A 57,671-nucleotide genomic window follows, 5' to 3' on the forward strand; every position below is an offset into this window, starting at 1 on the left:
TTTTCACTGAAAAGTCAGCATGGTATACTTACCTCAACAAGTTAATACAATAGGTTGGAGAACTGGAGAAACCACAACAGCCGCTGCGCAAGCTATCGCAGCCGGCATGTTTGTGGTTTTTTTACAAATATAAGAATTTATATGTTTTACATTATAAATTATTCTTATATTTCTCGCTGAAGCGGATACCGTCCCCTTAGAGGACGGCAAAGCCGTTTCTACTTGTATGGGAGGAAATAGACATGGGGACTTTTTCGGCGGGCAAACGAGATCAATATCTGAATCAAATGGCGGAACAGGAATGGGATGTGCTGGTGATCGGCGGGGGCATTACAGGGGCGGGAATTGCTTTGGATGCACAGACCCGCGGCCTGCGGACCGCCCTTTTAGAGATGCAGGATTTTGCCGGGGGCACTTCTAGCCGGTCGACCAAGCTTGTGCATGGTGGACTCCGCTATTTGAAACAGTTGGAGATTGGTGTGGTGGCAGAGGTGGGCAAAGAACGGGCGATTGTGTACGAGAATGGACCTCATGTCACTACACCGGAATGGATGCTGCTGCCGATTTATGAGGGGGGTACCTTCGGGAAAATGTCGACATCCCTTGGACTCCGGGTCTATGACTACTTGGCTGGGGTTAAAAAGGGTGAGCGCCGAACGATGCTGAGCGCTGGGGAGACACTGGGCAAAGAACCGCTGTTGAAGCAACAGGGTCTCAAAGGCGGTGGTTATTATGTGGAGTATCGGACGGACGATGCCCGCTTGACGATTGAAGTGTTAAAGGAGGCTGTGAAGCACGGGGCGCTGGCTGTGAACTACGCCAAGGTGGAACAGTTTATGTATGATAATAAACAGTTGGCGGGTGTAGTAATGATCGATCAGTTCAGCGGACGTTCTTATGAGCTTCGCGCGAAGCATATCATCAATGCTGCTGGACCTTGGGTAGATACACTAAGGGAGAAGGACCATTCCAAAGAGGGCAAAATGCTGCATTTATCCAAGGGCGTTCACCTAGTGTTTGACCAGGGGCGTTTCCCGCTGAAGCAAGCAATTTATTTTGATACCCCTGATGGGCGCATGATGTTCGCGATCCCGCGGGACAACAAAACTTATGTAGGGACGACCGATACGAATTATAAAGGTGATCTGGTAAATCCGCTGGTTACTGAAGCTGACAGGGTGTATATCCTTCAGGCGGCTAATGAGATGTTCCCCGGCATGAAACTGACTGACGGTGATGTGGAATCGAGCTGGGCAGGACTGCGTCCTCTGATACATCAAGAGGGCAAAAGCCCGTCTGAGATTTCCCGCAAGGATGAAATTTTCGTCTCGGCTTCAGGTCTGATCTCTATGGCTGGCGGCAAGCTGACTGGCTACCGCAAAATGGCGGAGACGGTGGTGGATCTGGTCGCAAAGCAACGGAGTGCTGCTGGACTTGCTGCTATTTCTGGATGCCAGACCGGGCACATGCCGATCTCCGGCGGTGATGTTGGGGGATCCATTCAGTATAAGAAGTTTGTGCAAGAACGTATTCCGGAGGGAACGAGGCTGGGACTGTCGCCACATGAAGCGGAGCAACTGGTACGGAGATACGGTTCTAACATTGGCGCGGTCTATACGTTAATTGTGAAGCACGCTCTGAAAGCAGAGAAGGAAGGACTCCCCGCATCCTTGCTGGCTGCTCTTCTGTATTCCATAGAAGAGGAAATGACTCTGAGACCGGTGGACTTTTTTATACGCCGCACAGGTGCGCTTTTCTTCAATATAGCCTGGGTAGAGGCGTGGAAGGATGCTGTAACCACCTATATGGGAAAATATTTCGGATGGACGACAGAATTGACGGCTCAGTATGCCGAAGAATTAAATGAGCGATTGGCCGAAGCGATTCAGGCTGCGGATGCCTAAGCGTGACACTGGTTAACAGAAGAAGCGGCGATTGTAAAACGGTCGATGTTGCCGGAAATCTGAACAAGGGGGCGTAGCTCCAGTTCATTTCAGGACGGAAGCAGGGAGACATTCCTGACTCCGTCCTCTTTTTCTTAGAGTGTGGTAGCAGAAAATACATGGGTTATTTATGCGTTTGGTGGACGTGGTTAGATCTCTTTTCAAATTCGTACTGAAATAAAGTTCTCTCATGCGGCTGCGTAGCTATCAATACCTGTGTTTCCACCATATAGTTGCAGAGGCGTACTTTTTTGGTTACGCTCTTAGTAAACTATGGAAGCAGGCTCGTTTAGGGTGGATGGTAAAGGGGATAGATGATCTAGTTTCTGGTAAAATAAATAAGGCTATATTGCAGGGTATATGCTCTGGATTCAGTCTTATATATTAGAGGTAATGTGATGGTTACAGGTGCTGTTTGTTACATGCCAGCCGGTTTACGTATTGTTATAATGGACAAGTTGAAATTCTCGCACATGAACCGCTGCCCGGACCAAGGACAGTGCGGCAGGTTTTGCCGGCGGAACGTGTGGCAGTAGCAAGGGCAGGTGGATTTATGCATTCAATGAAAGAGGCGCTGGAGCGGTTCAAGATTGTAAGGCTACTGGTATCCATTTACCGGATTCGGGCGGTACGCGCTCTTTTTCCGCTGGCGATTATAGCGCTTGTATATTGGGAAGGACAGCACGAACTGAAGCAGGTTCACCTGGGACGTACGCTTCGCGAGCTGAAGGACGTTCCGGCATCATCTATCTTTCAGATGATGGGGATTGCATTGCTTGCGGTAGCGGTAATGAGTGCTTATGACTATTTGATACGTGCTCATTTCAAGCTGAAGGTAAGTTTATGGAGCACGTTCCGTTATGCATGGATTGCCAATACATTCAATAACCTGATCGGCTTTGCCGGGCTGGCTGGTGTGGGGCTACGGACACTGCTATATAAGAAGAGCGGCGTATCCTCAGCCGTTCTGACACCGGCGATCGTTTTCCTGTCACCGCTTATGATCACGGGACTATCCCTGTTATCCTGGGGCAACATCTTTGGCATTCTACCTGCAGCGGGATTGATGCATGAGCATCGTTGGCTGGTGTTTGCAGTCTGGGGCATGGCGCTGTACCTGCCATTCTTTGTGTTCGTGCAGCGGTCGGCGCTGTACGCGAAATGGATTAACCGTGGCCAGGGACGAACACCGTGGCTCACGGTAGGGAGTTCGGTTGGTGCGTCGTTCCTGGAATGGCTGTTCGCTGGTATTACATTCTGGTCGATTGGCCACCACCTGCTGGGTGGTGTGCATTTTGTGACTATCTTCAGCATTTATACGATTGCAGCCATCGCTGGTATTCTAAGTATGGCTCCCGGCGGGATCGGTGCATTCGACCTTATCGCACTTCTGGGTCTGACCCAAATGGGTTATCAGACCGATCAGGCTATGGCGGTGCTGGTGATCTACCGTTTGTTCTATTATCTGATTCCCTGGCTGATCGGCCTCGTGCTGGCCGCGCTGGAGATTGGGCTGCAGGGCAGAAAAATGCTGGAACGCGCAGCTGTGGGGCTGGAGCCCTCGCTGAATCTGTGGCAGAAAATCTGGCGTTGGCCAGGACAGTACACCTTCCTCAGCGACCTTGGGGTATGGGCGCTAGGCAAACTGGTCTTTGCCAGCGGTCTCATTCTGCTGCTGTCCGCAGCAACGCCGGAACTGCTGTACCGGTTGGAGATCACGGAAAAGCTGCTGTCATTTCCGATCATGCGGCTATCGCATCATTTATCCGTCCTGATCGGCTTTATGCTCATCCTGCTGTCACGGGGCATCTCCCTGCGGATCCGCAGAGCCTATATTTGGACCAGCCTCTCGCTGCTGGGTGGCGCGCTGTTTGCTTTTACCAAAGGTTTTGATTACGAGGAGGCTATCTTCCTGCTGGTAGTCGGGGTGATCCTTTGGATATCCAGAGCCCGGTTCTACCGGGTCAGCGCGCCGGTCAGCCGGCAAAGTACGGCCAGGTGGCTGGCACTGACTTCGGTGATTGCCGTTATCTACTATTTGCTTGGCAGTCATGTGCATCGCGGTTTTATGAAGCATCTTCCGCCAGGCATTCATCCGGAGTGGCTGCAACGACACAGTAATGTTGCCTTTACCGCAGCCAGCGGGCTGATCTTCTCCTGGCTCCTGCTGACGATGTTTGTCACGCTTCGGCCTCACCGTGATTCCGAGGAGCTGTCAGGCCCTCCGGACATGGACCGTCTGACACAGTTTCTGAAGAAGGTGCCTGGCAACTCCCTAACCCATGTGCTGTATCTGGGCGACAAAAGCTTCTATTGGGCACAGGATGGGCAAGTGCTGCTCCCTTATTCTCGGGTGCGAGATAAGCTTGTTGTGCTTGGTGATCCGCTGGGTGCCAAGGAGCTTATTAACAACGCCATCAGTGAGTTCCGGCAGGCGGCGGACAAGTATGGGTTGTCCGTAGTCTTTTATCAGGCTACACCAGCATTCCTGCCGGTATATCATGAGCAGGGCTATCATTTCTTCAAGCTAGGCGAAGAAGCTATGGTATCGTTGGAGACGTTCACTCTCAGTGGCCGTAAGAATGCCGACCTGCGTAGTGTCAACAACCGTTTTGAACGGGAAGGCTACCAGTTTGAAATATCGCAACAGCCGCATTCAGCCGTCCTAATCAAAGAACTGCGCTCGATTTCGGGAGAGTGGCTGGGCGGTCGGACGGAGAAAGGGTATTCGCTCGGCTGGTTCAAGGAAGCCTATCTGCAGCTCGCTCCAATTGCACTCCTGAGACAGGCTTCTGGTGAGGTGGTAGCCTTCGCTACCCTTGTTCCCGGGTATGACGGGGGTACGACACTCTCCATAGATTTGATGCGTCACCGGAAGCAGGCACCGAACGGGACGATGGATTATTTATTCATCCGGTTGATGGAATGGGCCAAGGGTCAGGGCTATCAAAGATTCAATCTTGGTAATGCCCCTCTCTCCAGTGTGGGTCAGAATGCCGGTGCGCTGCGGGAGGAGAAGCTCGCCCGTCTGGTCTTCAAGAAGGGAGGCCATTGGTATGGTTTCTCCGGCCTGCGACGCTACAAGGAGAAGTTCGGTCCAGAGTGGGAACCGCGTTATCTAGCGTATCCGGCTTCCTTGCAACTGCCGATTCTGACCCTGGATCTGGTACGGCTCGTATCCAAGCATCCGGAGGCGGAAGAGTAGGTTGTGCCGGGTGTGAATAACGGGAATGGCGTCTGTTGAATTCCTATTGAGTACCCAATTACGGAGCCTGCATACTATGGCTAGAAGCAAATCACAGCGCCATAAACTATGAGATACACGAAGACCCCTTCCACCAATAGGCGGAGAAGGGGTCTCTTTTATTTGCTGCTGAATATGTGATTTATGTCGTCTCCACAGGTAATTTTAACGGTTTGACTTCAAGCCCACTGTGCACTAGCCCGGAGCGAAACAGCTACGAGAGGTAAGATTAAGCGCGGCAGTGTTATCCCTATCATTCTTCATTCTCCTCGTGGGGAAGAGCCCAGACAGAGACGCTTCCGCCATTCACAGGAAAGGCCGCCCAACCGTCCTGCCCAATGGTAAGCTTCTCCTTGCGAGTGCCAGTGAAATCCACCCACACCTCACCGGCGCGATGCTTGCCTACCTGCATCCGCTTCTCACCTTTGTCGCCATTGGAGATAACCACTGCACAGCCGGAGCCTTCGATCTCCTCCACACCAAGCCGTACCCAGCCGATCGTGTTGGGGTGGTCCAAATAATCCTTTTGCTCACCGTAAGCTTTGTGGTAACGGGCGTACAGCAACGGGTCGATCGCGGCTTTCTTGCCTTCGATCGGGGCCGGGCCGCCGATCCCGTAATAGTCACCGTAGAAGACGACGGGATACCCGTCGCGGCGCAGCAAAATGAGAGCATAAGCAATTTGTTTGAACCAGTCACCGACCCATGATTCCAGCGCCTCATGCGGCTGGGAGTCATGGTTGTCGACGAAGGTGACCGCATTGCCGGGGTGGCTCTGCACCAATGTATCATTGAAAATGGTGCTTAGATCAAAATCCCGCCCGCCAAGAGCGGCAGAATACAGCTTGTAGTGCAGCGATACGTCAAAGAGATCAATCCGATAATCCACCGTGTCCAGAAATTCGCGGCAGGAGGCAAGATCAGGATTCCAGAATTCGCCTACGATGTAGAAATCCTCCCCACGCTTGTGCACCATCTCCGCTGCAAATTCTTTTATAAATTCATGGTTAATGTGCTTGATAGCGTCGAGGCGGTAGCCGCTGCATTGCAGTGTATCCACCAGCCATCCTCCCCACTGGAGCATTTCCTTTTTGACTGCAGGATGGCTGTAATCAATATTTGCGAACATCAGATAATCATAGTTGCCGAACTCATCATCCACGTTCTTATTCCAGGTCTTGTTCTCACCTACAATACGAAATACCCCGGAACGGCCCTCCTTGGCATTGAAGTCCGTGCCATTGAAATGATCGAAATTCCACTTGAAGGCAGAATGCTCGTCTCCGCGTCCCGGAAAAGTGAACTTGGTCCATCCCTCGATCTCGAACGGCTGCGAAATTTCCTTCATCCGGTCATGGGGATCGACCTCGACTACCTTGAATACCTCGGTCTCGTCCGCACCGGCCTTATGGTTCATGACGAGATCAACATACACAGCGATGCCATTCTTTTGGCACTCGGCAATGGCGTCGACCAGTTCTTGCTTGGTACCGTATTTGGTGCGTACTGTACCTTTTTGGTCATATTCACCGAGATCATAGAGGTCATAGACACCATATCCGGTATCTTCTGCGGAGACGGCCTTGGTCACGGGCGGAATCCATATGGCGTCAATCCCCGTGCTGCTCAGCTCTGGTGCCATTTCCGCGAGATGTTTCCAGTGCTTCCCGTCTGCTGCAACATGCCACTCGAAAAACTGCATCATCGTATGATTTCTCTTCATCTCTCTGCCTCCTTCGCTGCTGCAGTGCTTTCAGATCGCTCTTCAGGCTTCTTCGGTTATTCTTCACTTTTTAAAGGGAGGGAATACCAGTTATTTGCAGATGTCATGATCTTTTTTTAGGCTATTGAAAGAGATCAAGCTGGCGCGGAGCCAGACCGCCGTCTATGCCGAGCATGTTCTGAAGCTCCTTGGCGTTGTCAGTAGCATCACCGCCGGAATTGTTGTTGAAGACTACGTAGAGATTACGGCAGCTTTTCTCCAGCTTCAACAGACGTTCCTTCCACTCGCCGAGTTCTTCCTGATCATACCGGTATAGGTAGCGCAGCTTGCGCCAATCCGGGTGGCTGCTTTGGTGCCAGCCGGAGACATTGCGGCCGTGCAGTCGCACATAAGTGATGTCCGGGGAAGTAGCCACCGCTACAATCGGAATCGAGCCAGTCCCGGCCTGCGGCTCATCCACTATCGTATGAATCCAGCCCTCACGCGCCATGAAATGCAGCGTCTTGTCGCGGAATGCCGGGCTGTACCAGCTCTCATGGCGAAATTCAAGGGCGCAGGGCACGTCTTTCATCCGCGCTCTGATATCGCGCAGCATATCCACATTATCCTTGGTGCAGTCGAACCAGGGCGGGAACTGGAACAGTGTCATGGCCAGCTTGCCGGATTCGATAACAGGCTGGATGGATTCGTGGAAAGCGGCGAACATAGCGTCCTTTGTATCAAAGTAATTCTTTTTATCGCGTAGATGACCAGTCATTCCCTGATAGGCTTTCACGATGAACTGGAATCCGTCCGGGGTTTGGTTGACCCATTTCACATAATTTCTGACCGGCTGAACCGCGTAGAAGGAACTGTCGATTTCTACAATGGAAAAATGGGCGCTGTATGTAGACAACCGTTCGGCCGGTTTGATTTTTCCGTACAATTCCTCATGGTCGCCGAAGCCGGTCAGCCCTATTTTGATCAAAGGTGGTCTCCTCCTTGGCTGCGCTCTGGATGTTCGTTAGGGTACATGTATCTTCTATATAAACTAAAAATACAGGTTCGCAAACAGGTAGTGCATGGACGTGTCTAGGCCCGTCCCTCATACTCAGGCCGCAGGATGGACATGATCTGCAGTGATTCAAAGGCATCGCCGCTCTTGATGCACTCTCGCAGAGAGTATATGAAATTGGATTGAATGTCCATAATCGCCCACCTTCATAATGGTTATTAACCCGGATTATAACAGAACTATGCCTACGGGATGAAGATACTTGTACCAAATTCGCCGCGTCAATTTTGTCCCAATGTATTGTATAATTGAAACTCAGTGCTAGGTGATTAACCTGAGGTGGCATGGAGCTACTGATTCAGGAGGGATGAGGAGAGCGGCACGTTATGTACTATCTGGATATCGCTTCATGGCTGACAGAGGATAATCTGCGGCACATGCTGGAACAATATCGTTCGTTCGGACCTTTTCCGGGCATTGCATTAACTTTTATGAAATCATTTGTGCCACCCCTGCCTACCATCGCTATCGTCGGTTTGAACGGTGCGGTGTATGGTTTGTGGCTTGGCTTTTTGTATTCGTGGATTGGTCTGGTCGCGGGCTGTGTAACGACTTTTCTGATTGTCCGCAAAATTGCTTCCCACCCCTATCTGCGCAAATGGGCCCTGCGCCCAAAGGTGGCGAAGAGCATGACCTGGGTACGCCAGCGGGGCTTCAGCTATGTGTTTCTGCTCAGTTTGTTTCCCGTAGGACCATTCGTTGTCATTAATATGGCTGCCGGGCTGGCCGGAATGCGGCTGCGTTCCTATCTATTGGCTTTGATCGCGGGCAAAGCCATTATGGTGTTTGCGGTCTCATATATCGGCAATGATCTGGAGCGGTTTATCCGCCGTCCTGCGGAAGGACTATACGTACTGCTCTTTATAGCGTTGTCTTTCTGGGGCGTCAAAGCCATAGAAAGGTATTTTACCAGAACAGCAAGTGATGGCGGCAGTGGCAAATAATTTAAACAAAAAGTAACATTAGGACAAGCATAGATCTAAAGTTTAATTAGACTCCAGATATGAAAGGAAGAGGTGTCGTTATGAAATACCGTAAGCTTGGAAGTACGGGACTGAACGTGTCTGTGATCGGAATTGGGACCTGGCAGTTTGGCGGGGAATGGGGCAAGGATTTTACCCAAAACGAAGTTGATGCCATGCTGGACAAATCCGGGGAACTTGGAATCAATCTGATTGATACAGCAGAATGTTACGGCGACCACTTGTCAGAGAGGTTCATTGGTAACTATCTGGCCCGTCGTAAACGTGAGGACTGGATTGTCGCGACCAAGTTCGGCCACGGATTCAAGGGACATCTCCAGCGGGAACAGCTGTGGAGTGCCGATCAGGTGCTGAAGCAACTGGATGATTCACTTAAATCGCTCCAGACCGAGTATGTCGATCTCTATCAGTTCCATTCGGGGACCGACGCCGAGTTCGAGAACGACAAACTGTGGAGCATGCTGGATAGACAGATGCAGGCCGGAAAAATTCGTCACTTAGGAATTTCCATTAGTGCCTCTGGCACAGGTGTTCACCAGACAGCCTCCGCTCAGGCAGTTGGGGCAGAGGCCATACAGGTCGTATATAACCGTCTGGAACGCGGCCCGGAAGAAGAAGTCTTCCCGCTGTGCGCCAAGCATAACCTGGGTGTGCTGGCACGGGTACCGCTTGCCAGTGGCTATCTAAGCGGGAAATATAAGCCGGATGCGGCTTTCCCGACCGGTGATGTCCGGGCGAATCATAATGCGGACACGCGGCAGAAGCAATTGCTCGAAGTCGCTAAGATTGCAAAAAGTGAAGTGCCGGAAGGCATTCCAATGGCGCAATGGGCCTTGGGCTGGTGCCTTCAGCATCCTGCAGTAACGAGTGTAATTCCTGGCTGCAAGGATGTCGCACAGGTCATCGCCAATGCGGCTGCCGCTGATCTGGACATGGTAAAGGACGGGCAGTCTCTATAGTAGGCTGTTTCGCAAATAGGCTATCTCAATAATAAGATGTCTCGCTGATCAGTCATCTAGGTGTTAGTTACGCTGGAGGTCAGCGGGGTTAACGAAACTCACAGGCGAAACCATCCGGCGGCATCCTTAATTGCTGGTGCGGCAGCAGTAATGTGCTGCCAGCCGTTAGTTTCGGAGTTATACCTGTAATCCTGTTTCCACTCTTCAATATGCAGTACGATGGCGCGGATGGCGGAGACCATTCGCGCCACTTCTTTATCTGTCATGATGGGGTGGAGCGAGAGGCGGACCCAGCCCGGCTTGAGTGACTGATCTCCAGCATAGATAGCCTTGATGAAGCCAGCGGAGTCCTTAGGGCCGAGCCCCAGCAGATGATGGCCGTAAGGACCTGCGCAAGAACAGCCTCCGCGGGCCTGAATGCCGAAGCGGTCGTTCAGCAGCTGCACCGCGAGGTTATAGTGGACATCGCGTATCGTAAAAGAAACAATCCCTAGTCGTTCCTGTTGCTCTCCGGCCAATACGGTTAAGCCGGGTATAGTCTGCAATCCATCCAGCAGCTGTCGGCAAAGTTCCCGCTCCCTGAGCAGTATGTATTCACCGCCCCCGTTCATGGTTTCTTTCAGATGAATAGCCAGTGCAGTGCGGAAGGCCTGCAGGAAGCCCGGCGTGCCGCCATCCTCGCGGGTTTCTATATCCTCTATGTAGCGGCGGCCGCCCCAGGCATCGACCCAAACCACGGTGCCGCCGCCAGGCTCGTCGGGAAGGCGGCTGTTATAAAGGGCGGAGTCGAACAGCAGCACGCCGCTGCTTCCGGGTCCGCCGAGGAATTTATGCGGGGAGAAGAAGATCGCGTCGAGCTTCTCCTGCGGTGAAGACGGATGCATATCGATCGGCTCATAGGGGGCGCTGGCGGCAAAATCAACAAAGCAGACCCCGCCGTGGCGATGCATGGCTGCGGCGAGCTGAGGGTAAGGCGTGCGGATGCCTGTCACATTGGAACAGGCCGTGAAGGCGCCGATTTTCAGGCGCCGGTGCCGGTAAAGACGCAGCAGGTATTCGAGCTGATTCAGATCGATGTTCCCGTCCGCTCCCGGTGGTACAGTAACGACATCGCCAAGACTCTCCTGCCAGGGCAGGAGGTTGGAATGATGCTCCATGTGGCTGACGAAGACGACTGGGCGGTCTTCAGGGTTAAGGCTCCTGCCATGCAGCCATTCCGGCATCTTCAGGCCCAGAATGCGCTGGAGCTTGTTTATTGCCCCGGTGGTGCCGTTGCCGCAGAAAAGCAGCGCATCCTGCGGCCCTGCGTGGACATGGGCTTTAATAATATTCCGGGCCTCGATATAGGCCAAGGTCATCGTCAGCCCGGTAGTGTTGGACTCAGTATGTGGGTTGCTGACATAAGGGCCGAAAGTCTCCAGCATTCGGCGCTCAATGGGCTCGTAGAGACGTCCGCTGGCGGTCCAGTCAGCGTACAAAAGAGGCTGTCTGCCATAGGGCGTCGTAAGCGTAAATCCTGTTCCGATGGTGTGCTCGCGAAAGGATGCAAAATAAGTTTGCAGCGAAGATGGCATCTCCGGGGAAGAGGCGGGGATGATATTCAGCACGGACATTCCCTCCAGCCTGTAGTTTCTTTGGCCTCAGTATATGCCCCGCTCCGGGAATAGGTTAACGCCCAAGCCTGAGAGCTAGATGAACAGCTGCATGTCACTCTCCAGCGCATCCTTCAAATAGGCAGCCGCATCAATAATCTCAACCTCCGGCAGGAATTCCTCCGGTTTGAAGCCCATGATTTCCACCGAGAGTTTGCAGGCGTAGAACTTGATGTTCTTTTTACCGGCGCCCTTGAGAAAATGAATCAGCTTCGGCGCACCCTGCGCCTCCATCATCTCCTCCAGCATCATCCGGCCCAGCCCGCTGAAATTCATCCGTGACAGGGGGAGTTGTTCCGGTCCTTTGGGGGTCATGACATCCATCAGCTTCTCGTAAATACTCTTGTCCTCCAGTGTCATCTTCTCCGGGTCACGGACCAGGAACAGCCCCCAGAACGCAAAGAACATGGTCACCTCGCATTCGATATCCCGAGCAGTATTTGCCAGGATCAATCCCGCCATTGCTTTGTCATAGTCCCCGCTGAACATCAGCAGATTCATCTTTTTGCCCATCCGTCATCCCTCCGAGATCCTCTTGGAATGAGCTTAGTATGGTTAGGTCAGCATGAACTATGCTTTTGTCACAACTTGTTCGTACTTCAGCGGGAGATCATGAAAAAAGCTCCCTTGCGGGAGCCCTGAATCTATTCATTATGTCCGGCAGGATCTGCTCCTGCACCGCTGCGAATATCTTCACGGCGAGCGGCCAGCCAGATGCTGCCGGTGAAGAGAACGATCATACCCAGGATAATGGCGAAGCGCCAATCCCCGGCTTTGAAATTCAATTGAAGTACGGTCAGCACCAGGGCCACCTGGGTCCAGACGAGTGTTCTTTTGCGAAAAGCGGCGATGTCTCCTGTCATCTTGGGGAGCCCGCGGATGACGCGATAAGCAATAATGAGAAGAATTAGGGCGAATACGGCCGTTCCAATCCATTCAGAAGAAGTGAACACATTCATTGTCTCCAAATCCTTTCGGTTAACATGAGGGTTCTAATCTGATTATTGCGGTATACAGATAGTGTACCACGCCTATGCGTGAGGGGCAGCACATCTGCATAAAAAAAGGATAAACGCGCTCCGCCAGAGTGGCAGGTGTACGTTTATCCGTTGTTTTTGATGCAGGAATTGAATCCTTATTTTTTGAAAATACGCAGTGGCGCGCCCATTGGCAGGAACGAACGTCCGAAGTGAGCGTTCAGTACCGAAGCTCCACAGCCATAGAAGGAGACCAGAGCGATGCCTAGCTCTGCAAAGGCAGCCAGTTTATGAAAGGCTTCAGCCGCAATCCCGAAAGAATCAAACGTCAGACCCAGGAACAGGAAGTCAATCAGGATGAAGATGATCAGCAGGACCTTATTGGCCTCCACGGCACCGATCGTCATGAAGAGCGTGAAGATCAGGTATCCCAGAAACACAAATCCGAGCTGCTTCGGATCCACGGCTTCGGCCAGGGTTGTTCCGAATACACCGAGCTTGATCAGCCAGCTGGCGGCCATGCCGAACCAGAAGAAGGCATAGGCTCCAAAAGCGGTCATGCCGAAGGTATTATTGTGCTTAGCATCCTGAATGCTGGCAAATAGCTGGGCGAAGGCGCCCAGGAAAATAGCCCAAGGAATGACATAGCTGAATCCCGAGGTAATCTCGAGCTTCTGTGAAGATGCGACCAGCGTGACGATAGCTAGTCCGAACAGGCCAATGGCACCAGGATCGGCAGTGACGATCTTGACGGATTGGGGGGATTGCGGTTGCGCTGACATAAAAGTTAATGCCTCCATTATTTAAAAGTGTTCGCTCATGACAACAGCACCCTGAAGGGCGCTGTTATTGGCCTGCCTATCATATCATACTGCCCTGCTTCTCTGGAATGATTTTTTGTTCATTTCCTGTCGATTCCTGACAGGTCACCTCGAAATTACGATATAATGACTCTATGATATGAACTGTTCATTTAAGTGATAAGGGTGATCGATTTGAATGTAAGAAGTTTTCTGAAGTTTGTGGAGCTGCCGACGAAGGCAGCAAGCATGATTCCTTTTCTAATGGGAACGTTGTACGCCTTGTACCGGTTCGAGGATTTTTATATTCTGCGGTTTGGTCTGATGTTCATTTCTCTGCTGAGTTTTGATATGGCTACGACGGCGATTAACAATTATTATGATTTCAAAAAAGCATCCAAGACACATGGCTATGGCTATGAGACGCATAATGCGATCGTTCATTTTAAGCTGAAAGAGCGTACGGTGGTTGCAACCATTATCATCCTGCTCGCGCTGGCGGCCGGGGGCGGGATTGCGCTGGTGTCACAGACAGGCCTTCTGGTCTTCCTGTTGGGGGGATTGTCGTTCCTCATTGGCATTCTATATTCCTTTGGTCCCATTCCAATCTCACGAATGCCGCTGGGAGAGTTGTTCTCCGGGCTGTTCATGGGCTTCGTCATTATCTTTATCTCGGCCTATATCCATACTGACAATAGTGTCGTCTCGCTACTGATTCAGGGGGGCTGGGTCAATCTACATATTAATCTTGTAGAGGTAATTTATCTCTTCTGGTTTTCTGTGCCAGCCATTTTGGGGATTTCGGGTATTATGCTGGCGAACAATATATGCGACATCGAGGAGGATATTGAAAACCGCAGATACACTCTTCCTGTCTATATTGGTAGAGAGCGGGCACTCCTGTTGTTCAAACTGCTATATTATGTCTCTTATCTTGACCTTGTAGTGTTATTGATCCTGAAGGTTCATCCGGTGCTCGTCCTGCTGATCCTTCTGACTCTAATTCCGCTCCGCCGCAATGTTGCAACGTTTCATGCGAGGCAGGAGAAGGCCAGCACCTTTATTCTTTCCGTTAAAAATTTCATCCTGATGAATGCTGCCCGTATCATGGTTTTGGGTGTAGCGGTACTCTTGCAGAATTTCGCTTAATTCCATTCATTCTATTCTAGCAGCACCTTTCGGAACGACTCCGGGGGTGCTGCTTTTTGAATTGTGCCAAATCATTGCAGTTTGTCCAAAGCGGCGTCGTTTTCCCGAATAATGTGTCATTAAGGATAGTAAGAGGGAATAGTTTCCGCTAGAATAAGGTAAAGTAACCTAATTTAAGGCAGGTCTTCCGCTAGCTTCCGGACGATCAGCCTGGGATAACAGGTTAATTTGGAAGGAGATGAAAGGAATGGCTGTTGCAGAGAAGCCGGTGATTTCAATCTCTGGCTTGTGGATGAATTACTCAGACAGAATGGTTCTCCGGGGGATTGATTTGGAAGTCTACCCTGGGCAGATTATCGGCTATATCGGTCCGAACGGTGCTGGGAAAAGCACTACGGTCAAGATCATGCTTGGTTTGGTTGAGGGATATAACGGGACCGTAGAGATCTTCGGGAAAGATATCGCTGACGGCGACAACACTTATAAGAGACGGATCGGCTATGTGCCGGAAGTCGCGGAACTATATGATAGCCTGACGGCACGGGAGTATCTGTGCTTCATTGGCGAGCTATACGGCATGAAACGCAGCGATGCAGACGACAAGGCCAAGCGGCTGACCGCTCTGCTAGGTCTGGAAAAGGCCTACGACATGCGCATCTCCTCCTTTTCCAAAGGAATGAAGCAGAAAGTGCTGCTGGTCTCCAGCATGCTGCATGACCCGGATATTCTGTTCCTCGACGAGCCGCTGAGCGGTCTTGATGCCAATAGTGTTATGGTGGTGAAGGAGATCTTCGCTTCACTGGCCGCACGAGGCAAGACCATTTTCTACTCTTCGCATATCATGGATGTTGTCGAGAAGATCAGCAGCCGTATTGTGCTTATTGCTGGAGGGGATATTGTGGCCGATGGCAGCTTTGCGGAGCTGAAGGACCAGAGCCGGGAAGGCTCGCTTGAAGAGATTTTTAACCAGTTGACCGGCTTTGACAAATACCGGGATATCGCCGGTGAATTCGTGACCATAATTCAAGAAGGTGCTGCAGATGAATGATTTTCGGGTACTGAAGCTGCTGGATCGGCTGGAGGGACTGTTTTCCAGAGTTGGCATCGATTACGGCGCTATGCGTAGCATTCTACAAGTCAAACTGACGATGGATGGGAGAAGGGCACCTACAGTTCTTGCAGCTACACAAAGATCAGCTGAGCCGAAGGAAGGCTCGCCGTTTCGTCCGCAGTGGGTTTACTTGATAATGGGTACGTTCTTGATCCCGCTCATCATTCCATCCGGCCATTACATGCTGCAAATGAGTCTGGTTCTGGGTGTGGTGATGTTCATGATTACCACTACACTGGTCTCCGACTTTTCCTCCGTACTGCTGGATCTTAGGGACAAGAATATTCTGTTCTCCAAACCGGTGAATCGCCGTACCCTGAATATGGCCAAGAACATCCATGTGCTGATTTATCTGTTCACTCTCACGTTAAGTCTTGCCGGGCCTACCCTAATCGTCTCGCTATTCCGGCAGGGGCCTTTGTTTTTTCTTTTATACTGTGTAGCCATTGTGCTGATGGACTGCTTTATCCTGGTGATTACAGGGCTTCTGTACCTGCTGATCCTGAAGCTTTTCGACGGAGAAAGATTGAAGGATATCATCAACTATGTGCAGATTGTACTGATGATTGCCATAACCGTTGGCTATCAACTGATTTCCAGGCTGTTTAACCTGGCGGAGTTTAGCGCATCCTTCAAACCGGCATGGTGGCAATATCTTATTCCTCCGGTCTGGTTTGCTGCCCCGTTTGAGCTGGCATTTGGTGGAGGGAGAGGCATTCATTTTAGCCTGTTGTCCGGTTTGGCGATTATTCTTCCGCTCCTCCTGATCATCACATACATAAAGCTTATGCCCCAATTTGAGAAAAGCTTGCAAAAGCTCTCGGCACAAGAGGTCGGTGGCCGGGAAGCAGCGAGATTATCTGGATGGCTATCTACTGTAGTTTGCCGGAGCCGGGAAGAGGGCATGTTCTTTCGATTTACCTGGTCCATGATGAAGACAGAACGGGACTTTAAGCTAAAGGTATATCCGACGCTAGGCTTCTCCATCGTGTTCCCTTTCATTTTCATCTTAAATATGATCTGGCTAGGAGATGGGGGCGGGATCGGAAATTCAAAGGCATACCTGTGGATATACTTTAGCGCTACGTTAATGATGACCATTGTACAGATGCTGCGGTATTCAGGAAGTTATAAAGGAGCTTGGATTTACAAGGCCATCCCACTGCCAGGGGAACATGCAGTGTACAGAGGCATGCTAAAGGCCGCGCTGTTCCGGCTGTTCATACCAATTTTCTTAGCAGAAGCGGTGGTATTCACTGTGCTCTTCGGGATTCGGATCCTGCCGGATCTTGTGGTTGTACTGTTTGCAACGCTTATTTATGCGGTGGTGTGTTTCCTGGTGCTGCCGCGGTCGCTGCCTTTTTCAGAACGCTTTGAAGCAGCTAAGCAGAAGGAGTTCACGGGAAGCAGCTTTCTGATGCTGTTCCTGCTAATCGGCATGGTGGGCCTGCATTATCTGGCAACCTTACTGACAGGTGGCGTCTACATATATCTTGTGCTGCTGGCCGCCTTCAATTTTGTGTTCTGGCGTCGTACATTCCCGGAAGGGAAGAGGATGGAACCCTCCGGGATGTCAAATATGGACATTTTTTAACGGAGACCAAAACAGGGGGCAAGTTCCAGTATTTACTTAGACAGTCTGATTAATAAAAGGTAAAATTACACCTAAAGTTGCTTTTCCAGGGATAGCCTATAATCTTTACGCACTCTTCCATTTATCCGATATACGTGTACTGATCCTGACTTGAGAAACGCACTGTGGCGATGATGATAATTACTATACCGGTGAAGAGGTTGACACATGGATCAAATGGGAATCCGTTATAATATTTGGATCGTTTTACTAACTTTCGCGCTGGTCTCTGCTGCGGTTTATGCTGCCGTGAATTTGATTTCGCAAGTTTCCCGTTCTGCCGGTAAAATCCGGCGAATGTGGATGCTGTCAGCATCCTGCGTTCTTGGCAGTGGCCTATGGGCAATGCATTATATCGGCATTATGGCCGGCCGTTTACCATTTGAAGTCAGCTACCAGCCGGGTAAAGCGCTGCTGTCCCTGCTGGTGTGTATGTTATCTTGTTATGCTGCGTTCTGGGTTGTGTTTCCGCACCGTCTCAAGCTTTGGCGAGCGGGTGCCGGGGGCCTGCTGCTTGGCGTGGGGAGCTCTGCTATGCATGATATCGGGATGTCTTCTATCGTACTGGAGGGGGGGATTCGCTATCCTATCCTCTCACAGGCCATCTCGATCCTAGCCGCTGTGCTGATGTCTTCCATGGGCCTCTATTTGCTTCGCAAGTTCAAGGATCATCCTAGCTTCAATAAGTGGAGACTCTATTTTGCAATATTGATTGGACTTTCGGTGACAGGGCTTCATTATTTCAGTCTCAGAGCCAGCCAGTGGGAATATTACAAAGGGCCTGGTGGGTCCTCATCCCTCCTGATGGATACGGATGTAATTCTGCTGAGCGGCGTATCGATTGTAACGGTTCTGATGCTTGCGGTCTCCGGAGGAGCCGTTTTCCTGGACCGGCATGTGCTTGAACGGATGGCTTATCATGATCCGCTGACCGGACTGCCTAACCGGCATGGCCTCGAGCGTTACTTCCTTGGAGATTTCTTCGGCGGAACATCCGGGGCGGTGTTCTTTGTGGATCTGGACCGCTTCAAATCGATCAACGATACGCTGGGGCATGATATCGGGGATATGCTGCTGCAGGAGGTCGCCAAAAGACTGGAAGGCTGCGTCGGCACCATGGGGAAGGTGTTTCGGCTAGGCGGGGACGAATTCCTCATCGCCCTGCCTATGTGCTCCGTGCCAGAAGCGGAAGAAGTAGCCGAGCGTATTCTGCAGGAGCTCAAGCACTTCTACAGCATCCAGGGTAATGAACTGTACGTGACAGCAAGCGTCGGGATCAGCCTGACTCCTCTGCATGGCACCGACCGGTCGTCCTTGATGAAAGCCGCAGATACTGCACTTTACACCTCTAAGGACTCCGGCAAGAATAAATACAGCATTTTCGATCAGGAGATGAATCGTCACCAGCTGCGGCGGATGTCGCTGGAGAAGGATCTGCGCAAGGCGCTGGCCCGTTCTGAATTCATGGTCGTGTACCAGCCCAAATGGGATTCGTTGTTGAATGTGACGGTTGGGCTTGAAGCCTTACTGCGGTGGAGACATCCTGAGCATGGAATCATCTCTCCCTCGGAATTTATTCCGATAGCTGAGGAGACTGGTTTGATCGTGCCTATCACCTACTGGATGCTGCATGATGTATGTAGCCAGAACAGGCTCTGGCATCAGGAGGAAGTGGCGAATGTCGCCGTCTCCGTTAATATGTCAGCACGGATGTTCGAAGGAAACGGGCTGTATGAGGTTGTGGAGGAAGCGCTGGCGCAATCGGGGCTGGAGCCGCATTTTCTGGAACTGGAGATTACAGAATCTATCGCGATGAACAACATGGAGGAGACAGTAGCCCAATTATCCAAGCTCAGGCTGCTGGGCGTACGGGTATCACTGGATGATTTCGGTACGGGCTTCTCTTCGCTGGGCAATTTAGACGAGATTCCGGTTAATACGCTGAAGATTGACCAGGTGTTCATTCGTAAAAGTAAGCTGCATTCCAAGAAAGCGATCATCAGCAATATTATTGCCATCGCCAGTAACCTGAATATGGATGTCGTTGCTGAAGGCGTAGAAACGACTGAGCAGATCGAACTGCTGCAATCGCTGGGCTGCAGAGTGATGCAAGGATATTATTATGGCCGGCCGATGCCTGTGAACGAGTTAGGGCAGTGGTTTATTGAGAATACGGCAGTATCATGATCTGACATGTAATCATTTTGTTTTCATGTTCAATATACATAACTTTCGAAATTATGCCGGACAGGAGTTAACTTGTCTATATGGCTACATAGTTCTGTTATACAAAAAAAGCAGGCCGGGGTGATCCCCGGTCTGCTTTGCTGCATTAAAAAGCATATCTACTTAAGTCCTAGGGCTGCTACGGTCTCAAACCTTGAACTTCTCCACCAAAAAGCGCAGCTTATCGGCCATTGAGGACAGGATCGTTGCAGCGGCTTCCACCTCTTCCATCGCAGCAAGCTGCTGTTGGGAGGATGCCGACAGACTTTCCGCCCCTGCCGCAGTCTGATTGGATACCTGAACAACATGCTGAATGGCTGTGACTAGCCCGGAGGCTAACTCGGCGAGTTGGCCAACTACTGTAGAGATTTGCCGGTTTTGCTCTGCCATGCTGGATACCGACATTTCAATTTCGGTGAAAGAAGTCCCGGCTTGGTCTATCATTTCGCTACTCTGTTCCATTTCTTGCGTGGAGTAAGACATCATCTCGGTGGCCTTTTCCATCTGGCTTACGGTCATTTTGATCAGATCACCGATTTGAGTAGCGGAATGAGAAGATCTTTCTGCCAGCTTGCGAACGGATTGGGCGACAACGGCGAAGCCCCGACCTTCCTCGCCAGCCCGTGCAGCTTCAATAGCTGCATTCAGGGAGAGTAGATGGGTCTCCTCGGCAATGCTGGAGATGACGGTAACAATGCTCTCGATTTGCTTGGAGTTGCTAGACAGAAGATTGATCATGCCAGAGAGCATGCTGATACTGCCGCTCATAGTCATCAGCTGTGCTGTGGTAGAATCCATCGACTCTCTGCCCGTTCGGGCTTTCTCTGCATTGCCATTGGCAAGATCAAGCGCAGTACCTGCCATAGCAGCAATCTCCGAGATGAAGCTGGACATGTTCTGTACGGCTTTGTAGCTGTCCTCGAGATTCAGGAGCTGGGCGTTTGCCCCATCGGCAAGCTCAAGGGTGATCCCCACACTATGTTCCCCGGCCCTGTTAGTTTCCTGAGCGCTGGCCGACAGCTCTCCAGAGGAAGAGGCAACCTGATGGGAAGTGTCATTCACTTCGGTGATCAGCAAGCGAAGATTGTCGGTCATGGCATTGAAGTCGCGCGCCAAGGTTCCGACCTCATCTTTACTGGCGAGAAGAATAGGGTCGTGTGTCAGATCGCCCTGGGCTACGAGATTAACGGAACGGGACAACCGGGTTAACGGGCTGACCATGCGGCGAATAAGCAGGTAAGCGACTACAATAGCCATCACAAAAATGGCTGCACCGATGATAAAAGGCTGAACAACCACATCCATCGTTCTTTCCTGAATAATTGAGCCGTCAAAATTGATAGCCATTAAGGCGATAATGGGTTTGGCAGGATCGTGATCCTGATAGATAGGACCGTAGCCGGTTTTGAGGGAGGTTCCATCGTATGTATAAACTTTGGAATATGTGGAATGCTGCATTTTGTTGATCATTGACTTGTCTTCATCGCTAAAATAAAATGTATCGCCTGCTTTATAGCCGCGCTTCTGGAAGCTGCTGTCAGCGGCTAGAACTTTGCCGTCCAACGACAGGATGAAGGCTTCTTTGAAAATAGGCTTGTGAGCAACGATCCAGCCAATACGCTCTTCTATCTTAGCAAGCTTGCTTGAATCTCCCGCAGTAAGTGCGGAAATGTCTTCTGGATTCACCAGGCCGGTTGTAATATTGGCGCAGCCTACCAATTCAACCCCGGCGGCCTCGTCCACTTGACTGTAAGCGGCACGATACCCGAAGAATCCGATGGATGAGCCCACAAGCAGCAGCACGATGAACATCATCCAGGTTAATTTTGTTGCCAATTTCATTCTTCTTCCCCACCAATTATGACTGATTGTTCGCAAAGAGTCTCTTTCTCGATGCTCACTGCTACGATTATAGCGTAACGAACTCAGCATTCTTGTGTCGAAATTTGCTTGTTTGAGGAATAGTTGTGACAACTCTATGGCGAAATTGGCAAAATATTGACCGAGAGTCATTGAATCCGGGAGTGTTAAAATGGTACGCTGGTTTTAGGACAAAGTGATTGGGAGCTGAAGGAATGTCGAAACAAATAGATCCGGTGATTGAAGGCATCGGGATATCCATGTGGAGGGTGCAGCGGAAAATTGTGTCCCAAATGTCTTTGCATAAGGAAATTGGCCTAACGTTTCCTCAACTAGGCCTTCTCAATATGATTGCCCACGAGAAAAAATCACGTGTGATCCAGTTAGCTGAGAAAATGGAGGTTAAATCCAGCGCCGTAACGGTGATGCTCGATCGCCTGGAGCTGCTGGGCTTCATCGCCCGGGTTCCGGATGAGCAGGATCGCAGGGCGGTCGTGGTCACCATCACGGCCAAAGGTGAGGAGTCGTTGAAGGAGGCACAATACCGTTCCAAGTTACTGCTGGCTGAGCATTTAGCCATACTGGAACCGGAAGAGCTTAAAGCCTTTGCCAAGTACTACGAAATGCTGGACAAGCAGGAACGCTGAGAAGCACCAAGCCTTCAACTATACAAAAACGGCCACACTCCGGATTAATAAGAGTGTGGCCGTTTCTTCTTGGTATGGTTCTATTTCTTGCTTTCAGCCTTAAGCGGCAATTGGGTTACATAGCTGTCCGAGAGCTGCAGCAGCCGTAGTGCCCGGTTATATTCATCCTCCGTCGCGGCAGGCGTTTTGCCTCCTAAAGCGATAGGATACTGTGTGTTGTCCTCAAAGCTGCTACCCGGAATTAGCAGTCCGGAGCTGGCAATGAACGATCCTGATGGCAGATAATAACGCTGTGGCAGCAGATTGACAGATTCACTGAGCAGATCTTGGCCAAAATGCAGATTATTCTCCATGGAGACACCGAGCAGCCCGGCGGCTGTCGGCATAATATCAATCTCCCCGCCAACCTGATCCAGTACCTGCGGTTTCGTGATGCCTCCGCCATGGATAATCAGCGGAATATTCATCATATTGGCATAGCTGTAGTCATGACCGTAGATTTCTTGCATCAATGCTTTGTCGTCATGATCCAGCGAGTAGATGGGCAGCCCCATATGGTCGCCGTAGATCATAATCAGACTGTTATCCCAGACACCGTTTGCTTTCAGATCTGCTACAAATTGGCCGAAGGCTTCATCTGCATAGTTCTGGGATCGGATGTAATCACCAACGAAAGTACCTTCATAACGCTCAGGTAGCTTCATCCGGTACTTCTCGGCCGGAATGGTAAAAGGGTGATGGGCAGACATCGAAATGATCTGAGAATAGAATGGCTGACCGGCCTCATTCATTTCTTTTAATTTTCCCGCTGTCTTGCGGTAGAGCACTTCATCGGATGCCCCGAAGAAGAATACGTCCTCATCCCCGAAGAATTGGTGATCATAATAATGCTCCCAGCCCAGGGAACTATACAATTCCCCGCGGTTCCAGAATTCCACATCATTCGTATGGAAGGTAGCGGTCTGGTAGCCATTGGATTGAAGCAGGCGCGGCAGACTCGGAAGTGTCTTGTCTACATACGACATCGTGGCTGCGCCGCGGGGAGGAATGTAGAAGGACGTATTCACCACAAACTCGGCATCCGAGGTGTTGCCCTGCCCCACCATTTGATAGAAATTCGGGAAGTACAGGCTGCTCTCCATCAGGCGGTTCAGATTTGGCGTAACTTCCTTGCCGTCCAGCTTCAGTCCAAGCAGGAAGTTCTGGAAAGATTCCATCTGGATAATGATCAGATTCTTGCCTTTGGCAACGCCTTGCAGGGATGAATGATCTTCAGCGCGAACCCCTTTTAGCGTGTTTATAGCATCCTGGGTGATATCACTAGCATTTATAATCTCAGTTTTGTCTTTGGCAAAAATGGTATAGGCCTCATAATTGAGAATACCCATCTCCTGTGCTTTCTTGATCTCATTCATACTGGCTTTATTAGGCAGAATATTGAACAGGCACAAGGCTAGAGATACTGCAAACAAAATACTGAAGCGCCCTTTTCCACTACCAAGGTTGATCTTCTTCTTCTTGTAATCCCGGCCGTTCTTGTTGAAGAAGAAGTAGAAGCCAAGTACGATAACATCAGTGAAGATCAGGAGGTAGTAAGGGTCCATCAGTGAGAATACGCTGTTGCGGACGGCAGTGACCTGATTCACCTGCTCAGCGGCATGGTAAGTGACAATAACCCCGTAATATTTGAAATACATAATGGCGGCAAAAAAGATGGCGGTCACCAGCAGGTTCACCGTCATGTAATATCCTAATTTGCGTTTGGAAGCAAAACGTTCAATAATGCAAAAAAGTGCCCATGCAAAAGGAATCTCCGTAATTAGAGACTTCCAAGGGAGAATATCGCCAAAGATAACGCCCCAGGCCAGAAAACTTTTCAGGACAAAAATAATGGTGAAGAATACAAAGGGTTTGATGATCCACCGTTTCAAGGTATTGGATGACACAGCTCCGCCTTCTTTCTACGTGATGACACGCTTCTTCCCGGACAGAGGAAGCGGTGTAAGGACAAAGAAATTCCATATTAACAGAATTTATTATCTCCCCCTGAAATGTAAATGTCAAAAACACTGCATGCCAGCATTAGCGCAATGTAAAGCGGAAGTGAATGACAGTACAGCCGCTCCTGCTTCTCCTGCCATCAGATGACTTTATACAGCGAATAAAAGACAAAAACGACGAATCGAATACATAGGGTTGTCAGCGTCGGTACGAAAAGGAGGAGAAAGGATGCAGCATAGGATATCTATATCCGTCAGAACGCTTGTAGAGTATGTATTCCGCAGCGGGAGCCTGGAGCCGGGGTTCCGTAGTGCGTCTTCCATGGTGGAAGGGACACGTATTCATCAGAAGATTCAGCAGCGGTACAAAGAAAGCGACCAGAAGGAAGTCTATCTGAAAACAGAGATTCCATACAAGGAGCTGCTACTTGTAGTGGACGGCCGCTGTGATGGTCTTCTGCTGACAGAAGACGGCACGCTAGTCGTTGAGGAAATCAAGTCCACGGCCGGACCGCTGGACTTGCTGGGTGAAGGTCGTGAGGTCCACTGGGCGCAGGCGCTCATGTATGCCTATATGATCGCACTTGAGCAGGGCTTAACTTCCATGGAAGTGAGGCTAACCTATGTTCAGCGCGGGGGAGAGGAGGAGCGGAGCCTGCAGAGGAGTGTCAGCATGGAGGAACTGGCGGATTTTGCCGCTGATACAGTGGCCCGCTATGCACCTTATGCCGAAATGCTGCTCCGGCATGATATTACCAAGGAGCAGAGCATCCGTGAGCTCGGGTTCCCTTTTCCCACCTATCGGAAGGGGCAGCGGCATTTTGCCGGTGCCGTGTACAAGGCGGTCTCGGAAGGCGTTAATCTCTTCGCTCAGGCACCGACAGGCATTGGCAAGACGATGTCCACCCTGTTCCCGGCGATCAAGGCCATTGGTGAAGGCCGGGCGAAGGGATTTTTTTACCTGACCGCCAAGACAATTACCCGCATGGCCGCTGAGGAAGCGCTGGCGCTCCTGTCGGCCAGGGGCCTTGTCCTGCACGTCATTACACTGACTGCCAAGGATAAAGCCTGCTTCCGGGAGGAGGGGCTTTGTAGTAGTGAACATTGCCCGTTCGCCGAAGGTTATTACGACCGGATCAATGAGGCGCTGCTGGACATGCTGGGCCAGGAAACGCTGATGACACGGGAGGTTATCGCCGGCTATGCGAAGAAACACGAGGTCTGCCCCTTCGAGTTCTCGCTGGATGCCGCTTATGTCTGCGATGCCGTGATTTGTGATTACAACTACATTTATGATCCCCGAATTAGCCTGAAACGTCTGGCTGAAGAGCGGAAAAAGGATACAGTCCTGCTCGTGGATGAGGCCCACAACCTGGTGGATCGGGGAAGGGAGATGTTCTCAGCTGCGTTGCAGAAGGCTCCGTTCTTGGGACTGCAGCGGCAGTACAAGGTAAGCAATTCAAGGTTGAGCGCTGCTGCCAAGGCGGTGAACTCGTTCTTCATCGCGCTTCGCAAGCTGTGCAACGAAGAGGGTCAGGGTTGGTGGAATGACTTCCCTGAAGAGCTGCCGGGTCTGCTGGAGAATTTTGCAGCCGAGGCAGAACTGGAATTGATCCAGCCGTCGATGATGCTGGCCGCCGATCCTGAGGAAGGGGAATCCAGTCTGCTGGACACCTTCTATGCCGTACAAGGGATGCTTCGCACCTTCAAGACCTATGACGAGCGATATGTGACCTATGCGGAGATTCGCCGTGGAGATGTTTATCTAAAGCTCTTCAACCTGGACCCTTCCTATCTGCTGCGGCAGATGGCCAAAGGCTTCCGCAGCCAAATTCTGTTTTCGGCTACCTTGGCCCCGATGTCGTATTACAGAGATATGATTGGTGCTGCTGAAGAGGACTACAGCTTAATTGTGGCTTCCCCTTTTCAAAAGGAGCAATGGGAGGTGTCGCTGCTCCCGCTGTCTACGCGCTATCATGACCGGGAAGCGTCCCTGCTGCCCTTGAGTGAAGCCCTGCACAGAATGACCGGCAAGCCGGGAAATTATCTGGCCTTCTTTCCCTCTTATCTTTACTTGCAAAATGTATATGATCTATTCAGTGAGCGATATCCCGACATCGCTACTCTAGTACAGGGTTCCGGCATGAGTGAGGAAGCACGCGAAGACTTCCTCGCAGCCTTCCGTCCGGACGCAAATCAAACGCTTCTTGGATTTGCTGTGTTGGGCGGTATTTTCTCGGAGGGAGTGGATCTGCCCGGCGACCGGTTAAACGGGGTTATGGTGGTCGGTGTAGGACTTCCGCAGCTGGGGCTCGAACGTAATCTGCTACGCGCCTACTTCAATCGCCAGGGCAAAAATGGCTTTGACTATGCCTATGTCTATCCGGGGATGTGCAAGGTGCTGCAGGCCGGCGGAAGGCTGATCCGCACGGAAAACGACCATGGCACCATTGTGCTGGCCGACGACCGATTTACGCAGCAGCCGTACCACTGGTTACTCCCCGAAGAGTGGCGGGACTACCTTATCTGGCAATAACATCGTATAATCTATGAAAGGGCATACAATTCAGACTCACAGGAGGCAGATCATGACACTTAACATCGGATTGATTGGTACAGGCTGGTTCGGTAAGGTTCACGCCGATTTACTGGCTGGAATGGAAGATGTTACTCTAGTAGCGGTATGCGGCAGTAGCAAGGAGAAGGCGGACGAGATGGCCCGTCATTATGATGCTGAAGGCTATGGCGATATTACGGAGATGCTCGAAGCTCATAAGCTGGATGCTGCTTATATATGCGTTCCCCCACAGTCCCATGGTGACATTGAGCGTGCGTTGATTCGGCATGACATTCCCTTTTTTATCGAGAAACCGCTAAGCTACAGCACCGAAATCCCGGCCAGCCTGCTTCAGGAGATTAAGGAGCGCAATCTGCTGACCTCAGTGGGCTACCACTTCCGCTATCAGGATAATATCCGAAGGCTGAAGGAAACGTTGACCGGGGATAAAATCGGGATGGTTACCGGTCAGTGGATGGGCGGTATGCCAGGAGTAGCATGGTGGCGCAACCAGGAGCAGTCCGGTGGGCAGTTTACGGAGCAGACAACGCATATCGTAGATTTGCTCCGTTATCTGGGCGGTGAGGTAGAAGAAGTGTACGGCTTGTACGGCAATCGTATTGTACATGAGCAGCATGAGAACGTCACGGTTGCAGATATCGGTACAGTGTCGCTGAAGCTTACTAGCGGCGTCATTGCCAATATTTCCAACACCTGCGTGCTTCCTGGAGAAGTCGGCCGGGTCAATCTGACCTTCTATAATGAACAAGGGCTGCTGGACTGGAATCTTGATCGCCTGCTTACCGTCCGTGTCGGGGGCAGCACAGAGTATGCTAACAGCGGCGACCCTTATGCCGCTGAGAGCGAGGCGTTCCTGCATGCCGTGCGTACTGGCGATCGCTCCCGCATTCTCAGCGACTATGAGGACGGCTATAAGACGCTGAAGGTGACTTGCGCGGCATATGAGTCGGCACAGACTGGACTGCCGGTTAAACTGTAGGTTAAGTAGAAGGATCGAGTTCCAAGTGAGATCATAGAAAAAAAGCACGCAGCTCCGGGGATTTCTTCGGAGCTATGTGCTTTGGCCCAAGCCGGGACGGCCTTAGTGGAGGAACACTGCGAGCAGTGGCGGCGCAATGCCGATGGTCAGCAGCGCCGTCAGGATCATCGCAATGCTGGAGATGGTACCGGTCAGCGAGCTAAGCTCGAAGGCCTTGGAGGTACCTGTACCATGCGCTGCGGTTCCCAGCGATACACCGCGCGCAATTTCATTGTCAATGCGGAAGAGACGCAGCACGGAAGGTCCCATCATTGTGCCCAGTATCCCGGTGAGGATAACGAAGACCGCCGTAATGCTAGGTACACCTCCGATACGCTGCGAGATGCTCATGGCGATCGGAGTAGTAACCGATCGTGGGACCAAGCTGGAGACCAGATCGCTGCTGAGATGCAGCCATTTGGCAAGCAGCATGGAGGAGATCACCGCAATGATCGTACCTGAGAGCACGCCTGCCGCAATCTCGGCGGCGTGTTTTTTGAGTACCTTGAAGTTCTTATGCAAAGGGATAGCGAACGCAATGGTTGCCGGCTGCAGCAGGTTAGTCAGCCACTTGCCTCCCGCATTGTAAGATTCATAAGGGATGCCTGTCATCAACAGAATGCCAACAATCAGCAGAGGTGTAATGATAAGCGGAGATAGGTATACTTTGCTGTGTAACTTATAGGCGCGCTTGGCAAGGAGATAGAGTCCTATGGTTAGCGCGAGGAACAATAGTCCGGTCATCATAAAGGTTTATGCTCCTTTGCCTTGGATATAGCTCCTGTGAGCAGCCCGGAGCAGGCCATGACTGCGAATGTACCGACCACTACGACTGCCAGCACCCGCAGTCCGTCGGTCTCCAGCATATCTGTGTATTTCATGACGCCGATCGCGGAAGGAATGAAGAACAGAAGCAGCTCAGCCAGCAGCCAGGAGGCTCCGACCTCCACCCAGTTCAAGCGTACGACGCCGAATTCAAGCAGAAGGAATAAGATAACCATGCCTAGAATGCTTCCGGGAATGGGAAAATGCAACCATGAAGCCAGTGAATTGATCAACAGTGAGAATACAGTGAGGCCGCCTATTTGCAGCAATCCTGAGATCATTTTTTTCATAAATGCGCCGCCCCTTTCATCGTAATGAAAGTTTACATTATTTATTTTCATAGGTAAAATGAATAGATCGAATAGCTGACATTCCTTTTGTCTATGCATAGGAGGCTGAGCCGTGGACATCCGGCAACTACAATATTTCGTTCAAATCGCAAGACTGAACAGCTTTTCCCAGGCGGCCAAATCACTGTATATCTCGCAGCCTACAATCAGCAAAATGATCAGGAATTTGGAGATCGAACTGGGTGCTGACCTGTTCTACCGGGAAGGCAAAAGCATCCGCCTGACAGATGCGGGCGAGATTCTGCTAACCAAGGCGCAGAATATTGTAGATTCATTCACCAGCTTGTCCTCTGAGCTGGATAGCTTGCGCGAGCTGAAGCAGGGCCATATCCAGATGGGATTGCCGCCAATGGTAGGTGCGAGCTTCTTCCCAGCAGTTATCGGTGAGTTTCATCATCGATACCCTGGGGTGACGATTCGCCTGCATGAGGATGGCGCCAAGAAGGTGGAGAATGATGTGGAGACGGGTCTGCTGGATATCGGTGTCATTGTGCTGCCTGTGGATCAGGGGAAGTTTAAATTCTTCTCTATTCTGGAGGAAAAGCTGGAGTTGCTAGTTCCGGCAGGGCACCGCCTGGCTGGACAGGAATGCGTGAAGCTGGCGGAACTGGCGGAAGAAGAGTTTATCCTCTTCCGTGAGGATTTTATGCTGCATGATCGGATTATTACAGAATGCGTCAAAGTAGGTTTTCAACCTAAGGTGGTATACGAGAGCTCACAGTGGGATCTGATCAGTGGAATGGTAGGGGCGGGACTCGGAATTGCGCTCCTGCCAGAGACGATTTGCCGTGACATCGACCGCTCACGGATCGCTGTCATTCCGCTGACGGCTCCGGTCATTCCCTGGCAGCTGGGTATTATCTGGCGCCGGGATCGCTATCTTTCATTTGCGGCACGAGAATGGATTTCTTTTGCTAAGGGGATCTTCGTAGGTCATTAGTCTCCCGTTTTGTTGAATCATCGACAAATTTTTCTTTTTTTTGAAAATATGTTTTTTGGCATCATGATTTATGATAGGGGAGAAGTTGATAGAGAGAAGGTGAGAGAATCGTGAGCCTTTACGATGCTTCCTCCCGTAACATTCATAGGAGAGATATAAGAGAAGACGAACTGCTGATTACGATTGAGAGCTTGAGATGTCAATTACTTGAGGTTGCCGAGCAGCATAGTCTAAGTGATCGTGCTGTAGTAGAGCTGAGCGAGCGGCTGGACGGTTATATTTTGCTAGCCCAGAATAAAATGATGGAGAGTCTGCGCAGCCGGAAGGCGGGAAACGGCCCGTCTGCCAAAAATTCCAGGAATTCGGCGCTAAGAAGCCAGACCGCGTTGCAATAGTTCAATAGTCTTTTGCATCCATAATCATATAGATGGTAGAATTAGGGGAGAGAACAGCTCCTCTTTTTGTTGTGCTTTCTGGACAATTATCCTATAATTATGTAAATAATTAGAAGCTGTTATTATATCATTATAGGAGGTGCCGGGTGGAGGCGAAGTTTACAACTATACGCTCAGAAATTGAGAAGAATCTATCCCGTTCGGGTCATAATCTCGCTTCTTTTGCGAAAGTTTCCGGCCTGAACCGCGGCAGTCTCAGTGCTATATTGCATGGGAATCCCCCAAAGCCTATATCATTAGGGCAAATGGACGCGATTACTCGGGCTTTCGGGTTTCCTGAAGGTTGGCTGTATCCGCTCTATATTGATGAATGTTTTTATGAGGACAAGGTCTCCCGTCGCAGAGCAGAGCCGTTTCTGATCCGATGCGCTGAGATCGGCAAGAAGCCTTGTATTGATGAACTTCTGAGCAGAATCCTTGAGTATCCGAAGCAGATTGACTTGATTTATTCAGTCGCAGAGAAGCTTTTCAATAATGGGAAAATCAACGAATCTGTCATTTTCTATAAAATTGTAGCCGAGAATGAGCAGGACAGTTACTCGGAGCGTCTGGCTATCAGTCAATATCGCATTTTCAAATCCATGCAGTCTGTAGTAGATATGGAGGAGAAGTTTAGAGCGGTGATCACGTTCGAGCCGTTTCGGGGACGTCTGCCGGAGGCCATGCAGCTGGATGGTCTGCTTAAGCTGGCGAACGTCTGCTTTACCCTGCACCGGTGGCGGGATGTAGAGAAATATGCCGACGAATTGCGTGCGCTCGCGAATGGATTATACCGGGATGAAGTGCGCAAGAATGCTAGCAAGCGCCGGGAGACGATGCATACGGAGCGGCCACTTGTGGTGTATTACGGACATGGTTATTTGCTGAAGGCGGCCGCGCTGACCAAGCAGGGGCGATATGAAGAAGCCAAGCGGTATACGGCCGGATATGCAGACCTTAGCTGGTTTGAGATTTTGGATGAAGAAGGTCACAAGGCGGTCGAAGACTTCAAGCTCTTCTCCAAAGCCAACAGCTTCACTCTGGAGATGCTGGACGGCAACATTTCCATCCTTCCATCTTATATCTCCTTCCTGGCCGATCACCCGGGCGAGATTCTGCCTGGCCTAATCACGATCATGGAATCTGCGAACCAGTTTGGCTTTTCTGCCGATAATGCACTGACCAAGTTCTCAAGGGAAATGCTGCGATTCGGTCAATTCCAGGACCCGATCAATGTAGACAGGCTATTCCGGCTCAACTATCAGATTGCTATTTACCTTATCAACCATCAGGAGTACCCGCGGGGAATCGACCATATTATCGAATGTCTCCAGCTGTCTGCCAGACTGAATAATGAGAAAGGCTTCATCAATTGTGTCACTCTCTTCGAGATTAACAGGGAATATGCCAGCGACAGGCAGAAGCAACTGTACACAGATCTTATGAAGGAGGTGAGACAAAATGAAAAAATCGCTGCTGACGATGACCGCCGTTTTAGCGTTGTTTAGTTTTATTATCATTGGAACACCGGCAGGCAAAGGAGGTAACGGGGGATCGTTCACCACGCTTGAACACGGAGTGGGGTACTAATCCTTAGGACTCAGGGACGTATCCAACGCTTGATCCTTTCTTTATGACCATAGAACGCGGCAGTAAGCTGCATCGTTATAATATTGTTATACCAGCAGAACAGTGATGCCTCCCAAGATAACTATGGCTGCATGCTGTAATACCACAAGATGATGCCCGGTTTCTTAGGGGTCATCTTTTTTGTACCCTTTGCAACTGCTTAAACAGCAGAATGAAGGGTCTTTTTTATGCCTAAAAGCAAGATTTTGAGTGTTTTGAATTTCGTAAAAAATGATACCGCATTCATTATTTGACAAAGTGTTTTGCTGTAAATATAATTTAGGTTACCTAATTAATAAACAGTTTAATTATTAGCTAACCTAATTAATTTTGCGGGGTGATAAAGATTGGGATAAATGGAGAAAATACAGTCGCGAATAGGCTTTTCATTGCATTGCGCATGTTGCATAAGGTCCAATGGCAGCATACGGTGGAGGGCAATAAGCCGAGTGAGATGACTTTGATGATATGTATTCGCAAGCACCGGCATTCCAATGAGCAGGGCCTGAAGGTCTCGGAGATCGGACGCATCCTTGGATGGGCTGCTCCTACAGTCACTCAGTTGGTCAATAGTCTGGAGGCCAAGGGAATGGTGGAGCGGCGGGCTGATTCCGAGGATCGGAGGGCTGTCCGTATCCAATTAACAGAGCGGGGAAAAAAGGTCACGCGAAGAGTACATGCCTATATGAATGAAGAGCTGGTTAAGCTGGTGGAGTACTTGGGCGAAGAAGAGAGCAATCAGTTGTGTGATCTGCTGTTGAAGGTCCATGCATATGCCCTGAGCAGTCCCCGACCTGATTTCGATCGGTTACAAATGAACGGAGATGAGAACCTTGATTAAATTACTAAGACAACTAAAGCCCTTTAAGCTAGCGGTCATTGGTGTACTAATCCTTGTATTTCTGCAGTCCATGGGGGACTTGTATCTCCCCACACTGATGTCTGACATTGTGGACAAGGGAATTGTGCACCAGGACCGCAGCTATATATGGCGGATTGGCGGATTCATGCTGCTGGTAGCTGCCGGCGGAGCGCTGTGCTCGATTATCGCCAGTTATTTTTCAGCCAAGATCGCTGCAGGTTTCGGAAAGAATACGCGAGCGCTAATGTTCAATCATGTAGAGAATTTTACGCTCCACGAGTTCGACAAGGTGGGTACAGCATCGCTGATTACCCGCACGACTAATGATATTACACAAGTACAGACCGTTCTGACTATGATGCTGCGGATGATGGTTGCGGCACCGATGATGATGATCGGCGGGATCATTATGGCGGTCTCGGAGGATGCCAAGCTGTCGTTGATTTTTGTGGTAGTTATTCCGCTGCTTGTGGGTGCAATTTTCCTGATTGGCATGAAGGGCTTACCGTTGTTTAAAGCGATACAGGTCAAGCTGGATAAGCTCAACCTTGTGCTGAGAGAACATCTGACAGGTATCCGTGTCATTCGCTCGTTCAACCGGATTGACCATGAGAACAAAAGATTCACGGAAGCCAACCGTGATCTGACCGATACGGCGATTAAGGTTAACAAGATCATGGCCGGACTGATGCCGCTTATGATGATTGTTATGAACTTTTCCATGATTGCCATCCTTTATTACGGAGGTATCCGTATCGGCGACGGTGACCTTCAGGTCGGTTCGTTGATGGCCTTCATTCAATACGCCATGCAGATTATGTTCTCACTGATCATGGTTTCGATGATGTTCGTACTGATTCCCCGTGCTTCCGCATCGGCTGTGCGGATCAACGAGGTATTGGATATGAAGCCGGAAATTCTGGATCCGTCGGCAAGTGAGCTTGACAATACAGCCGTATTGACCAAGCGTGATGGTCGTGACGGTATGCGCGGATACGTAGAATTCGAGAACGTCAGCTTCTCCTACCCGGGTGCAGAACAACCTGCGTTGTCTGGGATCAGCTTCAGTGCCCGCCCGGGTGAAGTCACGGCGATTATCGGGGGTACCGGGTCTGGTAAATCCACAATGCTGAGCTTGCTTCCCAGATTCTATGACGCTGCTGAAGGCTCCGTGCGGGTGGATGGCGTCGATGTTCGCGATATGACTCAGGAAGAGCTGCGCAGCAAGATTGGTTATATTCCACAGAAGGCTGTTCTGTTCACTGGCACGATCAAGGATAATATCCGGTACGGTAAAGAGGATGCGACTGATGAAGAGATTATCCATGCTGCCAAGGTGGCACAAGCCTTCGATTTTGTATCAGCGATGAAGGATGGATTCAACTCGGAAATTGCTCAGGGCGGGAATAACGTCTCCGGGGGTCAAAAGCAGCGTCTGTCTATTGCCCGTGCACTGGTCAGAAGACCGGAAGTATATCTCTTCGACGACAGCTTCTCCGCGCTTGATTTCAAGACCGATGCCAAGCTGCGCGCCGCTCTCAAAGGAGAGACGACAGAATCCACCGTTCTTATTGTGGCTCAGCGGGTTAGCACAGTAATGGATGCAGACCGGATTATTGTGCTGGATGAAGGCAGAATCGCTGGTACGGGAACGCACAGGGAATTGCTGGAGAACAGTGAAGTGTACCGCGAGATTGTGTCCTCGCAGTTGTCAGAGGAGGAAATAGCATGAGTGAGAAGAACAGCCAGATGAAACTTCCGGGCGGTGGAAGAGGCCGGGGTCCTGGTGGACCTGGCGGCGGACCTGGGATGATGCTGCCAGCGGAGAAGGCCAAGGACTTCAAGGGTACGCTCCGCCGTCTGATTCGCTACCTGCGTCCACGTCAGGTGCAGCTGATCGTTATCTTTATTATGGCGATTGCCAGTACGGTATTTAGTATTTTAAGCCCGAAGATTATGGGTAAAGCAACGACCAAGCTGTTTGAAGGCGCCTATGGAAAGTTGACAGGTGTAGAAGGAGCTTTTATCGATTTTGGCTATATTAATGATATCCTGCTGATTCTGGGTGGTCTTTATCTGTTCAGTGCCCTGTTCAGCTATTTACAGCAATATATCATGGCCGGTGTGGCCCAGAAGGTTGTCTATGATATGCGCGAGCAGATCAATCTTAAATTGGAACGGCTGCCGCTGAAATATTTTGATTCCAGAACTCATGGGGAAATTCTCAGCCGGGCTACTAATGATGTAGACAACATCAGTACCACCTTGCAGCAGAGCTTAACGCAACTGATAACATCTATCGTTACTATTATTGGTGTCATTATCATGATGCTGACCATTAGTCCTTGGCTGACCCTGATTACAGTGGTGACGTTGCCGCTCAGTTTTGTGGCCATACTGGGGATCACGAAACGTTCGCAAACCCATTTTATCGGGCAGCAAAAATCACTTGGGCAGTTGAACGGACACGTAGAAGAAATGTATACCGGTCACCGTATTATTAAAGCCTTCGGCCGTGAAAAGGAATCGCTTCGTCAGTTTAATACGATTAACGATGATCTCTATAATTCCGGCTGGCGCGCCCAGTTCATGTCAGGCATGATTATGCCGCTAATGACCTTTATCGGGAATCTGGGTTATGTGCTTGTCTGCGTAGTCGGCGGTATTTTTGTCACCAAGAAAATGATTGATGTCGGGGATATCCAAGCCTTTATCCAGTATTCACGACAATTCACCATGCCGATCACGCAAACAGCGAATATTGCTAACATCATTCAGTCCACAGTTGCTTCCGCAGAGCGGGTATTCGAGCTGCTCGATGAAGAAGAGGAAGTTCCGGAGAAAACGGCTGCTGTGAAACACGAAGCTGTGGAAGAAGAAGGTGCCGTGGAATTCCGCCATGTGAAGTTTGGCTATAAAGAGGATGCGATCCTCATTGAGGATATGAATATTGAGGTCAGCCCAGGTCAGACGATCGCGATTGTAGGACCGACTGGTGCCGGTAAGACCACGATGATCAATCTGCTGATGCGCTTCTATGAGCTGAACGGCGGCCAAATTCTCATTGACGGTGTTGACATCACGGATCTGAAGCGCAGTGAGCTGCGCAGCAAATTCGGGATGGTGCTTCAAGATACCTGGCTCTTCAATGGTACAATCCGTGACAACATTGCCTATGGACGTGAGGGTGCCAGTGAAGCCGATGTGGTGCGTGCAGCCAAAGCAGCGCATGCGGACCACTTTATCCGCACCTTGCCGCTGGGCTACAATACGGTGCTGAACGAAGAAGCCTCTAACATCTCGCAAGGTCAGAAGCAACTGCTGACGATTGCCCGGGCTATCCTGGCCGATCCGTCCATCCTAATTCTGGATGAGGCTACAAGCAGCGTCGACACCCGGACTGAGGTGCAGATCCAGAAGGCGATGAACACGCTGATGGAGGGTAGAACAAGCTTTGTTATTGCCCACCGTTTGTCTACAATCCGTGATGCGGACCTGATTCTGGTTATGAACAAGGGAAGTGTCATTGAGAAAGGCAACCATGAAGAACTGATGGCGCAGAACGGCTTCTATGCTGATCTGTATAACAGCCAGTTCTCCGAGGAAGCTGTTCCGGAAGTTAGCTGAGGCTAACCGCGGGGAATGTCATAACGGTTAGCGGCTTTAAAGTGCCCCTCATCTCCGTACGTAGTATGCGGTGGTGAGGGGCACTTGTCTGTCAGGGCAAGGCCCGGCTTCATGCGGTCCTAGGCCGTGTAGAAGCTGCAGGGTATGCCGCTTATTCCGTAGTTTAAACCGCGCAATTGCGCGGCTTTTTTTATTGTATAAGTAGTGCTGGATGCATGAAATCACGGATGGTATTTAGGCAGGTCAGCGTGTATGATATGAATATAAAAATGACCCGCGGTTCATTTTGCGTTCCGCAGGCTCTGCAGAGAGGATGAAATAGATGTCAGGCTACGGAAAATGGGTTGCAGGCAGCAAAAGTAAGTGGATCACTTTTCTTGTGTGGATCGTAGTAGTCGGCCTCCTGAACATGCTATGGCCTGCTGTGAATTCACAGGTGGCGAACAACGCCCCTAATCTGCCGGAGAATGCGCAATCGGTTCAGGCAGAAGTAGTTGCGGGAAGAGAATTCCCGGGCGGCAGCGGTGTTCCGGCCTTGTTGGTGTGGCACCGAGAAGGCGGAATGTCTCCGGAGGATCTGGTACATATCGGGGCCATCTACAATACCTTGGAACAGCAACCGTTACCATATCAAAATTTCGTGCCCCCGCTCGGCAAAATTCCTCCACAGGCGCTTCAGGCTTCACTCTCGGAGGACGGTAGCACGCTGGTGACACCGGTACTCTTCGATTCTTCCGCAGATAGCGGGCAGCTTAAAGAAGCAGTCACGGACCTCAAGGGGATCATCCATACGGAAACCGGCAGTGATCCGACAGCAGCGGGTACAGCGGACAGCGAGTTAAGTCTGCGCGTCACCGGACCTGTAGGCATCTCCATTGATGCCAGCAGTCTGTTCAAAAACGCCGATGTATCCTTGCTAATTGCGACTGTGCTTCTTGTACTTATTTTTCTGCTGATCATTTATCGTTCACCGATTCTGGCGGTCATTCCGCTGGTTGCAGTGGGCTTCGCTTATGGGGTTACGGGACCTATATTGGGCAAAATGGCTCAGGAAGGCTGGATTACCGTAGATTCGCAAGCCATCTCAATCATGACCGTCCTGCTATTTGGAGCAGGCACGGATTATTGTCTCTTCCTAATCTCCCGGTTCCGTCAATTGTTGAAGAGCGAGGAGAGTAAGAGCCGTGCCCTGCTGCATGCAATTACGGATTCTTCCGGGGCAATTGCTATGAGCGGCTTCACCGTGGTGCTGGCACTATTCGCATTGCTGCTGGCGAAGTTCGGGGCGTACCATCGCTTTGCGGTTCCTTTCAGTCTGGCCATCTTTATTATGGGTATCGCCAGTCTGACACTGGTTCCTGCATTGCTAGCGATCTTTGGCCGGGCCTCGTTCTATCCATTCATTCCGCGTACTCCTCAAATGGAAGCAGAGCGGGCGAAGGTCAAGGGAAAGCCAGCGCCACAGCCGCGCGTATCCCGCAAAAAAGGCATCGGTGAGCTAGTAGTCGCCCGTCCGTGGGCCATTGTGGGCGTGACTGTATTGCTGCTGGGTGTGCTGGCTTCTTTCTCCAGTGGAATTAAGTTTACGTATGATATCCTGTCTTCTTTTCCGAAGGATATGGAGTCTCGCCAGGGGTTTGACCTTATTGGTACCAAGTTCTCGCCTGGTGAGTTGGCTCCGGCCAAACTGATGATTGATACTCAAGGCAAGGCAGATGGCGAAGACCTTAAAGTCGTCCTGGGTGCACTCTCTTATGTGGGTAAAGTTTCTGATCCCCAGCCGGGCGCAGTGAACAAGGAGATCCTTGGCTACGATATTGAATTCAAGAGCAATCCGTATTCCCTTGAAGCTATGAGCCATATTCCGGCGCTACGGGCGACGGGAGAGCAGGCGCTTGTAGATGTGGGGGTTGCGAACCCTGAAGGCAAAGTCTGGATCAGCGGACAGACGGCGACCCAATATGACAACAGAGCCACCGGCGAGCGGGATATGGATCTCATTATTCCCGTGGTTATCGGAATGATCACCTTGCTGCTGCTCGTTTATTTGCGCTCAATTATCGCTACCATCTATTTGGTTGGGACCGTAATCCTATCCTTCTTCTCCGCACTTGGACTAGGCTGGATTATTATTCATTATGTCCTTGGCGCAGAGGCCATTCAGGGAGCAATTCCACTTTACTCCTTTGTATTCCTGGTGGCACTTGGCGAGGACTACAACATCTTTATGATCTCGAGCATATGGAAAAAAAGAAAGGTTATGCCCCTGAAGCAAGCGATTGCGGAAGGGGTCAACGAGACGGGCTCGGTCATTACTTCTGCCGGACTCATTCTGGCGGGGACCTTTGGCGTGCTGGCTACGCTGCCAATTCAGGTGCTTGTGCAATTTGGCATTATCACAGCCCTTGGTGTTCTGCTGGATACCTTTGTGGTACGCCCGTTCCTCGTGCCGGCCATTACCTTGCTATTCGGTCGATTGGCCTTCTGGCCGGGCAAGCATGTGGAAGTCGCGGAGACGCAGCCTAATGTTGGTGAGTAAGAGAGAGGTTCACCTACGAAGCCAGAATAAATGATGCGTTTATGAATTTGCTATGCTCCCCACAACTAAAGGGGAGATTCATTGGTAAGTTTTAAGCTGTCGAGGACATCCTCGTCAGCTTTTTTTATATCCCATTCGCTAAGTTCATCATCTTCTGGAAGTGCATATTGCAGTTTAATGTAGGAAGGTTAGCGCTACAACTTTCTATGTGTCAATTCAGGGGCTACGCAGCTCGTAATGGTGGTTACTTGTCGGCATTTGCGCTCTCGGTTTCGCTGTTACGACTTCTATTTATGCAATGACTGCAGATGCATCTGTTGAGAAACAAATTGATGAGAATCTTGATGGATTAGTAGAACAGTTACAAACTGAAGCTGCTAATAAAACTGAGCTTGCCATAAGCAGTAATCCTTATGATTACCTCAAAAATAGTGCGGCATATTCGAATATTGTAAATCTTGGGACGGATGCGCGTTTATAATGATATAAATGGAACACTTGAATCAAAACGTGGATTTCAGAAACGCATCTGTGAAATGAAAATCACGAATATAAACCATCTTTGTCTTCGGGTAAGTATGTATGTGCTTGTCTATTAGAGCGAAACGGTTTAGTTCGTCAGCAGCCGGAATCAAAACTTGAAAAATCCAGATCTAAAAAAGTTCAGACTGGTACCTTTTTACTATATAATTAAATGTGATATATGTATTAAATATTATTTAATACAAAAATAATACATAAGAAGATTTATGTTTCTAGGATTAAAAAAATTGCAACTGTTCAGTACAGACATGTAATTTTAAAAAAGTAACTATCTAAAGGCGGAATAGTTACAAATAAATTTAATAAGGAGTGCTTGAACGTGAATCTTAAGTTCGTTTTCAAAGGAGTAGTATCATCTGCTCTGGTAGTTTGTCTAATTGCTGGAACTAGTATTATACCTGCTTTTGCGGAGTCGACAGAAAGTTCGTCGAAAGATTATGCAGCTAAAAGTGGCAGCTCTTCAGGAACTGAATTTCAGGCTACATACCCATTAAAAAAGAGTAATGGGGCTAAAGTGAACTTCTGGATTAAAAATACTGGGAATGTAAGTGTGAGAATTACAATTAATGGAGATCAGAAAAGAACTCTCGCACCAGGTAAGAGTGGCCACATTAGTGCTCCAGTTGGTTCTTTAAGTAGCGAATATAAATTTAAAGCTGTACCAACGCCTAATGGTGGTGATATTAGTATAGACTATCGTATTGCTCAAAGAGATTAAATTTGATGCTTAAGATATTTTTAGTTTTTTATAAGTCTCCTGAATCCGAGATGGTAATTTGGTAATTCAGTGCAGACATAATGTACCAAGGATTACAGGGTTTCGTTTGTTCCCTAGAAGGTAGGGAACAAAAGTTTTGGAAGTTTCGGGAAGAACGGTAATAGCTTAAAGGCAGCTCATATGAGAGCTGTCTTTTTTGTTTGTCTTCGTGAATATAGCGAATTATTGAAGTAATGAAGATTTAGCCCTCTTATTTTTGGTTTAGCCAGAGGCGAGTAGTGAGTGGATTATAAAAAGCAGAGATATTTCTATAATCTTTATAAAAAGGTGAGAAAAAGCGAAGTTCAGCTTGGAATTACAAACCCTAAAATTAACGAGTGTCCACTATTTATTCTAATCGCAAAAATGCTCTTTGGAAGCGGTGGGTGCACTCTTTTTCTACTCACACAACAAGAAGATGGGGAGGAACGAAGGAGAAAGTTAGGGACTGTAGGAGTGAGGCGCTCGATTGAAAGGTCTTCAGAGGAAAGCTCACGTCTAAATTATGAGCTGCTTCTCGATTTTAGGCGCTATCAGGGTTAATAAAGAAAGCTGGAGTTAACAGCGATCGGAAGCCTAATTAAGCGATCCTAGTGACGACCGAGACTCTTACTCAGATCTTAGGTCGGTCATATACAGCTATCCAAAGACAAAAACTAAGCAGCCTGATTCCTATGTTTAAGGGGGTCAGGCTACTTAGTTTCACTTGAACACAATGATAATTGTAGCACTAGAGATGGCTCATGATGGCCTTTTTCAGCCATATCAAATACTAGCAGATCATATCAAATACCAGTAGATCATATATACCAGTAGATCATATCGACACTAGCACACTTATATCAACCACTAGTACGCTCGTATCAACCAATAGCTCACCAACAACCACTAGCATTAAGGTGTGCTAGTTCCCAGGCGTACGGCTGATCAGCAGCTCGTACTTGTCGAGCGAGGCGCCGAGAATAACGTCACTGCCGCCGGCACCGCGGTGAGACTGCTTGAAGGATTCGCTGGAGGTCCAGCCCTTGAAGCTCTCTTCATTCTCCCACACGGTACAGATCTTTAATTCCTCCGCGTCTTCCTTGGCACTGCCATGCCATACTTCCATGCGCACAAAGCCCGGCATGTCCTGTACGCCGCCTGAACCTGCAAAACGCTGGGCCATAGCGGCGCCATGGCCTTCCTTGACTTTAATCGTATTCGTAACTACTAGCATGCAATGAACCTCCCTAAGATAGTATGAGTGAGAGAATAAGATACAGACTATTTATTGCGGGTTCGTGGTCCAAATACCGGCGGTCTTGAGGAAGACGCGATCCGGCAGCTTCAGGGCAGCAATAGTCAGTTCAGCTACATCCTCCGGCTGCATCATACGGTCTTCGTCACCAATCTTCAGACCTGCGTTCTCAGCCAGTGGAGTGTTGACCGTACTTGGCGTCAGCGCGGTTACCCGGATATTGTGTTTGCGCACTTCCTGAGCCAAAGATTCGGTCATGCCCATCAGCGCGAACTTGGAGGAACAGTAGGCAGAGCCTGTAGCAAATCCGCGTTCGCCCGCTGTGGACGAGATGTTGATGATATTGCCGCTGCTGCGCTCAATCATGGCTGGCAGTGCAGCTCTGGTAACATAGTAGACACCGAACAGATTGATCTCAAGGTGGCGTCTCCAGTCTGCAGGGTCCATTTCCAGAAATGTACCGAACTGGGCAACCCCGGCGTTATTAATAAGCGCATCGAAAGCACCAAGGTCATTCTGGAGCGAAACAACAGCCCGTTCTGCCTCTTCCTGTACGGAAATGTCGGCAACGGCAATGCTAACCTTGACGTCGTAGACTTCCGTCAACGCGGCTTTCAAGGCTTCCAAATCGCCCGATGTTCTGGAGATCAGGCCCAGGTTGGCTCCTTCTTTGGCCAGTGCAAGGGCCAGTGCTTTCCCGATCCCTTTACCTGCACCGGTAATTACAACGCTTTTTCCTCTCAGATCCATAACTTCGCTTCACGTCCTTTTAAAGATTAGATAACAGCTTCCGCTTCAATTATACCTGAGCGGGCAAAGACAAGCACGCCGCCCCCGTTGGTAGCGCCGTCATGCTTGCCTCAGCTACTCAAATCTCATGGGATTTTCGGACTGATGGTATCCAGGGGCATTGTGGCCGGTCCTTCTAGAACGGCACCATCATAGGAGAAGCGAGAGCCATGGCAGGGGCAATCCCAGGTCCGTTCTCCGTTATTCCATTCACACTCACAGCCCAGATGGGTGCACGTCCGGTCGACCAGATGAAGGTGGCCTTCCAGGTCTCTGTACGCGCCGACACGCTTCCCATCATGAAATACAACCGCCCCCTCGTCCCGCTTTAGATCCTTGGTCTTCTTGTGGATGATCTCGACCTTACCTGCGATAAGCTCCTTGGCGACATTGGCGTTCTGCACAATGAAGTTCTTGATGCCAGGATTTGCTTTGAAGCGTGAAGGATTGTACAGCTGTGTGTAGGGGTTGTCCTTACCCTGTATTTGATCGGCAATGATCTGTGCTGCCATGGTACCGCTGGTCATTCCCCATTTCCCGAAGCCGGTGGCGATATAGATCTCCTTATTGCCCTTTATTTTTCCAATGTAAGGAACTCTATCGAGGGTGATCAGGTCCTGGGCCGACCAGCGGTAAGGCATTACCTTAATCCCCAGCAATTGCCCCGCGAACCGCTCAAGGTTCTCATAATGACCAAATGTGCAAATGCCTTGGCCTGTCTTATGATTGTCTCCGCCGACGATTACTAGCTTGCGGCCCTCCCATTCCACGGCCCGCAAGGAGCGGGTAGGCTGTCCGGCACTCAGATACATCCCACCTTCGAACTGCATTTCCGGCTGAATAGCCAAGCAGTAGGAGCGTTCGGCATGCAGGCGCGAGAAGTAGAGCGCCCCACCGTCATAGAAGGGGAAGTGGGAAGCGGAGACGGCGTGACTGCAGGTAATCGCGTGCTGATCTTGCTCAGTGAAAAGCGTAAGCCTGCCGCTGTTCTCTACTTTTTCAGCAATGGTTGTGTGTTCGTACACTGTACCGCCATTTTTAAGAAAGACCTGAAGTAGCCCCAGCAAATATTGCAGGGGGTGGAAGCGGGCTTGTCCCGGCAGGGTAATAGCCCCTTCTACCCGCAGGGGGAGAGATACTGAATCAAGCCATTTTCCCGGTAACTCCAGGGTCTGATAAGCTGCAAATTCCTTTTCAAGCTGTTTTCGTGTCTTGTCATCTCCGGCGTCGACATACAGGTAAGCATCTTCCCGTGTCATGCCGCAGGCCAGATGTAGCTCTTGTGCGGTACGAATCATCCACTCCATGGCTTCATTGTTGGATTTATAGTAGAGGCCGGCCTGTTCCTCTCCAAAGTGCTCTAAGAGATCGTGATAGATCAGTCCGTGCTGGGCAGTGATTTTGGCGCTGGTGAACCCGGTGGTTCCATTAAGGATGGTCCCTGCCTCCAGCAGGGTTACCTTATAGCCGGCTTTGGAGAGCAGGTAGGCCGTCGTGATCCCGGTGATTCCCCCTCCTACAACAGCAACGTCCGTCTGGTGATTCCCGTTCAATCGCGGAAAAGTCGGCATATCGACAGTATCCCGCCATAAAGATTCAGGAAACTGCGGCAAATTAGCCGTAAGCCGGTTCTCTGGATTCATGCTCTGATCCCTCCCTACTTTTGCGTTACGTTGTTCAATTATTACCACAACCTGGGGAAAAGAAACTTCAGTTCAGAGGGCAGTGCATGATTTGCGGGCGATGATGCCAAAATAAGGACACATCTTCGTAAAGTGGAACCAAAAGAGGGGAGGGAACCAGAGTGTCAGAACAACCGCAGAAGCATGCTGCTTCCCTGGAATGGATCACGGAAAAGCTGGATAATATCGCAGATCTGGAGGATAAGCGGCTGCTTGCGCCTGCCGGTGATGCCCGGCTGGTCTTTATCAAGAGCATTACAGATTCAGTTAAGATCAGCCACGGTATTATTGCTCCGTTCTATGAGATGGAGGACAACGAAGCTTATAAGGATTACATTCGTACCTATCCAGGCAGCGAAGAGGCGACGACGGGTGAACGGGCATTGGAACTGCTGCTGAGCGGTTATGCTGCTGTAGCTATTCTGGACCGGCTCTATTTCTTTGATGTTCTACATGCCGAGAACAGCGCTGTGTCGGAGACCATCACAGAGAGTGTGACCCAGGGCCCGTCTGATGGATTCACCGAGAATCTGGCGATCAATCTCAATATGGTGCGGCGACGCTATCAATCCTCGCAATTAAAAATGGAATCAATGCTGATCGGCAATCTGTCACGGACCAAGATGGCAATTCTATATGATGAGAGCCGCGTGAATCATGATGTGCTGGCTGAGGTCAAAGAAAAGCTTCAGACCCTGAGGGTGGATATTCTGCAGGCTACAGGCGAGCTTGAGAAGTATTTAAGCAGCGACAAGCTGCGGATTTTCCCCAAGACCATTGTAACGGAGCGGCCGGACCGCGTTGTATTCAACCTCTCCGAAGGCAAAGTGGCGCTGATGATGGATACTACAGGCTATGCTATTGTGTTGCCTTCCATCTTCAATGATTTCTTTACCGCAATGGATGACAAAATCCAGTTTCCCTTCGTCGGAAGATTCCTGAAGTTCCTGCGGGTCGTTGGAGTGGCGATGACGCTGTGGCTTCCGGCTATATATGTCGCTTTCACCTCTTACAATCCGGAGATCATCCGGGTGCAAATTGCGCTGCTTGTGGCAGGAAGCCGTGCAACCGTGCCGTATCCTTCTTTTGTGGAAGTTCTGATCATGCTCATTATGATGGAATTCCTGACAGAAGCCAGTATCCGGCTACCCCGGGCGATTGGTCCGACGGCGACCACGGTTGGTGGTCTGATTCTGGGTCAGGCGGCCACACAAGCCGGTCTGGTCGGCAACATTATGATCATTCTGGTGTCCGCAGTCGCCATTTCGAACTTTCTGATCCCGCTGAATATGATGAGCTTCTCGGTTCGTGTGCTAAAATATTTCTTCGTGTTTGCTGCTGCCCTTCTTGGTCTGGTTGGTGTGGTGTCCTGTTTGGTCGGCTTGATGATTTATCTATGCAGCCAGCGGAGTTTCGGCCAGCCGTATTTCCGGCTGTTCTTCATGGACAACATCAGCTTCCGCAGATTCAAGAAAGGCGGGGGCACTGATGGTTAAAAGCCGCTATTTCTACTGTCTCTTTCTGATGAACAGTCTGATCAACATTATTAACTTTGTGCCCAGAGAGCTGATGGACAGACGTTTTGACGGAGCGTTAATGTCGATCCTGATTGCGGTGCCAATCGGTACAACATTTGTCTATGTGTTTACCAAATTGATGGACAAGTTCCCCGGCAAGGGGATTCCGGAAATCTTTAATTCGCTCATGCCGAGGCTTGTGACGACACCGATGCTTTTGGTCTACGCGGTGCTATGGTATGTAGCTGGGGTGATCACATTGCTCTCATTCGTGGACATCACCTTGCGATTTATCAGCCCGGACACAGGGGCGTATCCTGTTGTCATTGGGTTTCTGATTCTGGTGTGTATTTGCTGCCGGGTAGATGGTCTGTCTTTGTTGTACACGCTTGAGGTGATCTTGGCCATCACCTTACCTCTGATTCTATATGCGAGTGTAAAAGCGCTGATCAACCCTAATTTCAGTTGGGACTCCGTGTTTCAGATTATGACATTTATCTGGCATAGGCCGGATATCAAGAGTATGGCTGCCGGTACTTTTCTATTCAGCGGGTACATTAATTTGGCCATTTTCAACCGGCTATTTCACAAAATCAAATTAAGGCATGTCTGGCTCATCGCTGCGGAAGGATTGATTGTGCTATTAATTACGTTTCTGGTTCCTATCGGCTACTTTGGGACGGTTGGAGTCGAACGTCATGTATACACTTGGTTCTCAACCGCTGACAGCATCCGGATCGAGACGTTTTTGATTGAACGGATGTTGTTTATATTTTATTTTGCCTATATGACCCTATCCATTATGAGTGTGATCGTACACTGGCACGTGGGGCTGGAGTTGTTCAAGAGTATTATGCCGTTCGCCGAGAAAAATTCATCCAAAGCGAAGCTGTGGAAAGAAGGGATCATTCTGGGGTTGTTCTGCATGGCTACGCTGCTGTTGATGTTCATGGATCAATATGAGCTTAACCTACTGGCGGAGTGGTTTCTGCAGATCCGCTGGCTTGGAGAAATGTCGATGATAGCGACACTGTTCTACTGCGTTATAAAAATGCGGAAGGCCAGGAGGCGGAATCCTTGAAGAAAGTGTTTCTTTTGCTTATAACGATACTGTTGCTACTGACGGCTGGCTGTGATTTCAAGGATATCGACCGGCGAATATTCGTGGTTGCCATGGGGATCGACCCTGGGGAGAAAGAAGGTAACCTTAAGGTTAGTCTGAAGCTGGCCGTACCGCAGGGTGATATTACTAAGATTGATGAGAAGATGCAGATATTGACGGAAGAATCCTACAGCATCTCGGAAGCACTCCGTATGATGAAATCCAGAGTGGAGAAGGAACTGGATTACGTGCATTGCAAATCGATCATCATGGGAGAGAAGCTTGCTGAAAAAGATATCCGCCATGTGATGGACTGGGCCGTGCGGCGCAGGGATATCCAGTTGATCCTGAACTTTGGCGTGGGCAGACCGGAGGCGCTGAAAGTACTGAATATAAAGCCTCAGTCGGAGCATATTCCTTCTAATTCGCTTATCATGGCGATGAGCGGCGAAGGGACGGAGTCGCCTTTTATTGCGAGCGTGTATTCCTATCAGCTAATGAAAAATGTTTTTGAAGTGGGCATAGATCCTACTCTTCCGATTATTGAATCTCAAGGAACAGAGCAATTTCTGATTAACAAGATCGCTCTACTTGATAAACAGAAAATCCGTCTCACTCTCTCCCCCGATGAAACCAGACTTTTCAATCTGCTGACACGCCGCGAGCTGCGGACCAATCTCCCCGCTCATTACAAAGGCGGGATGTATCAATACTATACGGAGGGTACGTCAGCCAGTTATCGAATTTTTACCCCTGAAGAGGGAAAGCCTTATATTCAATACAAGGTGAAGCTCTTGGGTATTCTTGAAGAGAATAGCTCTCAGGATATAGTCACTCATCAGGTCCTTCAACAGCTCTCCAAGGCTGGGGGAGAAGAGCTGAAGGAAGGGATTGAGAAGCTTCTGGTCAAAATTCAACGAAGCGGACTGGACCCGTTTGGCTGGGGATTGCGCTACGCGTCAAGACATTTCAACAATGACACGGAGATGAGAGACTGGAAAGCTATTTATCCGAAGCTGGAATTCAAAACATTGGTAGATGTGGATATCAAATACTCCGGCATGATTAAATAAGCTGCCTTTCATAGGATTGGTTCTCGCGGGGATAAGGGGGTTCGGAGCAGACCTTGTTCCGCCCGGAATTCTTAGCCCGGTAGAGCGCCTGGTCCGCGTGTTGGGTCAGCAGGCGACTGACGGCTTCATCATAATCAGGTCGACAGCAAGCTGCACCGACGGAGATGGTAACCGGAATCCGCTGTCCGTCTGGCAAAAGGAACAAGTCTTGCTCTACAGCTGCCCGGATCCGCTCCCCGGCTTGCTCGGCTTCATGCAGCGTGCAGACGGGGAGCAGCACTGAGAACTCCTCGCCACCATTGCGAGAGACAACATCCTGAGGACGAGCAGCTCCTATCAGCCGCTGGGCAAGCTGAATCAGTACCTGATCGCCTGCTGGATGTCCATACGTATCGTTAATGGTCTTGAAATGATCGATATCCACCGCAAGCAGGGACAAGCTCTCGCGCTGCCCGGCTGCCTGGAGCAACTCGTCCTCCAAATGCCGCTGGAACTGTTGCCGGTTATTCAGTCCGGTTAGAAAATCGGTCGTGGCCCGCACTTCAAGCTGGTTAAACAATTCATTGGAGCGCTGGATATATTCCGCAACATAATAGATGATAAGACCTGTAGCAAGAGAGGCTGCCAGCTCTATTGGAAAGACCTGCATGACCGTTTGGAAACCGTCCAGATTGTTAAGCAGCAGGGCAAATACGAGCCCCATCGTGACCAGATTGCTGACGGTCATTTTGCGTAGCCGGGTCCAAGGCTTAAGTGCGATCCAACTGCAGCAAGCGCCGCAGAGCAGCAAGGAAAAGGCGGCGGAAAGGGAATTGTATGTAATATCATAGAAGAGAAGCCGACTGACGGCCAGAAGGACAGCACAGACAGCAGCAGGAAGCCAGCCGAGATAAGCGCCTGCGATAATAATAGCCAGATGCCGCAGATTCGCGTAGGTGTTCGGTCCAATAGGGAACGAGTAGCTCATCAGAATTATGCCGAAGAGCCCGAATATCAATCCGGCGATGACCCCTGCCAGAGGTGACATTGTACGGCCTAGGAAGTTGTATCGCTTGGAAAGACTGCCGGAGAGGAAGACAAATGTAACGAGAATGCAGAAATTAGTGAACAAGCTGGTAAGCAGGTCAATCAGCATAACTTTCAATGGCCCCTTGCATGGAGAATTGGCTAAATCCGGTGTATTCAATGACTGGATAAGTCCATTTTAGCGAATTTTACGGAAATGGCTATATAAAATATAGTAGAGCTCTGGCTATTTTTATTGACCGTATCGTCTTTAATACTTATACTTGATCTAAAAATAAATAAGAGGATGATCGAAATGAGAAACCTTAATCTGACTTCTCAACGGCAAGCCGTTTACGATATCGTTCGGAATTCGCATGATCACCCAACTGCTGCTGAGGTAATGAACCGCCTGGTGGAACAGGGACACAATCTTGCTTATGGCACAGTCTATAACTCCCTTCGTTATCTGTCTGACAAGAAGCTGATCCAGGAGCTAAAGCTCGGGGAATCGGCAAGCCGATATGATGCGAGAATGGATGATCATCAGCATATTATATGCGAGGTGTGCGGGGCGGTGGATGAAGTGATGAGCCACGTTCCGGAAGAATGGATAAACGAAGTGGCCAGCGAAACAGGGTATACCATTGGGCATGCCCATGTCGTATTCGGCGGAATTTGCCCAAACTGTAAAGGGAAAAGAACGAATTAAGAAAACAGGGACTTTCGTCCTTGTTTTTTTTGTGTTCAAGATATTATTCATATAAGAAAAGACCGCTTTCATTAAAGCGGTCTTTTCATTTTTTATAGGAGTATTCTGAAGAAATATATGAGAATATTCAAGAGGATGAGAAGGGAAAAAGACTGTGAAAGCTGAATTATATTTATATACATAAAGTTGTTATTAACTTCAAGAGCATACCTACTTAAGACCCAGATGAAAGAGAGAGTGATCACACCTCATGAACGAAAATACGGTTATCTCCATCCGTACAAAGCTCGTTGCCACCTACATGCTTGTGCTGCTGGTGCCAAGCATGATTATTGGCTGGCAAACTTATCAATCAGCCAGCCGTGAAGTGGAAGATCAATTAATAAATAACGCGAAGGAGAGCGTAGGAGCGGTCAACAGCATTATTAATGCCAACATACAGTCCAAAATTAATGATATTGAATACTTTGCCAGACAGCTGAAGGCAGGTGATATTAACAGCGAAGCAAATGGTGAAGCTTCTTCAGGGATTCAGGCCAGGTTAAAAGAATATGCGGCGCTGCATTCGGATGTGCTAGATATTTATGTGGGAACAAGCCGGGCCAAGGCGCTACATGCCTCTGAATCCAAGCTGCCGGATGACTATGATCCACGCAAGGAGAATTCCTATGTCAATGCGTTGAAGAACAGCAAGGGGGTAGTGATCTCCCCGGCTTTCCAATCGGCCGACAAAGAGAATGTCATTGCCATCTCTGCCGTATTGGAGAGCGGTGATGGTGTTGTAGCCCTGAATCTCAATTTGGCCGAACTGGGCAAGCTGACAAGTCTTAAGGTAGGGAAGGAAGGGTATATCCTAATTATGGATAGTAGCAAGAAGTTCCTGGTCCATCCTACAGAGACGATTGGCGCAGAATCCGGTGCTGATTTTGTGAAGAAGATGTTCGAAACAGAGGAAGGTTCCTTCGATTACGTCCATAAGGATGATAACAAGAAGATGACCTTTATGGTCAACGAGCTGACGGGCTGGAGAATCGGGGGCACGATCAGTATGAACGAGGTTAGTGATGTAACAACGGCTATCCGCACTACAGCCACGTTGGTTATCATTGGCTCTGTCTTGGTAGCAATGGTACTTGTCTATATTAATGTGCATTCCATACTTCAGCCGCTTCGCCGATTGAGAAAGGCCACAGAGGTGATCGCCGAGGGTGACTTGTCGAAGAATATCGACGGCTACCGGATGGATGAGGTCGGCGTGCTGGCCGGAAACTTCCAATCCATGGTGGTCAATCTGCGGAGCATGATCGTTGGTGTACAGGAGATGACGGACAATGTGTCTTCCTCTGCCGAGGAACTGACTGCGAATGCAGAGCAGACCACAAAGGCTATTGAGCATGTGACTATCGCAATCCAGGAGGTGGCGGGGGGAACGGAGCGTCAGGTTAACAGCGTACATAAGGGCATGGAGAGTGTGACAGCAACAGCCAGTGAAGTGATGGGGATCTCGGAGGTTATGGAGCAGGTGTCTGCAATGATGGATAAAACCTCAGTGTCTGCTTCGGAAGGCGGCGATTCGGTTATTAGTGTCGTGGACAAAATTAATAGCATCCACGAGACAGTGGAAGAGCTGGGCGGCGTGATCGACAAGCTCAATAGCCGCACTGATCAGATCACCGGTATTGTGGGGGTGATTAAGGGAATTGCCCGTCAGACCAACTTGCTGGCGCTGAATGCCTCCATTGAGGCCGCAAGGGCGGGCGAGCAGGGCCGTGGGTTTGCTGTTGTGGCCGCAGAGGTGCGCAAGCTGGCGGAGGAATCAGAGCAATCGGCGACACGAATTGCCGATCAAATCACTTCCATCAATGGGGAAATGACGCAGGCTACAATCGCTATGGAAGCTGCTAAAGAGCGTGTATCGGAAGGGATTCTGGCGGTCGATACGACAGGCCGATCCTTCTCGCGTATCCGCAGAGCAGTTAAGGGAGCTGCGGAGAAAATCGAAGTGATGGGTGGAGCTGTCCGTACACTCACCTCAGAAACTGACAGTATGGAAAAGGCGATTGCCGAAATTCGCCTGATCACTGGTGAAGCTGCTGTCAGCACAGAGACAATCTCCGCTGCCGCGCAGGAGCAGTTGGCTTCTGTGGAGGAGATCGCCTCATCGTCCGCGGATCTCAGCCATCTGGCCGAAGAGCTGCAAAAGCTGGCAAGCCGTTTCAAGCTGGATGAACGGCGGTAGTCAATAATCCTTCTTTCCATCTCCTGGTATTTACAAGTATACTGATAAGCAAAATAACAGGGTTATGATAAGGAGAGAGCAGATTTCATGGCAGAGCAATTAAAAGGTCTCACCATCGCCCTCGCCGGTGCGCGTAAGGCCGAGGAAATGACCAAGCTGGTACAGAATATGGGTGGAACGGCGCTGCTGCGTCCTGCCCAGGGAACCGTATTTCTGGATGATGATGCGTTGCGTGAAGGCCTGGAGGGCTGGATTGCCAGCCCTCCTTATCTAGTGATTCTGACTACGGGCATAGGGCTGGAGGCGCTGTTCACCATGGCCGGCAGCATGGGGCTGGAGGAACGTTTTCAGGAAGTCTTGTCAAGCTCCCTTATTGCCGCCCGGGGTTATAAGACCGTTAATGCTTTGAAGAAGAGAGGGCTGGTCCCTGTCGCTCGCGACGATGATGGCAGCAGTGTTGGTCTGATCCGGGGCATGGAAAGCCTGGATCTGCAGGGCAAAGACGTTTTGCTGCAGCTTCACGGTGATCCGGCACCCGTTCTCACCGAATGGTTGGATACTGTTGGAGCCGTAACCCGTCAGATCCTGCCGTACCGCCATACCCCTCCCGAGCCTGGTGAGCTGGACAGGCTACTGGATGAAATTGTGACCGGAAAAGTAGATGCCGTGGCCTTTACCAGTGCGCCACAATTTCGGTTTCTCTCTCAATTTGCGAAGGAGAAGGACAAGCTGGAAGCACTGCGGGAGGCTTTTGAAAAAGATGTGCTTGCCGTGTCGGTCGGGCGTATTACCTCTGCCGCACTTCAAGAAGAGGGGATTACGCGGATCGTCATGCCAGAACATGAGCGGATGGGCAGCATGTTCGTAGAGCTTGGCCGCTACCTGGCTGCGGGCCGTTAAGTCTGCAGAGGGCAGCAGGCGGCCCGAAGAGAAGGCTGGTCTAGAGAGCATTTTTGCCGCAATCAAGGGCGGAAATGCTTTTTTAACTGGAGGACGAATATCCGGAAAAAGTCCGTTATGAATGGACATCCCGGGAGGTTTTCCTTAGAATAAAGGGAACGCATACCAATTACACCAGACGAATAAGTAAGGAGGAGTGCACCTATGGACAAAAGAAAATGTCTATTACTTGGTGACTACACCCATCCCCGTTTCCATCCCTTGCAGGGAGTGGATCAACAAATCGGTGAAATTTTGCATGAATTGCTGACGGTTCAATGTTCAGAGAATAAGAAACTGTTGCTGAGCGAGCATTTGGCCGGCTATGACTTATGTATTGCTTATAATGAATTATGGAATGAAACGGTGTCACCCCAGCAGACCGCAGGGCTACTAAGCTATGTGAGCGGTGGCGGCGGACTCATTGTTCTGCATACCGGCGTATCTCTGGCAAAGCGCTATGAGCTGGCCCAGTTAATCGGTGGGAGATTCACCACCCATCCGCCTTATGGTCCCTTGAAATTCCGTGTGCAGCAGCATGATATTACAGAGGGAATTGAAGATTTTGAACTGGATGAGGAGCCATACCGCTTCGAATTTGATCCTTTTACTGAGAAAACTGTACTTCTGGAATATGAAGCCGATGGTGAATGGCTACCTGCTGCATGGTGTCACCGCTTTGGTCAAGGACGAGTTGTCTATCTGATGCCTGGCCATCATGAGCCTACGTTCCGGCATCCGGCCATCCGGGAGCTGATCCTGCAGGCTGCAACCTGGGCTGCACGCATTCCTCATACTTCTTAGAGAATAAAGGTCTCGTCGTTCCTTTTGTGAATTCGCTGCTCAGTGGGGTATACTTTAACCATGACTTCTGTTTACAACAAAACGCAATCTTTGGGAGGAAAGTGCCATGAGTGATTTGTTTAAAAAAGCGATCTCTTTAGGAGTGGGCCTCACCATAGTCAGCAAGGAAAAAGTTGAGAAGGCAGTGGAGGATCTTGTGAAGCGCGGAGAGCTTGCACCTTCCGAATCGAAAGCATTAGTCGATCGGCTTATCGAGCGGGGAGAGGAAGAACGCGGCGTATTCAAGTCAGCCATACAAGAACAGGTACAACGTGTATTGAATGATCTGAAGGTGCCGTCACACAAGGATATTGAAGCCCTTGAGGCCAAAATAGCCGGACTGGAGCATCGCATAGCGGCGCTGGAGGGCATTTCCCGGTTAGAAGGAACTTTACCGGAAACGCGTAACGAATAAATGGCGGTCCGCATCAGGCATGCTGGACGTTATCGGGCGATTGCCATGGCGCTTATGCGTCATGGCTTTGGTTATATGGTCGAGGAACTTGGACTCTACCATCTTCTATCCCTCCCGCGCCGTCTGGTCACACAGGAGGTTCATGAAAGTGTAACCCTCGGGGAGCGGATCCGCCGGGTGCTGGAGGATTTGGGGCCAACTTTTGTCAAGTTGGGTCAGCTCGCCAGTACCCGCTCCGATCTGCTGCCCGATTCCATTATTCAGGAGCTGGTGAAGCTCCAGGATCATGTGCCGCCGTTCTCGGCGGACACGGCCCGATCCATTGTGGAGCAGGAATTGGATCAGCATGTGGACGAGATCTTTCAATCATTTGAATATAAACCGCTTGCCGCTGCTTCCATCGGTCAGGTTCACCGTGCTGTACTGCACGATGGGGTGACTGTTGCAGTCAAAATCCAGCGTCCTGGCGTGCTGCGGACGATGAGTCGTGACCTGGAGATACTCCGCGACCTGTGCGCTCTGGCAGAGAGGCGCATGGACTGGGCCAAGCAGTATGGCCTGTCCCGCATGGCGGATGAGTTCTCCAGGTCTTTGCTGGGTGAGCTGGATTATAGCCAGGAAGGGCGCAATGCTGAGAAAATAGCAGGTCAGCTCGAACAACACGAGGCGATTTACATCCCGGAGATTTATTGGGATTATTCTTCAACAAGGGTGCTGACCATGGAGTACGTGGAAGGCATTACCTTGAACCGCCGCCAGGAATTGCTGGACAAGGGTGTCAAGCTCAAGGATGTCGCACAGCAGCTTGTAGAGACGATGCTGAGCCAGGTATTCATTCACGGCTTTTTCCACGCCGACCCTCATCCCGGTAACGTGATGCTGATGGAGAACGGGAAGCTGGCTTTGATCGACTTCGGGATGGTTGGCCGGCTGAGTGATCAGATGCGGGAGCATTTATCCGCGCTAATTATCGCCCTGATGCGCAAGAATACAGAGGCGATGGTGCGGGCAATTCTCAAGCTGGGCGTGATTCCGGAGAGTGCAGACCGGGCGGCGCTGCATAACGATGTCGACCGTCTCCGGGATGAATATTATGATGTTCCTTTCAATCAGGTCAGTATCGGCAAGGCGCTGAACGATCTCTTCGGCATTGCCCGCAAACATCGATTGGTGATTCCGCCGGATCTGGCAATACTGGGCAAGACGATGCTGACTATGGAAGGGGTCGTCGGGAACCTCGACCCTTCTTTCAGCATTGTCCAGATGGCCGAGCCTTTCGGCAAGCGGCTGGCCAAAGAGCGTTTTACCGGTAGCCGGATCCAGCGCAAGCTGTGGGACGGCGTAGCAGACCTGGCAGAGAGTCTGATTGAGCTGCCGGCACAGGCGCGTCAGCTCTCAGCGCTGGTCAGCTCGGGTAAGCTGAAGGTTGAGGTTGGACTGCCTGAATTTCAAGCCCTCCAGCGCAAGCTGGACCGGATCGGCAACCGGCTGTCCTTCAGCATCGTGCTGCTGGCCTTTAGCATCATCATGGTGGGGCTGATTATAGGCTCGGCGATGCGGGGCGATCCTTCGCATCTGTGGGATTTCCCTACGGTGGAGATTGGTGCAGTGGTGGCCCTGCTGATGTTCCTGTGGCTGCTGTTCTCGATTTTCAAGTCGGGCAGGTTCTAGCGAGTTGAAGCAAAGGCTGCCATTTGGGGTATATTAATAGGGCAGGCTAATGAATCAGGAAATATTCTTGTCCATTTTCACCACAAAGAGCTGAGGATCAAGTACAATATAGAGGAACTTTCTAAGCCTAAGCTGGATTCTCATGACGAAAGTGTTGAATATAAAGCAATGGAGTGCCGTCTGAACTGTCCGGTGACTAGCTGCCCTTTAAGAAACCGAACCTTGACGACTCCGCTATGGTGATCAAGGATACATTGGGACGGAAGGGCTCCGGTGACGGAGTTCTTCCGCTTTTTGTTTGAAATATAAGAATTTATATGTTCTACACTATAAATTATCCTTATATTTCTCGCTGAAACGGATACCGTCCCTTAGTGGACGGCAAAGCCGTTTCTACTTGAATAGGGATGTTGCGGAAGGTCTGAAGTTTAGGAAGCGAAGAGATGCTGAGAAGTATCAATATTTTGTAGAAACAGTGAGGTGGAGAATTTGCCGGGTTTTAAAGATTTGGGAGTTTCAGAGGTGTTGACTGGACTTCTTCAAGGACAAGGAATTGTCCAACCGACCCCCGTACAACAGGAAGCAATTCCGCCAGTTGTACAGGGATTGGATGTCATTGCACGGGCTAAGACAGGAACAGGGAAGACCCTTGCGTTCCTGCTGCCGATTCTAGACAAGATCTATGTAGAGCGGGCTTATCCGCAGGCGCTAATCCTGGCTCCTACACGTGAGCTGGCTTTGCAAATTACAGAAGAGGCACGCAAGCTGGCGCGTCACACAGGCGTCAAAATCCTCGCTGTATACGGCGGCCAGGATGTGGAGAAGCAGCTCCGCAAGCTGGAAGGCGGCCGTCACCTGATTATTGGAACGCCGGGACGTCTCTTGGACCATTTGCGCCGGGAGACACTGGATCTCAGCGGGGTGAAAATGCTCGTTCTGGACGAGGCGGATCAAATGCTGCATATGGGCTTCCTGGAGGATGTTGAATCCATTATCACAGCGGTGCCTTACCGTCGTCAGACGATGCTGTTCTCGGCAACTATGCCAGATCCAATTAAGCGTCTTGCAGCCAATTATATGAAAGAACCCCTGGATATCGTGATCAAGAGTGGTTCGCCGATTCCGCTGGACAATATCCGTCAGCAGGTAGTGGAATGCTCTGACCGGAACAAGGAGGAAGCATTGCAAGCCTTGATCGAGCGGGACCGTCCGTATTTGGCGATGATCTTCTGCCGGACTAAACGCCGGGTGTCCAAGCTGAACGAGACATTGCGGCAGGCTGGTTACGAATGTGATGAGCTGCATGGTGATCTGTCTCAGGCGAAGCGTGAAGCGGTGATGAAAAGATTCCGCGACGCCAAGCTACAGCTTCTTGTCGCTACAGACGTAGCAGCCCGCGGTTTGGACGTTGAAGGCGTAACGCATGTCTTCAACTATGATATGCCGCTGGATGTAGACAGCTATATTCACCGGATCGGGCGGACAGGCCGTGCCGGTGGCAAGGGCTTAGCCATTACCTTCGCTTCGCCGCGTGACCATCAAGGGCTCGACATGATCGAGCAGGGCATCTCGCAGCGGCTTGATCGCCGTCGCTACGAGAAAGACGAGTTCGGCGTCGGCGAATTCTCCGCCGCTGCACCAAGCGGCGGAAACCGCCAAGGTAACCGCCGTGGTGCTGAATCGGTACGGGCCGGTCGCGGACCGAAGACCGGCGGCCGTGGCGCAGCCCGCAGCGGCGGAGCGCCGCGTGCGGAGGCTGGTGCGCGTCAAGGCGGCAGTGGCCGCGGACGCGCTAAGGAAGCTGCCGTGTGGGAACAGCCGGCAGCTGGCTCCCGCCCGAGCCGCAGCGCCCAGGGCGGCAGTGGCCGCGGACGCGCCAAAGAAGCTGCCGTGTGGGGACAGCCGGCAGCGAGCTCCCGCCCGGGCCGCAGCGCCCAGGGCGGCAATGGCCGCGGACACGCCAAAGAAGCAGCCGTGTGGGAACAGCCGGCAGCCAGCTCACGCCCGGGCCGCAGCGCCCAGGGCGGCAATGGCCCGCGGAGCGGCTACAGCGCTAGTGGACCGCGCAGCGGAAGCCAAAGCGGTAACGGCGATAGTGGCTCGCGTGGCGGAAGCCGGAGCGGCTACGGCGGTAATGGCTCGCGCAGTGGAGGTCAGAGTGGCTACGGCGGTGGTGGCTCACGCAGCGGAGGCCAGAGCGGCTATGGAGGCAATGGCTCGCGTAGCGGAGGCCGTAGCAATAGTTCCGGCGGCCGTAAAGGCGGCGGGCGTGGCTCATCCAGATAAAGGCGATGGACAGGCGTAAGTAAACCTTGTTACCATAGTGCAGTTGGCGTTTACGCTGACGACTATGGTAATATTTTTTTGGGAATATAACAGATTAC

46 protein-coding genes (1 of these 46 only partly in view) are annotated in these 57,671 nt (G+C 50.5%); 32 read left to right on the plus strand and 14 right to left on the minus strand.

Annotated features, from left to right (window positions below; genetic code table 11):
• The 3 genes from glpK to mprF all read left to right on the plus strand — a co-directional run.
• A protein-coding gene (gene glpK / locus ACFVU8_RS18415; RefSeq protein ID WP_387429157.1) for a glycerol kinase GlpK crosses the window boundary here: on the plus strand, positions 1 to 10 show its 3' portion. The gene continues 1,484 nt to the left of window position 1, outside the view; the window shows 10 of its 1,494 coding nt (coding positions 1,485-1,494); the start codon falls outside the window, past its left edge; its stop codon occupies positions 8 to 10.
• A 232-nt stretch (positions 11 to 242) separates the two neighbouring features.
• A complete protein-coding gene (locus tag ACFVU8_RS18420; protein WP_387429160.1) occupies positions 243 to 1,904 on the plus strand; it encodes a glycerol-3-phosphate dehydrogenase/oxidase in 1,662 nt (553 codons plus the stop codon).
• Positions 1,905 to 2,496: 592 nt separating this feature from the next.
• Positions 2,497 to 5,148, plus strand: coding sequence for a bifunctional lysylphosphatidylglycerol flippase/synthetase MprF (mprF, locus tag ACFVU8_RS18425; RefSeq protein WP_387429163.1), 2,652 nt, complete (start codon positions 2,497 to 2,499; stop codon positions 5,146 to 5,148).
• Between the two features lie 292 nt (positions 5,149 to 5,440).
• On the opposite strand, the gene ACFVU8_RS18430 is transcribed toward mprF, so the two are convergent.
• The gene (locus ACFVU8_RS18430) at positions 5,441 to 6,910 is read right to left on the minus strand and encodes an alpha-amylase (RefSeq protein WP_387429166.1); all 1,470 of its coding nucleotides are present in this window, start codon (positions 6,908 to 6,910) and stop codon (positions 5,441 to 5,443) included.
• A 121-nt stretch (positions 6,911 to 7,031) separates the two neighbouring features.
• Positions 7,032 to 7,877: a DUF72 domain-containing protein gene (locus ACFVU8_RS18435; RefSeq protein ID WP_175370787.1), complete on the minus strand. Its 846-nt coding sequence runs from the start codon at positions 7,875 to 7,877 to the stop codon at positions 7,032 to 7,034.
• Positions 7,878 to 8,290: 413 nt separating this feature from the next.
• Here ACFVU8_RS18435 and ACFVU8_RS18440 point away from each other — a divergent pair, with 413 nt between their 5' ends.
• A complete protein-coding gene (locus ACFVU8_RS18440) occupies positions 8,291 to 8,908 on the plus strand; it encodes a TVP38/TMEM64 family protein (protein ID WP_379466532.1) in 618 nt (205 codons plus the stop codon).
• 80 nt (positions 8,909 to 8,988) lie between these two features.
• A complete protein-coding gene (locus ACFVU8_RS18445; RefSeq protein WP_387429169.1) occupies positions 8,989 to 9,906 on the plus strand; it encodes an aldo/keto reductase in 918 nt (305 codons plus the stop codon).
• A gap of 98 nt (positions 9,907 to 10,004) precedes the next feature.
• Here the strand turns inward: ACFVU8_RS18445 and ACFVU8_RS18450 are convergent, their stop codons facing one another.
• The 4 genes from ACFVU8_RS18450 to ACFVU8_RS18465 form a co-directional block, all read right to left on the minus strand.
• A complete protein-coding gene (locus tag ACFVU8_RS18450; protein WP_387429171.1) occupies positions 10,005 to 11,519 on the minus strand; it encodes an aminotransferase class V-fold PLP-dependent enzyme in 1,515 nt (504 codons plus the stop codon).
• A gap of 75 nt (positions 11,520 to 11,594) precedes the next feature.
• On the minus strand, positions 11,595 to 12,071 hold the full coding sequence (locus ACFVU8_RS18455) for a DsrE/DsrF/DrsH-like family protein (RefSeq protein WP_387429174.1): 477 nt from the start codon (positions 12,069 to 12,071) through the stop codon (positions 11,595 to 11,597).
• A 131-nt stretch (positions 12,072 to 12,202) separates the two neighbouring features.
• Positions 12,203 to 12,511: a hypothetical protein gene (locus ACFVU8_RS18460; protein ID WP_387429176.1), complete on the minus strand. Its 309-nt coding sequence runs from the start codon at positions 12,509 to 12,511 to the stop codon at positions 12,203 to 12,205.
• Positions 12,512 to 12,693: 182 nt separating this feature from the next.
• On the minus strand, positions 12,694 to 13,317 hold the full coding sequence (locus ACFVU8_RS18465) for an acetate uptake transporter (RefSeq protein WP_387429179.1): 624 nt from the start codon (positions 13,315 to 13,317) through the stop codon (positions 12,694 to 12,696).
• A 213-nt stretch (positions 13,318 to 13,530) separates the two neighbouring features.
• Here ACFVU8_RS18465 and menA point away from each other — a divergent pair, with 213 nt between their 5' ends.
• From menA to ACFVU8_RS18485, 4 genes are all read left to right on the plus strand, one after another.
• Complete coding sequence (menA, locus tag ACFVU8_RS18470) at positions 13,531 to 14,484, plus strand: 1,4-dihydroxy-2-naphthoate polyprenyltransferase (RefSeq protein WP_387429182.1); 954 nt, start codon at positions 13,531 to 13,533, stop codon at positions 14,482 to 14,484.
• A gap of 247 nt (positions 14,485 to 14,731) precedes the next feature.
• On the plus strand, positions 14,732 to 15,532 hold the full coding sequence (locus tag ACFVU8_RS18475) for an ABC transporter ATP-binding protein (protein WP_379466527.1): 801 nt from the start codon (positions 14,732 to 14,734) through the stop codon (positions 15,530 to 15,532).
• Positions 15,525 to 17,189, plus strand: coding sequence for a hypothetical protein (locus ACFVU8_RS18480; protein WP_387429184.1), 1,665 nt, complete (start codon positions 15,525 to 15,527; stop codon positions 17,187 to 17,189). The genes ACFVU8_RS18475 and ACFVU8_RS18480 overlap by 8 nt, the downstream gene beginning before the upstream one ends.
• Positions 17,190 to 17,396: 207 nt before the next feature.
• A complete protein-coding gene (locus tag ACFVU8_RS18485) occupies positions 17,397 to 19,415 on the plus strand; it encodes a putative bifunctional diguanylate cyclase/phosphodiesterase (RefSeq protein ID WP_379466525.1) in 2,019 nt (672 codons plus the stop codon).
• Positions 19,416 to 19,601: 186 nt separating this feature from the next.
• Here ACFVU8_RS18485 and ACFVU8_RS18490 read toward each other — a convergent pair whose 3' ends face one another.
• Complete coding sequence (locus ACFVU8_RS18490) at positions 19,602 to 21,296, minus strand: methyl-accepting chemotaxis protein (RefSeq protein WP_387429186.1); 1,695 nt, start codon at positions 21,294 to 21,296, stop codon at positions 19,602 to 19,604.
• Between the two features lie 233 nt (positions 21,297 to 21,529).
• Here ACFVU8_RS18490 and ACFVU8_RS18495 point away from each other — a divergent pair, with 233 nt between their 5' ends.
• Positions 21,530 to 21,961, plus strand: a complete 432-nt coding sequence (locus ACFVU8_RS18495; RefSeq protein WP_175370776.1) for a MarR family winged helix-turn-helix transcriptional regulator — start codon at positions 21,530 to 21,532, stop codon at positions 21,959 to 21,961.
• 80 nt (positions 21,962 to 22,041) lie between these two features.
• On the opposite strand, the gene ACFVU8_RS18500 is transcribed toward ACFVU8_RS18495, so the two are convergent.
• On the minus strand, positions 22,042 to 23,907 hold the full coding sequence (locus ACFVU8_RS18500; protein ID WP_387429188.1) for an LTA synthase family protein: 1,866 nt from the start codon (positions 23,905 to 23,907) through the stop codon (positions 22,042 to 22,044).
• Positions 23,908 to 24,190: 283 nt separating this feature from the next.
• Between ACFVU8_RS18500 and ACFVU8_RS18505 the strand changes: the two genes are divergently transcribed.
• Both ACFVU8_RS18505 and ACFVU8_RS18510 read left to right on the plus strand, forming a co-directional pair.
• Positions 24,191 to 26,497: a helicase C-terminal domain-containing protein gene (locus ACFVU8_RS18505; RefSeq protein WP_387429191.1), complete on the plus strand. Its 2,307-nt coding sequence runs from the start codon at positions 24,191 to 24,193 to the stop codon at positions 26,495 to 26,497.
• Positions 26,498 to 26,549: 52 nt separating this feature from the next.
• Positions 26,550 to 27,518, plus strand: a complete 969-nt coding sequence (locus tag ACFVU8_RS18510; protein WP_175370773.1) for a Gfo/Idh/MocA family protein — start codon at positions 26,550 to 26,552, stop codon at positions 27,516 to 27,518.
• A gap of 102 nt (positions 27,519 to 27,620) precedes the next feature.
• On the opposite strand, the gene ACFVU8_RS18515 is transcribed toward ACFVU8_RS18510, so the two are convergent.
• Both ACFVU8_RS18515 and ACFVU8_RS18520 read right to left on the minus strand, forming a co-directional pair.
• On the minus strand, positions 27,621 to 28,301 hold the full coding sequence (locus tag ACFVU8_RS18515; RefSeq protein WP_066378604.1) for a CidB/LrgB family autolysis modulator: 681 nt from the start codon (positions 28,299 to 28,301) through the stop codon (positions 27,621 to 27,623).
• Complete coding sequence (locus ACFVU8_RS18520) at positions 28,301 to 28,672, minus strand: CidA/LrgA family protein (RefSeq protein ID WP_066378483.1); 372 nt, start codon at positions 28,670 to 28,672, stop codon at positions 28,301 to 28,303. Before ACFVU8_RS18520 ends, ACFVU8_RS18515 begins: the two co-directional genes overlap by 1 nt.
• A gap of 112 nt (positions 28,673 to 28,784) precedes the next feature.
• Between ACFVU8_RS18520 and cidR the strand changes: the two genes are divergently transcribed.
• From cidR to ACFVU8_RS18570, 10 genes are all read left to right on the plus strand, one after another.
• On the plus strand, positions 28,785 to 29,672 hold the full coding sequence (gene cidR / locus ACFVU8_RS18525; protein ID WP_379466519.1) for a cidABC operon transcriptional activator CidR: 888 nt from the start codon (positions 28,785 to 28,787) through the stop codon (positions 29,670 to 29,672).
• 110 nt (positions 29,673 to 29,782) lie between these two features.
• Complete coding sequence (locus tag ACFVU8_RS18530; protein ID WP_175370770.1) at positions 29,783 to 30,067, plus strand: aspartyl-phosphate phosphatase Spo0E family protein; 285 nt, start codon at positions 29,783 to 29,785, stop codon at positions 30,065 to 30,067.
• A 146-nt stretch (positions 30,068 to 30,213) separates the two neighbouring features.
• Positions 30,214 to 31,614 carry a DNA-binding protein gene (locus ACFVU8_RS18535; RefSeq protein ID WP_379466518.1) on the plus strand — a complete coding sequence of 467 codons (1,401 nt, stop codon included), beginning with the start codon at positions 30,214 to 30,216 and terminating at the stop codon, positions 31,612 to 31,614.
• A 584-nt stretch (positions 31,615 to 32,198) separates the two neighbouring features.
• Positions 32,199 to 32,576, plus strand: coding sequence for a MarR family winged helix-turn-helix transcriptional regulator (locus tag ACFVU8_RS18540; protein ID WP_483875055.1), 378 nt, complete (start codon positions 32,199 to 32,201; stop codon positions 32,574 to 32,576).
• Positions 32,569 to 34,329 (plus strand): ABC transporter ATP-binding protein, encoded by a 1,761-nt coding sequence (locus ACFVU8_RS18545; RefSeq protein WP_387429193.1) that lies wholly within the window; start codon positions 32,569 to 32,571, stop codon positions 34,327 to 34,329. The genes ACFVU8_RS18540 and ACFVU8_RS18545 overlap by 8 nt, the downstream gene beginning before the upstream one ends.
• Positions 34,326 to 36,224, plus strand: coding sequence for an ABC transporter ATP-binding protein (locus ACFVU8_RS18550; protein WP_387429194.1), 1,899 nt, complete (start codon positions 34,326 to 34,328; stop codon positions 36,222 to 36,224). The genes ACFVU8_RS18545 and ACFVU8_RS18550 overlap by 4 nt, the downstream gene beginning before the upstream one ends.
• A 322-nt stretch (positions 36,225 to 36,546) precedes the next feature.
• Complete coding sequence (locus ACFVU8_RS18555) at positions 36,547 to 38,763, plus strand: MMPL family transporter (protein WP_387429197.1); 2,217 nt, start codon at positions 36,547 to 36,549, stop codon at positions 38,761 to 38,763.
• 298 nt (positions 38,764 to 39,061) lie between these two features.
• Positions 39,062 to 39,244, plus strand: coding sequence for a hypothetical protein (locus ACFVU8_RS18560; RefSeq protein ID WP_387429199.1), 183 nt, complete (start codon positions 39,062 to 39,064; stop codon positions 39,242 to 39,244).
• 381 nt (positions 39,245 to 39,625) lie between these two features.
• A complete protein-coding gene (locus tag ACFVU8_RS18565) occupies positions 39,626 to 40,024 on the plus strand; it encodes a hypothetical protein (protein ID WP_175370764.1) in 399 nt (132 codons plus the stop codon).
• A 282-nt stretch (positions 40,025 to 40,306) separates the two neighbouring features.
• Positions 40,307 to 40,606, plus strand: a complete 300-nt coding sequence (locus ACFVU8_RS18570; protein WP_387429201.1) for a hypothetical protein — start codon at positions 40,307 to 40,309, stop codon at positions 40,604 to 40,606.
• A gap of 361 nt (positions 40,607 to 40,967) precedes the next feature.
• Here the strand turns inward: ACFVU8_RS18570 and ACFVU8_RS18575 are convergent, their stop codons facing one another.
• The 3 genes from ACFVU8_RS18575 to ACFVU8_RS18585 all read right to left on the minus strand — a co-directional run bounded on the left by ACFVU8_RS18575 (position 40,968) and on the right by ACFVU8_RS18585 (position 43,732).
• On the minus strand, positions 40,968 to 41,279 hold the full coding sequence (locus tag ACFVU8_RS18575; RefSeq protein WP_387429203.1) for an antibiotic biosynthesis monooxygenase: 312 nt from the start codon (positions 41,277 to 41,279) through the stop codon (positions 40,968 to 40,970).
• Between the two features lie 51 nt (positions 41,280 to 41,330).
• Entirely contained in the window at positions 41,331 to 42,050 is a 720-nt protein-coding gene (locus tag ACFVU8_RS18580; RefSeq protein ID WP_175370762.1) for a 3-ketoacyl-ACP reductase, read from the minus strand.
• A gap of 125 nt (positions 42,051 to 42,175) precedes the next feature.
• Positions 42,176 to 43,732, minus strand: a complete 1,557-nt coding sequence (locus ACFVU8_RS18585) for an FAD-dependent oxidoreductase (protein ID WP_387429205.1) — start codon at positions 43,730 to 43,732, stop codon at positions 42,176 to 42,178.
• A gap of 161 nt (positions 43,733 to 43,893) precedes the next feature.
• On the opposite strand from ACFVU8_RS18585, the gene ACFVU8_RS18590 reads away from it, so the two are divergent.
• The 3 genes from ACFVU8_RS18590 to ACFVU8_RS18600 are packed head-to-tail and all read left to right on the plus strand — an operon-like array spanning position 43,894 to position 47,463.
• On the plus strand, positions 43,894 to 45,267 hold the full coding sequence (locus ACFVU8_RS18590; RefSeq protein WP_379466512.1) for a spore germination protein: 1,374 nt from the start codon (positions 43,894 to 43,896) through the stop codon (positions 45,265 to 45,267).
• On the plus strand, positions 45,260 to 46,369 hold the full coding sequence (locus ACFVU8_RS18595; RefSeq protein WP_387429208.1) for a GerAB/ArcD/ProY family transporter: 1,110 nt from the start codon (positions 45,260 to 45,262) through the stop codon (positions 46,367 to 46,369). Before ACFVU8_RS18590 ends, ACFVU8_RS18595 begins: the two co-directional genes overlap by 8 nt.
• Before the next feature lie 5 nt (positions 46,370 to 46,374).
• Entirely contained in the window at positions 46,375 to 47,463 is a 1,089-nt protein-coding gene (locus tag ACFVU8_RS18600) for a Ger(x)C family spore germination protein (RefSeq protein ID WP_379466701.1), read from the plus strand.
• Here the strand turns inward: ACFVU8_RS18600 and ACFVU8_RS18605 are convergent.
• Complete coding sequence (locus tag ACFVU8_RS18605) at positions 47,456 to 48,598, minus strand: GGDEF domain-containing protein (RefSeq protein WP_387429210.1); 1,143 nt, start codon at positions 48,596 to 48,598, stop codon at positions 47,456 to 47,458. The two genes, ACFVU8_RS18600 and ACFVU8_RS18605, sit on opposite strands and share 8 nt — an antisense overlap.
• 186 nt (positions 48,599 to 48,784) lie before the next feature.
• Here ACFVU8_RS18605 and ACFVU8_RS18610 point away from each other — a divergent pair, with 186 nt between their 5' ends.
• The 7 genes from ACFVU8_RS18610 (at position 48,785) to ACFVU8_RS18640 (ending at position 57,573) form a co-directional block, all read left to right on the plus strand.
• Complete coding sequence (locus tag ACFVU8_RS18610) at positions 48,785 to 49,180, plus strand: Fur family transcriptional regulator (protein ID WP_175370756.1); 396 nt, start codon at positions 48,785 to 48,787, stop codon at positions 49,178 to 49,180.
• 250 nt (positions 49,181 to 49,430) lie between these two features.
• On the plus strand, positions 49,431 to 51,419 hold the full coding sequence (locus ACFVU8_RS18615; protein ID WP_387429211.1) for a methyl-accepting chemotaxis protein: 1,989 nt from the start codon (positions 49,431 to 49,433) through the stop codon (positions 51,417 to 51,419).
• Positions 51,420 to 51,506: 87 nt separating this feature from the next.
• On the plus strand, positions 51,507 to 52,319 hold the full coding sequence (locus tag ACFVU8_RS18620) for a uroporphyrinogen-III synthase (RefSeq protein ID WP_387429214.1): 813 nt from the start codon (positions 51,507 to 51,509) through the stop codon (positions 52,317 to 52,319).
• 204 nt (positions 52,320 to 52,523) lie between these two features.
• Positions 52,524 to 53,162 carry a ThuA domain-containing protein gene (locus tag ACFVU8_RS18625; RefSeq protein WP_387429216.1) on the plus strand — a complete coding sequence of 213 codons (639 nt, stop codon included), beginning with the start codon at positions 52,524 to 52,526 and terminating at the stop codon, positions 53,160 to 53,162.
• A 106-nt stretch (positions 53,163 to 53,268) separates the two neighbouring features.
• A complete protein-coding gene (locus tag ACFVU8_RS18630) occupies positions 53,269 to 53,616 on the plus strand; it encodes a phasin family protein (RefSeq protein ID WP_175370753.1) in 348 nt (115 codons plus the stop codon).
• On the plus strand, positions 53,617 to 55,287 hold the full coding sequence (locus tag ACFVU8_RS18635; protein WP_379466506.1) for an AarF/UbiB family protein: 1,671 nt from the start codon (positions 53,617 to 53,619) through the stop codon (positions 55,285 to 55,287).
• A gap of 489 nt (positions 55,288 to 55,776) precedes the next feature.
• Entirely contained in the window at positions 55,777 to 57,573 is a 1,797-nt protein-coding gene (locus ACFVU8_RS18640; RefSeq protein ID WP_387429218.1) for a DEAD/DEAH box helicase, read from the plus strand.
• Positions 57,574 to 57,671 lie beyond the last annotated feature (98 nt).

This window comes from Paenibacillus sp. NPDC058177 (assembly GCF_042883835.1).
GTDB lineage: Bacteria > Bacillota > Bacilli > Paenibacillales > Paenibacillaceae > Paenibacillus_AQ > Paenibacillus_AQ agri.

Excerpts from the sequence above, each read along its gene's own strand:
- ACFVU8_RS18420 (WP_387429160.1), top strand. The coding sequence starts at position 243 with ATGGGGACTTTTTCGGCGGGCAAACGAGATCAATATCTGAATCAAATG.
- mprF (WP_387429163.1), top strand. The coding sequence starts at position 2,497 with ATGCATTCAATGAAAGAGGCGCTGGAGCGGTTCAAGATTGTAAGGCTA.
- ACFVU8_RS18430 (WP_387429166.1), bottom strand. The coding sequence starts at position 6,910 with ATGAAGAGAAATCATACGATGATGCAGTTTTTCGAGTGGCATGTTGCA.
- ACFVU8_RS18440 (WP_379466532.1), top strand. The coding sequence starts at position 8,291 with ATGTACTATCTGGATATCGCTTCATGGCTGACAGAGGATAATCTGCGG.
- ACFVU8_RS18445 (WP_387429169.1), top strand. The coding sequence starts at position 8,989 with ATGAAATACCGTAAGCTTGGAAGTACGGGACTGAACGTGTCTGTGATC.
- ACFVU8_RS18450 (WP_387429171.1), bottom strand. The coding sequence starts at position 11,519 with ATGTCCGTGCTGAATATCATCCCCGCCTCTTCCCCGGAGATGCCATCT.
- ACFVU8_RS18455 (WP_387429174.1), bottom strand. The coding sequence starts at position 12,071 with ATGGGCAAAAAGATGAATCTGCTGATGTTCAGCGGGGACTATGACAAA.
- ACFVU8_RS18465 (WP_387429179.1), bottom strand. The coding sequence starts at position 13,317 with ATGTCAGCGCAACCGCAATCCCCCCAATCCGTCAAGATCGTCACTGCC.
- ACFVU8_RS18475 (WP_379466527.1), top strand. The coding sequence starts at position 14,732 with ATGGCTGTTGCAGAGAAGCCGGTGATTTCAATCTCTGGCTTGTGGATG.
- ACFVU8_RS18480 (WP_387429184.1), top strand. The coding sequence starts at position 15,525 with ATGAATGATTTTCGGGTACTGAAGCTGCTGGATCGGCTGGAGGGACTG.
- ACFVU8_RS18485 (WP_379466525.1), top strand. The coding sequence starts at position 17,397 with ATGGATCAAATGGGAATCCGTTATAATATTTGGATCGTTTTACTAACT.
- ACFVU8_RS18490 (WP_387429186.1), bottom strand. The coding sequence starts at position 21,296 with ATGAAATTGGCAACAAAATTAACCTGGATGATGTTCATCGTGCTGCTG.
- ACFVU8_RS18495 (WP_175370776.1), top strand. The coding sequence starts at position 21,530 with ATGTCGAAACAAATAGATCCGGTGATTGAAGGCATCGGGATATCCATG.
- ACFVU8_RS18505 (WP_387429191.1), top strand. The coding sequence starts at position 24,191 with ATGCAGCATAGGATATCTATATCCGTCAGAACGCTTGTAGAGTATGTA.
- ACFVU8_RS18510 (WP_175370773.1), top strand. The coding sequence starts at position 26,550 with ATGACACTTAACATCGGATTGATTGGTACAGGCTGGTTCGGTAAGGTT.
- ACFVU8_RS18515 (WP_066378604.1), bottom strand. The coding sequence starts at position 28,301 with ATGACCGGACTATTGTTCCTCGCGCTAACCATAGGACTCTATCTCCTT.
- ACFVU8_RS18520 (WP_066378483.1), bottom strand. The coding sequence starts at position 28,672 with ATGAAAAAAATGATCTCAGGATTGCTGCAAATAGGCGGCCTCACTGTA.
- ACFVU8_RS18540 (WP_483875055.1), top strand. The coding sequence starts at position 32,199 with ATGATATGTATTCGCAAGCACCGGCATTCCAATGAGCAGGGCCTGAAG.
- ACFVU8_RS18550 (WP_387429194.1), top strand. The coding sequence starts at position 34,326 with ATGAGTGAGAAGAACAGCCAGATGAAACTTCCGGGCGGTGGAAGAGGC.
- ACFVU8_RS18555 (WP_387429197.1), top strand. The coding sequence starts at position 36,547 with ATGTCAGGCTACGGAAAATGGGTTGCAGGCAGCAAAAGTAAGTGGATC.
- ACFVU8_RS18560 (WP_387429199.1), top strand. The coding sequence starts at position 39,062 with ATGACTGCAGATGCATCTGTTGAGAAACAAATTGATGAGAATCTTGAT.
- ACFVU8_RS18575 (WP_387429203.1), bottom strand. The coding sequence starts at position 41,279 with ATGCTAGTAGTTACGAATACGATTAAAGTCAAGGAAGGCCATGGCGCC.
- ACFVU8_RS18580 (WP_175370762.1), bottom strand. The coding sequence starts at position 42,050 with ATGGATCTGAGAGGAAAAAGCGTTGTAATTACCGGTGCAGGTAAAGGG.
- ACFVU8_RS18585 (WP_387429205.1), bottom strand. The coding sequence starts at position 43,732 with ATGAATCCAGAGAACCGGCTTACGGCTAATTTGCCGCAGTTTCCTGAA.
- ACFVU8_RS18595 (WP_387429208.1), top strand. The coding sequence starts at position 45,260 with ATGGTTAAAAGCCGCTATTTCTACTGTCTCTTTCTGATGAACAGTCTG.
- ACFVU8_RS18605 (WP_387429210.1), bottom strand. The coding sequence starts at position 48,598 with ATGCTGATTGACCTGCTTACCAGCTTGTTCACTAATTTCTGCATTCTC.
- ACFVU8_RS18610 (WP_175370756.1), top strand. The coding sequence starts at position 48,785 with ATGAGAAACCTTAATCTGACTTCTCAACGGCAAGCCGTTTACGATATC.
- ACFVU8_RS18615 (WP_387429211.1), top strand. The coding sequence starts at position 49,431 with ATGAACGAAAATACGGTTATCTCCATCCGTACAAAGCTCGTTGCCACC.
- ACFVU8_RS18620 (WP_387429214.1), top strand. The coding sequence starts at position 51,507 with ATGGCAGAGCAATTAAAAGGTCTCACCATCGCCCTCGCCGGTGCGCGT.
- ACFVU8_RS18625 (WP_387429216.1), top strand. The coding sequence starts at position 52,524 with ATGGACAAAAGAAAATGTCTATTACTTGGTGACTACACCCATCCCCGT.
- ACFVU8_RS18630 (WP_175370753.1), top strand. The coding sequence starts at position 53,269 with ATGAGTGATTTGTTTAAAAAAGCGATCTCTTTAGGAGTGGGCCTCACC.
- ACFVU8_RS18635 (WP_379466506.1), top strand. The coding sequence starts at position 53,617 with ATGGCGGTCCGCATCAGGCATGCTGGACGTTATCGGGCGATTGCCATG.